Origin of the sequence: Variovorax nitratireducens, from assembly GCF_051216545.1 — a bacterium.
Taxonomy (GTDB): domain Bacteria; phylum Pseudomonadota; class Gammaproteobacteria; order Burkholderiales; family Burkholderiaceae_C; genus Variovorax.
On the sequence record NZ_JBPJZO010000001.1, the window covers coordinates 732,217 to 787,970 of the forward strand.

Genomic DNA, 55,754 nt, shown 5'->3' on the forward strand with positions numbered 1-55,754 from the left:
AGTTCGCTTTGCGCCTGTTCGAAGTCGTTGCGCGCCTGCTCGATCTCGCGGCCGGCAGCGATGCCCGAGAGGCCGAGCGCGCGCTGCCGCTCCAGCGCCTGCGAGGCCAGCGCCAGCGCGGATTTCGCCTTCTGCGCGTCGCTGCGCGCCTGGGCGAGATCGGCCGAGTCGATGCGAAACAGCACTTCACCCGCGCGTACAGCGTCGCCCAGCCCCTTGTCGAGACTGACCACGCGCCCCGTCACCGGCGGCGACACCTTGACGAGTCTGGCGGGGTCGGCCTCGACCACGGCGGGCAGTGACAGCGGCACCTCGATCGCCTGCGCGTCGGCGGCCCTCACCACCAGCGACTGGCGCAGCGGCGATGCTTCGGGCACCAACACCTGCGCGCCAACATGCTGGAGCACTGCCGCTGGCGCGGCCTTGGCCTCTTCGGCCGCGTGTGCGTGGCTGGCAATAAGCCACCACGCGCCGCCGGCGGCGGCCAGCGACAAGGCGCAGAGCGCGGGCAGCGTGGCCCCTGGCTTGGACATGGGTTCCCCCTCTCATTTCGTTGTTGACTGTTCTGAATGGCGGCGCAGAGCTTAAAAAACTGCGCCTGAAGAGCGTCGCAAGAAATCCTGAAAATCTCTTCAGGATCGATGCGCCAGCCCGCTGCCGCCGTGCGTTGATGCGAGACTCGCCGGCATGAAGATCCTGCTGGTTGAAGACGATGCCAAGGCCGCACGCCTGCTTGCGCGCGGGCTCGAGGAAGAAGGTTTTCTGGTCGACATCGCCGGCTCGGCCGAAGAGGGTGAGCTGCGTGTCTTTTCTTCCGAATACGACCTGCTGGTGCTCGACTGGATGCTGCCCGGCAAGGATGGCCTGGCGCTGTGCCAGGCGCTGCGGCACAACAAGGTTCACACGCCGATCCTGATGCTCACCGCACGCGATGCGCTAGGCGACCGCGTGGCGGGCCTCAACACCGGGGCCGACGATTACCTGACCAAGCCCTTCGCCTTCGACGAGCTGCTCGCGCGGGCGCGCGCGTTGCTGCGGCGCTCCGAACTCACGCGGCCGCCAGTGCTCGCGGTGGAGGATCTGAGCCTCGACCCGATGGCCCAGCGCGTTACCCGCGGCGAGGTCGCCATCACCCTCACGCGCAAGGAGTACGCGATCCTCGAAGTGCTTATGCGGCAAGCGGGCGGCGTGGTCAGCCGCTCGCGCCTGGCCGAGCAGGTGTGGAAGGCCGATCTGATCGCCATCGACAACCTGATCGATGTGCACGTCGGCAATCTGCGCCGCAAGATCGATGCCCCTGGGCTGCCCGCGCTGATCCACACCGTGCGCGGCCGCGGCTTCCGGCTGAGCGCGGCGGAAGCTGACGCGTGATCGGCTTTCGCACCCGGTTGACGCTGGCGCACCAGGCCGTCATCGTGGTGGTGCTCACGGTCACGGCGGCCGCCGCCTATTGGACGCTGTCACGTGAAGTGCACGGGCAACTCGACGCCGCGCTGCTGGCGCTGGCGGAGACCGAAGCCAGCGCGCTGCCGGAACAGGCCGGCCAATCCGTCAGCGTGCACGAGGCAGTGGCCGTCGGCGCGCCGCCTTCGTTCGAGCGACTCGACCGGCTGCTGCAGATCGTCGGTGACGGTGGCGAGGTGCTCGCGCGCAGCCGCAACCTCGGCGCGGCCCGGCTTCCGGTGTCACCCGATCTGTTGACGCGCCTCGCTGCAGGAGAGGTCGTGTTCGAAACCCTGCACAGCTTCGGCAGCGAGCCGACGCGCATGGTTTCGTTGCCGGTACAGGGCCGCGGGGCCGTGCGTGCGGTGCAGGTGGCCGGCTCGCTCGACGACGTGAACCATGTTGTCGCGACGGCCAGCGTGCTGTTCGGCGTGATGGGCGTCACGCTGCTGGTGGCCGTGGGCGCAGCGGGTTTCCTGCTGACGCGGGGTGCGTTCCGGGCGATCGACGACGTGGTCGAGCAGGCGCACCGCATCGGCGATGCCAGCCTGGGGCGGCGCCTGCCGCATCCGGGCACGAACGACGAGATCGGGCGACTGGTGCAGACGCTCAACGAGATGCTCGATCGCCTCGAGCATGGCTTCGACGCGCAGAGGCGCTTCACCGCGGACGCCTCGCACGAGCTGCGCTCGCCGCTGTCGCGCCTGCGCACCGAGCTGGAGCTGGCGCTGCGGCGGCCACGCGAACCGGCTGACTATGTGGTTGCGCTGCAGTCGTGCGTCGAGGAGGTCGAGCGCCTTACGCTGCTGGTCGAAGAGCTGCTGACGCTGGCGCGGCTGGACGCCGGCCAGGAGCGCGGCCCGGCCGAAACTGCGCCGCTCGACACCCTGGCGGAAGACGCCGTGGCCCGGCAGGAAAGCGCCGCCCGGGAGCGTGGCGTACAGATCACGCTGGCCCGCTCGTTCGCCGGGCCGGCCATGGTCGCGCGCGGCCCGACGAGCCTGGTGCTTGCCAACCTGCTCGACAACGCGGTCAAGTTCTCTCCACCCGGCGGCCATGTGATGTTGCGCATCGCCACCGAGGGCATGGAAGCCGTCATCGTCGTGGGCGACGACGGGCCCGGCATCCAGGCACAAGACCTGCCCTACGTGTTCGAGCGCTTCTTCCGCGGCGCCGCGGCGCGCACCGGGGCGGTACCAGGCATCGGGCTGGGCCTGGCCCTGTCTCAGGCGATCCTGCACGCACACGGTGGCCGGATCGACGCATCGAGCCCGCCTGAGGGCGGTGCGCTTTTCACGGCGCGGCTGCCGCTGGCGGCTTAGCGGCCACGCGGCTGCTGGCGCACGATCTGCTCGACCATGTGCGCAAAATCGTCGATGGCGAAGGGCTTGGCGATCATCTGCATTCCCGGCGCCAGGAACTCGGCGCGCGTGGTCGCGTGCTCGGCATAGCCAGTCATGAACAACACGTCGAGGCCGGGGCGGTGCTGGCGCGCGATTTCGGCCAGTTGGCGGCCATTGATGCCCGGTAGGCCGACATCGCTCACCAGCAGGTCGATGCGCTGGCCCGATTGAAGGATGGGGACGGCGGCAGCACCGTCGGCCGCCTGCAGCGTGCGATAGCCCAGGTCTTCCAGCACGTCGAGCACCAGCAGGCGCACGCCGGGGTCGTCTTCCACCACAAGCACCACCTCGCCGCTGCCCTGCGGCAGGGCCACGGCTGCCGCGACCACCGAATCCGACGCGTCCTGGTTGCCGGCGCGCGGCAGGTAAAGCGTGACCGTGGTGCCCTGGCCCACCTCGCTCTGGATGCGAACGTGGCCGAGCGACTGCTGCACAAAGCCGTACACCATCGACAGCCCGAGGCCGGTGCCCTGGCCGATCGGCTTGGTGGTGAAGAACGGATCGAAAGCCTTGGCCAGCACATCGGGCGGCATGCCGGTGCCGCTGTCGACCACCGCAATGGTGCAATAGTGGCCAGGTTCCAGCCCTTCATGGCCGTGCGTGTCGGCATCGGTCAGCATTACCTGCGAGGCCGTGATGTGCAGCTCGCCACCGTGCGGCATGGCGTCACGCGCGTTGATGGCCAGATTGAGGATCGCGCTTTCGAGCTGGCTCTCGTCGCATAGCGCAGCGCCCGCGCCGGCATCAAGCTGCACCGCGAGCTCCACCTGTTCGCCCAGCGTGCGGCGCAGCAGCTCTTCGATCGAGCCGATCAGGCGGCTGACGTCGACCGGCCGGGTGTCGAGCGTCTGGCGGCGCGAGAACGCCAGCAGCCGCTGGATCAGCGATGCCGCTCGCTGGGCCGACTGGGTGGCCGCGTCCATGTAGCGCTCGAGCCCTTCGGTACGGCCCAGCACCACGCGCCGGCGCATCACCTCGATCGAACCGGTGATGCCCTGCAGCAGGTTGTTGAAGTCGTGGGCAATGCCGCCGGTGAGCTGGCCGATGGCTTCCATCTTCTGGCTTTGGCGCAGCCGGGCTTCGGACTCGCGCAGCGCCGTGATGTCGCGCCCCACCGCATGCAGAAACTGATCGTCGGGCACGGCCGTCCATGACACCGTGCGGAAGCTGCCGTCCCGGTGGCGCAGGCGGCATTCGAAGCGCAGCATCCTGTGGCCGCGCGCCAGGTGGCCGAGTTCTGCGGCCGCGGCCGCGACATCGTCCGGGTGGAGCACGTCGAGGATCTGACTGCCGAGCAGTTCGGTCTCGGTCCAGCCCAGCAGCGCCTCCCAGGCCGGGTTGATCGCGGTGATGCGGCCGCCGAAGTCGGCCACGACCATGATGTCGGTCGACAAATGCCACAGCCGGTCGCGGTCGCGCGTGCGCTCCTCCACGCTCTGCTCGAGCCGGGCCTGCGCAGCCTTCTGGTCGTCGATGTCGGTGTTGGTGCCGACCCAGCGTACCGGCACGCCCAGGTCTGCCGCGGCGTCGAGCGGCTGGGCGCGCACCAGGTGCCAGCGCCAGGCGCCGTCGTGTCGTCTCAACCTGAACTCGGATTCGTAGGCGCTTTGCAGCGCCAGCGAACGGGCCCAGAGTTCCGTGATGCGCGGCAGGTCTTCCGGGTGCACCATGCAATTCCAGCCGTTGCCCGCGAGCTCGGCATGCGTGAGTTGCGAGTAGGCGTACACGCTCTCGCTGAACCAGTCGAGCTGGCCATCGGCCGCGGCCGTCCAGACCTGGTTCGGCACGGCCTGGGCCAGTGCGCGAAAACGCGCTTCGCTCTCGCGCAGCGTGGTCTCGGACCACTTCTGCGCCGTGATGTCCTGCACCACGCCCCGCATCAGCACCGGCCGGCCGGCGTCGTCGCGCACCAGTTCGGCCCGGCGCGAGATCCAGCGCAGCGCACCGTCGCTGGCGCGCCGGATGCGGTATTCGACATTGAGCGGTGCGCTGCCATCGGCGCGGGTTTCGGCCGTCGACATCCGCTCGTTCGGGCCAGCGCGCAAGCGCTCGATTTCGGTGGATTCGAAATCAGCGCGCATCGGCACGCCGAAGATGCGGCAGAACTCGGTCGACACGCTCAGCGCGTTGGTTTCGATATCGAGCAGGAACACGCCGATGCCGCCTGCCGCCTGGGCCATCTGCAACTGCCTGTTGGTTTCGCGCGTCCGGCTTTCGCTGGCCGCCAGCGCCTGCGTCATGCGCACGCGGCCCGTGGTTTCGCTCACGATGCACAGCACGCCACCGATGCGGCCGTCGTTTTCGCGCACCGGCGAATAGGAGATGTCGAAGAACACCTGCTCGAGTTCGCCGTGCCGGTTGATTGAAAAGGGGCGGTCGTTCGCGCTGACCGTTTCGCCGTCGAGCAGCACGCGCTCGAGCAGCGGCCGCAGGTCGTCCCACAGCTCGGCCCAGTGTTCGCGCGCTGGGCGGCCGAGTGCGGCCGGATGTTTGCGGCCGATGGTGGGCGCGTAGGCGTCGTTGTAGAAGGCCACGAAATCGGGACCCCAGAAGAGCACGATCTGCGCTTGCGATGGCAACAGAAAGTCGATGGTGGTACGCAGCGCCACTGGCCACTGCGCCGCTGAGCCAAGCGGTGAATCGGCCGCGCCGAGCTGGCGCACCAGGCTGGCGGTTTCGCCGTCACCGATGGGCCACTGATCAGGCAGCGGGGGAACGCTCACGGGGTCGACCCAATCTTCTTTTTGGACTTGAACTGCCACCAGGGCAGCAACGCACTCAGCGACTGCACCTCGCCGCTGGCGGCGCTCTCGTAGCCGGCCAACGTGCCCAGGCGGTGCTGCCAGGCCGCGCCGCGCAGCAACATTAGCAAGGCTTCGGTCGCCGGATGCGCCAGTGCCGACTTCAGGCAGGCCAGGTGGTAGCGCTCATGCGCCAGCGGCACGAAACTCAGGCCCGCGGCGCGCGCCGCCGATTCGAGGCCGAGCCCGGCATCGGCCTGGCCCGCGGCCACCGCGTGCGCCACCGCGCCGTGCGAGGGCTCGCTGCGCCCGTAGCCGTCGAGCGCGTCGCCATCGAGCCCGGCGGCGTCCAGCAACTCGTCGAGCAGCACGCGCGTGCCGGTGCCGATCGAACGGTTCACGTACCGGGCCTGCAGGCGCGCCACGTCGGCCAGCGATCTCAGCGCGAGCGGGTTGCCCGGCGCCACGATCAGGCCCTGCGTACGGCGTGCGAAGCCGATCAGCTTGTGCAGCCCCGGCTTCAGCAGCGGCTGGTAGGTGCGCTGCGTGAACGAGCCGGCCGCGGCCGATTCGAGCGTGTGAAAACCCGCCATGGTGCAGCGGCCCTGGTTCAGCGCGCTGATGGCGTCCACGCTGCCGCTGAACTGGATGTCGAGCTGGAGCCGCGCGCTGCCGCCCGCATGCGATCGCAGCAGTACCAGCGCATCGTCATGGCTGGCCTGCAGGCTCAGCACATGGGTGCGGTCGTCGAAGGCCAGCGCGAAGGCGCGCTCCAGATCGGCATGCAGTGCCTCGATCTGCGGTGCGAGCCGGGCCTGGGCCTGGCGCTCGGCCCAGAGCAGCTTGTCGCCGAACTCCGAGAGCTGGGCGCGCCGGCCCTTCTCGCCGGTGACCAGCGCGTGGCCGAAGCTCTGCTCCCAGCGCTTGAGCTCGCCCCACACATGGCGGTAGGACAGCTCGAGCGAGCGGGCCGCCGCCGAGATCGAGCCGTGTTCGCGCACGGCCTGCAGCAGCGCCATCAACGGGTTGCCGATCAGCGCGCCTCCGACCCGCCGGCGCGGCGTAATCAGGTAGGAAAGTTCGATCTGTTGCACGGGATGGGAAAGGATGGCTGCGCGTCGAGCATTATGCAGAGCAGACGACAACCTATGCACGCGATTGCATAGGTTGGCCCGCCGGCCCTGCTACTTTCTCGCGGCCATGAAATCCGCCGCATGAACACATTTGCCCAAAGCGCGCTGTCGGCGTGGCAACTGATCGTCTCCGGCGACCCGGTGCTGCTCGCCATCGTCGGTCGTTCGCTGGCTGTCAGTGCCAGTGCGTGCGGGTTGGCCTGCGGCCTCGGCCTGTTGTGTGGGGCGTGGCTTGGCGTAGCCCGCTTTCGCGGCCGCGGCCTGGTGTTGACGCTGCTCAATACGCTGCTGGCGCTGCCTTCGGTGGTGGTCGGGCTGGTCGTCTACCTGCTGCTGTCGCGCTCCGGCCCGTTCGGCGCACTGGGCTGGCTGTTTACCTTCAAGGCCATGGTGCTCGCGCAAACCGTGCTGGTGCTGCCCGTGGTGACCGCGCTCACCCGCCAGACCATCGAGGACGCCGACCGCTCGCATGGCGAGCAGTGGCGCTCGCTCGGCGCCGGCCCGCTGGCGCGCGCGCTACTGCTGGTGTGGGACGAGCGGTATGCGCTGGTCACCGTGCTGATCGCCGCCTTCGGACGCGCCGTGTCCGAGGTCGGTGCCGTGATGGTGGTGGGCGGCAACATCGACGGCTTCACGCGCGTGATGACCACCGCCATCGCGCTCGAAACCAGCAAGGGCGATCTGCCGCTGGCGCTGGCACTGGGGCTGTTGCTGCTGCTGGTGGTACTCGCGCTCAACGTGCTGATCAGCCTGTTGCGCGCCTGGCGCGAGCGCGTCGACGGCGGTGCTGCCGTGGCGATGCGGGTGACGGCATGAGCGCAGCGCCGGGCCGCCCCAAGCAAGCTCGCTCCCGCTTGGCGGGAAGGCGCGCAGCGCCAAGGGTGCACCGATGCGCAGCGCCGGGCCGCCCCAAGCAAGCTCGCTCCCGCTTGGCGGGAAGGCGCGCAGCGCCAAGGGTGCACCGATGAGCGGTGCGCCCTTGTTCGCATTGAGCCAGGTCGAGGTGCGCTTCGGCCGCGTCACGGCGTTGCGTGATGCGTCGCTGTCGATCCATGCAGGCGAGCGGGTTGCGTTGATCGGCGCCAACGGCAGCGGCAAGAGCACGCTGCTGCGTTTGCTGCACGGGCTGGTGCCGCATGCGGCCGGTCGCTTTGCGAGCCATGCGCCGCGGCGCGACCAGGCCATGCTGTTCCAGCGGCCGCACATGCTGCGTGCAAGTGCCGGAACCAATGTGGCAGTCGCGCTCTGGTTGCACGGCATGCCGTGGCGCGACGCGCGCGGTGCGGCCGGCCCGGCGCTCGCCCGCGTCGGCCTCGAGGGGCTGCTGGCGCGCAATGCGCGCACGCTGTCGGGCGGCCAGCAGCAGCGCCTGGCGCTGGCGCGCGCCTGGGCCTTGCAGCCGCAGGTGTTGCTGCTGGACGAGCCGACCGCCAGCCTCGACCCCCATGCCAAGCGCGAGGTCGAGGCCCTGCTGGCCGAGGCCGCGAGCGGGCGCACGCTGGTGTTCGCGAGCCACAACCTGGGCCAGGTCAAGCGCCTGGCCAGCCGAGTCGTTTACCTCGAACAGGGCCGCGTGATCGCCGACCTGCCGGTGCATGAGTTCTTCCACGGCCCGCTGCCCGAAGAAGCCCATTTGTTCGTCAAAGGAGAGTTGGCATGAGAGCCTTTTTCAAGCGTTTCGGTGTGGGCCCCACGGCCCAGGCTGCGGTGGCGCTGGTGTTGCTGGGCGCCAGCATCCTGGTGGCGCGCGCCGAAACCATCACGATGGCCTCGACCACGTCGACCGAGCAATCGGGGCTGTTCGCGCACATGCTGCCGGCCTTCAAGCAGGCCAGCGGCATCGAGGTCAAGGTGGTGGCGGTCGGCACCGGCCAGGCGATCGATATGGCGCGCCGCGGCGATGCCGATGTGCTGTTCGTGCACGACACCGCGGCCGAAGAGAAGTTCGTGGCCGAAGGCTTTGCCGCGAAGCGCCACCCCGTCATGTACAACGACTTCCTGCTGGTCGGCCCGAAGGCCGACCCAGCCGGCGTCAAGGGCAACGACATCGTGACCGCGCTCAAGAAGCTGGCCGCGGCCAACGCGCCATTCGTCTCGCGCGGCGACAAGAGCGGCACCGACTCGGCCGAGCGCCGGCTGTGGAACCTGACCGGCCTGGGCGAAGCGGGCACGCCGTTGGCCAACGACAAGAAGGGCAGCGGCTACAAGGAATGCGGTTGCGGCATGGGGCCGGCGCTCAACATCGCGGCCTCCACCGGCGGCTACGTGCTGGCCGACCGCGGCACCTGGCTCAGCTTCAAGAATCGGGCCGATCTCGCGGTGCTGGTGGAAGGCGACAAGCGCCTGTTCAACCAGTACGGCGTGATGGTGCCGAGTGCCGCGAAGTTTCCCAAGCTCAACAGCACCGGTGCGCAGAAGTTCGTCGACTGGGTGATCTCGCCTGCGGGCCAGGCCAACATTGCGAGCTACAAGATCAACGGCGAGCAGCTGTTCTTTCCCAACGCCAGATGAGTACTTCGGCTCGGGCGTAGGGCCCGGGGGTGGGGCCTGTGGGGCGGGGGCCGGTGCGGGAGGGCCTGGGGCGGGCCGATGGCGGCGGGTGGCCCCTTCCGCGAATGTCCCCCGGCCTGCGGCCTCCTCCTTTATTTCGCTGCAGGGGCCACCCACCACCAGCGGCCAGGGCACGCTCGTGGGGTTCAGCGCTAACGGTCACGCCGCTACCAGGATCAGGGCGGTGGGGCACGCTGCGCAGCGAAATAAAGGAGGAGGCCGCAGGCCGGGGGACATTCGCGGAGCAGCGTGCCCCGCCGACCTGATCCCACCCCTGAACCTCAGCCCCGTGACCCTCAGCGCCCCTGAACCCCAGCCTCCTGACCGTCAGCGCTTCTGAACCTTGGGCGCCCCCGAACCTCAGCGCCCCGAATCCAACCGACCCGTCCGCGGCCCATCACCCGGAAACGACCGCCGTTTCCTCGATGTGAACAGGTGGCCGCCGCAAGCCCCGGACGAACACCACCAGTTGCCACAGCACCACGGCGCCGATCACGGCGAGCAAGGTGCCGCTGATGGGGCGATGGATGAAAATACCGAACTCCCCGCGGCTCAGGAGCATGGCGCGGCGGAAGTTCTCTTCGAGCATGGGGCCCAGGATGAAGCCCAGCATCAGCGGGGCGGCCTCCATGTCGAGCCGGAGGAACGAATAGCCGATCAGGCCGAACACGGCGGTGGTGTAGATGTCTTCCAGGCTGTTGTTGATGCTGTAGGTGCCGATGCAGCAGAAGAACATGATCGCCGGGAACAGCACCGTGTACGGAATCTTGAAGACCGACAGCCAATAGCGCACCAGCGGCACGTTGAGCACCACCAGGAAGCAGTTGCCCACCCACATGCTGGCCACCAGGCCCCAGAACAGGTCGGGGTGCGTGGCGATCATGTTCGGGCCGGGCTGGATGCCCTTCACGATGAAGGCCGCCATCATCAGCGCCATGACCGCGTTCTCCGGAATGCCAATGGCCATGAGCGGGATGAAGCTGGTGCGCGCCGCCGCCTCGTCCGCGGCCGCCTGGCCGGCCACGCCTTCGATGCAGCCGGTGCCGATCTCGTCCTTGTACTTGCTGAAGCGCTTGTCGGCCGCGTAGGCCGCGAACTGGGCGATCGTCGGGCCGCCGCCGGGCAGGATGCCCAGGATCGAGCCGATCACGCTGCCGCGCAAGGCGCTAGGGATGATGCGCTTGAACTCGGCCCAGGTCGGCATGAGCTTGATCTTGCCGTTGAAGGGCGTGAGAACGTTCTTGTTGTCGAGATTCTTCACCACCTCCGCGATGCCGAAGCAGCCGAGCGCGATGCTGATCAGGCCAATGCCGTCCTGCAGGAAGGGCAGATTCATCGTGTAGCGCGCCACGCCGCTGTTCACGTCGGTGCCGACCATGCCGAGCAGCACGCCGACCATCGCCATCGCCAGGCCGTTGAGCAGGCTGCCGCTGCTGACGAAACTCACGCAGAAAAAGCCGAGCAGCATCAGCGCGCAGTAGTCGGCCGGCCCGAACAGGAAGCCCACCTCGCCCAACGCCGGCGCCATCGTCGACAGGACGATGATGGCCACGGTGCCGCCAATGAAGCTCGAGATGCCCGCGGTGAAGAGGGCCAGGCCCGTCTTGCCCTTGAGCGTCATCTGGTAGCCGTCAATGCACGCGACGATGCTGCTGGCGTGCGGAATCTTCATCGTGATGGCACTCACGCTGTCGCCGTACTGCGCACCGTAGTAGATGCCGGCCAGCATGATGAGCGCGCCGCCTGTGGGGATGGAGTACGTCAGCGGCAGCAGCAGGCTGATGGTCGACAACGGGCCGAGCCCGGGCAGCAGCCCGACCAGCGTGCCCACCGTGCAGCCCAGGGCGCAGTACAAGAGGTTCTGCAGCGTCAGTGCCTGTTCGAACCCGAACGCGAGGTTGTGCAGGATGTCCATCAGTAGAGCGGCAGGCTGAGGCCGAGAAAGTTCTTGAAGGCGAAGGCCACCGCGATCAGACCCACGGAGATCTTGATGTTGCGCACCACCGAGTACGAGGTGCCGGCGAGGGTCGAGAAGAACACCAGGAACACGATGCCGAGGATCATGTTGATGTATTCGGAGATCACCGTGAACCCGACCAGGCTCAGCATGATGATCGCGATGTTCTTGACGCTGTGTTCGAGCGGAACGGGCGGCACGAAGTGCGAGCGCACCACGCTGAGCAGGCCGATCACGAACAGGAACACGCTGACCATCACCGGGAACAGGCCCGGCCCGGAGCGGCTGAACTCGCCGATCGCGTAGTTGCTCCTGGCCACCAGGCCGAACAGCAGCGCGATCGCCATGAGGAAAAGCCCCCTCACGAAATTCCGGTTGTTGAAATTCATGCCGTGCTGCTCCGGGGCTGTGCGGCGCGGCGCGTTGTCGGCAATGCGGGCTGAGTCATCCGGGTCTCCTTCTGGTTGTGTCCCGCACGTGGCGGGCAGGCGGAGCGGATGGTAGGGAGCGAGGCTTCCAATCGGCTTTCGTTTTGCCCGCGCACCCTCTAAATACGTGTTATCACTAACGCGCTAACGAGGGTCGGCGGCGCCCGGAGGAAGGCGCAGGATGGCGCGCAAGCCGCTGGCGCCTGCGTCGTCGGCATCGGCGTTCGCGAGCGCGATGTCGCCGCCGTTGCGCCGGGCGTAGGCGCGTGCGATGGCCAGGCCCAGCCCAGCACCGTTAGGGCCTTTTGCGGGGTGTGCGCTGCCCTGGCGGAAGCGTTCGAACACCTCGGATCGTCGTGCCTCGGCGATGCCGGGGCCGTCGTCGCGGACTTCGGCCTGCGCCACGCCATCGCGCCAGCTCGCCGTCACCGTGATGCGCCCGCCGGGTGGCGTGTGGACGATGGCGTTGTGCACGAGGTTGGCGAGCGCCTCGTGCAGCTCGGCGCCGCTGGCCAGCACCGGAACCCCATGGGGCCCGGCGTCCGCCCAGCCCAGATCCTGGTTCTTTTCGTGGGCCAGGGCCAGGTACTGGAGCACCACGTCCCGGGCGACAGCGTTGAGATCCACGACCGCCGGCGCATCGGCGGGCGGGGCCGTGTCGCTCGCGTGGGCCAGCGACAGCAACTGCTCGCACAAGCGCCTGCTGCGCGAGATCTGGGCGACGATGGCGCGCAAGGTCTGCTGAAGCTGCTCGGGATCCTTCTCTCGCAGCGCGACGCCGGCCTGGGTCAGCATGATGGCCAGCGGCGTGCGCAACTGGTGCGATGCGTCGGCCAGGAATTGCGATTGCTGGTCGAGCAGGTCCCGGTAGCTCGCCACGTGCACGTTGACGGCATCGACCAGCGGCGCCACTTCATGCGGCACGCCGCGGGTGTCCAGCGGTTCGAGCGCACGGCCCTTGCTCGCCAGCACCGACCTGCGCAACGCTTCCAGCGGCCGCAGCGACCAGGTCACGCCGAGCCAGACCAGCAGCACCACCACCAGCACCATGCGGGCATCGCGCAGCAGCGCCTGTCGCGTCGCGCTGGCCTGCGCCTGGTCGCGCGGCCCGGTGCCTTCGGCGGCCTGAACCAGCAGCTCGAAGCGCTGGCCGCGCCCGTCGGTGATCTCGCTTCGAAGTGCGACCAGGCGAGACGGTTCGCCGTGCCAGGCGCTGTCGTACCAGACCGGGGACGCCGGGGCCGCCGAGGCCGCCAGTGCAGGCGGTGCCGGCAGATCGGTCTCGCCCATCAAGGTCAATGCGCGCGGCGGCGCGGTTGCCGGGCCCTGCGCGGCCGGCTGGGGTGTGAGGCCGACATGCACATGCTTGTGCCGGGGACGGGTGGCGTCGAACATGGTCTGCACCCCCCGGGGTGCGTCCAGCCGGAGCGAACCGTCCGGCGCGACGAACACGCTGCCTTGCAGCGCCGTGGCCGACTCGAGCAAGGACTGGTCGTAGGCATCCTGCACCAGGGTGCGCAATGCGCGGTGGTCGTTCCAGCTGTCGAGCGCCAGCAGACCCAGGACGGCCGGGAGCAGCAAGGTCAGCAACCGCGCGCGAATGCCGAACCGGGACGCTTCAGTCCGCGGCGTCTTCATGCGCGATGCGCTCCAGCATGTAGCCCAGGCCACGGACGGTCACGATGCGCACGTCGCCGCCGTCCAGCTTGCGGCGCAGCCGGTGAAGCACCAGCTCGATGGCATCCGGGCCGGCGTTGCTGTTGGCCGGAAAAACCTTGCCCGAGAGATGCGATTTCTCGACTGGCGACCCATTGCGCGCCAGCAGCACCGAGAGTGCCGCGCTCTCGCGGGGCGTCAGCTGCAGCAGCCTGCCGGCCAGGGTGAAGGCCCGGCTGTCGTGGGGGCATGAGAGCGAGCCGCATTGCAGCACCGTATGGACGTTCCCGCGGCTGCGCCGCACCAGCGCGGTGAGGCGGGCTTCCAGCTCCTCGATGGCGAAGGGCTTGGTCAGAAAGTCATCGGCCCCGACGTTCAGGCCCTTGACCCGATCCTGCAGCGAACCCTGTGCGGTCAGCACCAGCACGGGTGTGCGGTTGCCGGCTTTGCGGATGTCCGCCAGCAGCGCCAGCCCGTGTTTGTCGGGCAGCCGCAGATCGAGCACCACGGCGTCGTAGTCGTTGCCCGCCAGCAGGGACTCGCCGGTGGCGGCATCCGGCGCGTGATCCGGCACGAAGCCGCTCTGCTTGAACGCGCGCACCAGCCACGAGGCCATCTCGGCTTCGTCTTCAACCAGCAGCAAACGCATTGTTCGTTCTCTCGGACGGCAGGGACGGATGAGGTTCTTGCGCAGGATTCTCGCTCCAGCCATGACCTCCCGCGTCATCGACGCGAAGCCGATGGGCGGCGACCATTCATTCACCCCGCGCTGTTGCGGGCCCTGAACCCCGAAAGGAATCGCACCATGAATACCGCCACCCCCGACGCCGTCGGCATCGCCCATCGCTACATCGCCCTCTGGAACGAAACCGACGCCGCGCGCCGGCAGCAGATGCTCGAAGCCGGCTGGGCGCCCGACGCGCTCTACGTCGACCCCCTGATGCAGGCCAGCGGCCGCGACGAGATCAGCGCGCTGGTTGGCGCCGTGCACCAGCGCTACCCGGGCTTTCGCTTCGCGCTCACCGGCAAGGCCGATGCGCACGGCGACCACGTGCGTTTCAGCTGGACGCTGGGCCCGAGCGGCGCTGCCGACCTGATCCAGGGCACCGACTTCGCGCAGCTCGAAGCCGGCAAGCTCCAGTCGGTCACCGGCTTTCTGGACAAGGTGCCGGTCGGCGCGTGAAATCAGTCGACGACGGCGCGCCCGCTATTCGACGATGGCAACGCCCTTGACCTGCGCATGCACCGGCGTGCCAGGCGCGAGCTGCAGCAGGTCGGCCGACTTGCGCGTGATGCGCGCCAGGATGTGTGTTCCCCCGAGGTCGAGCCCGACCATCGTCTGGCCCGGACTGTCGTCGGCGAGTCCGGTGACGGTGGCGGGCAGGATGTTGAGCACACTGGTGTCGCTCTGCCGATGCAATGTCAGGCTCACATCGCGGGCCTGGATGCGCACGCGCACCAACTGGCCGATGCGGGTGCCGCGGTGCGGCAGGTTGAGCCGGCCCCCCGCGAACTCGACCTGCGTGAGGTGGTAGGCCGGCTCATGCCGGACCACGGTGGCCCGGATTACCGCGCCTGCCGTGTCACCGTGGGCCAACGGCAGATCGAGCTGCGTCATCAGTGCCGCTGCGGCACCGGCGGCGACCACGCGGCCGGCATCGAGCAGCACCAGGTGATCGGCCAGCCGTGCGATCTCGTCCGGCGCATGGGTCACGTACAGAACCGGAATGTCGAGCTCGCCGTGCAGGCGCTCCAGGTAGGGCAGCACCTCGCGCTTGCGCTCGGCGTCCAGCGAGGCCAGGGGTTCGTCCATCAGCAGCAGGTCGGGGCTGGTGGCCAGTGCGCGTGCCATGCCCACGCGTTGCCGCTCTCCGCCCGACAGCGTTTGCGGCTGCCGTGCCATGAGCGCCCCAATGCCCAGCAGCTCGACCGCCTGTGCCAGCGACACCCGCCGGCTGGATGGCGGCACGCGGCGCATGCCGTATTCGAGATTGCGCTGCACATCGAGGTGCGCGAACAGCCGCGTCTCCTGGAACACGTAGCCGATCGCGCGCCGGTGCGTTGGCACGAAGAGATCGCCGTCCTGCCAGAGCGCGCCGTTGACCAGGACATGGTTGCCCGCCGTGCGCTGCAGCCCTGCGATGGCGCGCAGGCAGGTGGTCTTGCCGCAGCCCGAGGGGCCAGAGAGCACGGTCACGCCGCGGCCCGGCAACGCGAGGTCGACATCGAGCGAGAAGCCGGGATGGCCGACGCGCAACGCGGCGCGGATACCGGCGCTCATGTCCGCACCCGCCGCTGCCCGGTCGGGTTCAGCACATACAGCGCGAGCAGCACGACGAACGAGAACGCGACCATGCCGGCCGCGAGCCAGTGCGCCTGCGTGTATTCGAGCGCCTCGACATGGTCGTAGATCTGCACCGACACCACGCGCGTCTTGTCGGGGATGTTGCCGCCGATCATCAGCACCACGCCGAATTCACCGACCGTATGCGCAAAACCCATCACGATGGCCGTGAGGTAGCCCGGCCGCGCGAGCGGCAGCACCACGCTGAAGAAGGTGTCGAGCGGCGTGGCACGCAGCGTGGCGGCAGCCTCCAGCGGCTCGTCGCCGATGGCTTCGAACGCGTTCTGGAGCGGCTGGATCACGAACGGCATCGAATACACCACCGACCCCACCACCAGCCCCGCGAAGGTGAAGGGCAGCAGGCCGAGGCCGAGCGATTGGGTGAGCCGGCCGATCGGCCCGTCGGGCCCCATCGTCACCAGGAAATAGAAGCCCAGCACCGTCGGTGGCAACACGATCGGCAGCGCCACCAGCGCGCCGACCACGCCCTTCCACCGTGAGCGCGTGCGGGCCAGCCACCAGGCGACCGGCGTGCCGAGCAACAGCAGGATCAGCGTGGTGAGCGCTGCCAGCTTGAGCGTGAGCGCAATGGCGGCGAGGTCCGCAGCGGAAGGCATCTACAGGTCGCTATAGGTCGTAGCCGAAGGCGCGGATGACCGCCTTCGCCTTGTCGGTCTTGAGGTAGGCCAGCAGCGCCGCCGCGGCCGCGTTGTCTTTGGCGCTGGCGAGCAGCACCGCGTCTTGCCGGATCGGGTTGTGCAGGTGGCTCGGCACGATCCATGCCGAGCCACGCTGGATCTTGCCGTCCTCATAGACCTGCGAGAGTGCGACGAAGCCCAGCTCGGCGTTGCCGCTGGTCACGAACCCAAAGGTCTGGCCGATGCTTTCGCCCTGCACGAACCTGGGTTCCAGCGCGGCCAACAGTCCGAGCCGGGTCAAGGTCTCGACCGCGGCAGCGCCGTAGGGCGCGAGCTTGGGGGCGGCCAGCGCGAGGTGCGCGAACTGGCCGCGCCTGAGCACATCGCCGTTGCCGTCCACGATGTCGGGCTTCGGCGACCACAGCACCAGTTTGCCGATGGCGTAGGTGAAGCGGCTGCCCGGGACGGCGGCGCCGTCGCGGTCGAGCCGCGCCGGTGTTTCGTCGTCGGCGGCAAGCAACACGTCGAAGGGCGCGCCGCTGCGGATCTGGGCGTAGAACTTGCCGGTCGATCCGGACGTCACCACCGCCTTGTGTCCACTGGCCTTCTCGAAGTCGGCTGCAAGCACCTTCATCGGCCCGACGAAGTTGGCGGCCACGGCGACCTGCACTTCGGCGGCCTGCGCGCCCGCGGCGAACAGCACTGCCATCAAAGCGGCGACGAGTTTCATTTTTCGCTATTCATGAATGGAATAGCGAAAGTGTAAACCGGCCGGCACAATCCCGGCCATGGCAACTCCCCGCTTCAGCGACGCGCTCGGCCACGGCATGAGCGACAAGCGCATCGACATCCTGCGCGGCATCGCCCGCACCGGCAGCATCTCGCAGGCCGCGCGGGAAGCCGGGGTGAGCTACAAGGCGGCCTGGCAGGCCATCGCCACGCTGACCAACCTGGCGGGCGTGCCGCTGGTCGAGCGCGCGGTTGGCGGCGCGGGCGGTGGCGGTGCCACGCTCACGGCCGAGGGGCAGCAATTGCTGGCGCTGGCCGATGCGCATGCCGTTGCGCGCCGCGGCGTGCAGGTGCACAGCGGTGCCGCTGCGGCGGTGGCGCGGCTGTCGGTGCGCACCAGCATGCGCAACCAGTTGCCGGCCACGGTGCGCGAACTCGAGCGCACCGGCCCGGTAGTGCGCGTGCGCATGGCGCTGCCCAATGGCGAAACCATGGCCGCCCGCATCACGCACGAGAGCGCCGAACTGTTGGGGCTGGCCGAGGGCATGACGGCCATCGCGCTCTGCAAAGCCACGGCAGTGCAGGTCGAGCGCGCGGATGCAGCGCATGGCATCCCGGGCAACCAGCTGACCGGCACGGTGGCACGGGTGGCGCGCGGCGACAGCGGTGACGAGATCGTGATCGCGCTGGCCGGCGGCGAGCTTCAGCTCGTCGGCTTCGCCGCGAGCGGCAGCGGCATGCGCACGCGCCAGCGGGTGACGGCGCTGGTGGACGAGGCGGCCGTTGTGGTGGCGCTGCCGGGGTAAAAGCGTTGCGGCGCGGGCGTGCAGGCGATCCGCTTCACCCGCGCGCGCCGTGCGCCAGCTTGCGGTACACGGTCGCACGGCTGATGCCGAGTACGCGGGCGGCTTCCGCGACGTTGCCGCGTGCCTCGTCGACGGCCTTGCGGATCAGGGCGGTTTCCACGTCGCGCAGGCGTGGGCGGGGTTGCGCTGCGATGGCCGGTGCCGCCCCGTCGCCGATCACGCCGCCCGCCCATGGCCGCGCCTGCAGGCGCAGGCCAGACCACAGCGGCACCTCGATCACGCTGCCGTTGGAGCGGCGCGCCGCATCCCACAGCAGCGTCCATGGCAGGGCGAACAGGTCGCTGGCGTGCAGCCGTGCCGGCAGCGCCGGGGTCGCGGGCTGATTGACCATCTCGCGCGCCGCCGCGTTGCTGGCCACGACGTGGCCGTCACTGTCCAGGCACAGCAGCCCTTCGGACTCGGTGTTGCCCCCGTAGCCCGGCCAGTTCAGCCGCACCAGCAGGTCGTGCGGCTGTTGCAGCACCAGCGCGTTCTCGATGCTGCGCGCCGACAGGGCGGCCAGGTGTTTGAGTTCGGGGCGCTCGACCACGTTCACGCCGGTCAGGTCGAGCATGCCGACGCATTGGCCGTCGGGCCCGAACAGGGGCGCACCGGCGCAGCTGTAGAGGCTGGTGTCGTCAAAGAAGTGTTCGCCGCGGTGCAGCCAGACGGGCTGCAGCTCGGCCAGCGCGGCCCCGATGGCGGTGGTGCCCACGGCGTGTTCCGACAGGTCGATGCCGACGCGTGCGATGTCGACCGCCGGCCGTTCGGCGTTCGCCGGCACGCCGCGCACGTCGATCACGATTCCGCGTGCGTCGGTAAGGATCGCGAAGTAGCGCGTGTCAGCGATGGCGCGCGCCAGGCGGTCCAGCACCGGCTGCGCGGCCGCCACCAGGCTGCGGCTTTGCTCGACCATGCGGTGGGCGTGCCGGGCCGACACGGCATCGAAGCTCACGCGCTGTTGCGGCCGCCGGCCGGCCGACAGGCAGCGCTGCCAGGAGCGCGTGATCCAGGGTTCGATGCGCGAACTGGTCGAGGTGGCGTGCTCGATCACGTCGCGCCGGGCCTGGGCGATCAGCGCGGCTCGTTCGGGCAGCGAGGCGGGAGCGGAAGGCAGCATGGGGAGATTGTGGGGGCGCGCTGTTTCATTTTGAGAATTTCGCAGGCGCCGTGCAAGCGTCAAGGGTTTTGCCTAGGATGGTGCCCCGACCCGGCGCCGAAGATGCAACTCGCCGAAATCAGCCATCACCCATAACAGGAGACAGCCACATGCAGGTCAAGCTCACGGTCAACGGCAGCGCCGTCACGGTCGACGCGCCTCCCAACACCTTTCTCGTGCACGCGATCCGCGAGCATCTTCACCTGACCGGCACCCATGTCGGCTGCGACACTGCCCAGTGCGGCGCCTGCACCGTCCACGTCAACGGCCGCGCCGTCAAGTCGTGCAACGTGCTGGTGGCCCAGGTGGCAGACGCCGACATCACCACCATCGAAGGCGTCGCCCAGCCCGATGGCACCATGCACCCGATGCAGGCGGCTTTCAAGGAGTGCCACGGCCTGCAATGCGGCTTCTGCACACCGGGCATGGTGATGAGCGCGATCGACCTGTGCACGCACCATCCGAAGTCGAGCGAGACCGAAGTCCGCGCGCTGCTCGACGGCAACATGTGCCGCTGCACCGGCTACCAGAACATCGTCAAGGCCGTGATGATGGGCGGCGAGGCGATGGCCTCGGGGCAGCCGATCAAGACCGCCGTCGCGGCATAAGGGGAACGACATGGGCGCCCCCGACTTCGCAAAACTGCCGCACATCGGCGAGGCCATCCGCCGCAAGGAGGACTACCGCTTCCTGACCGGCGCCGGCAACTACACCGGCGACATCACGATGGGCGCCCAGGCCCATTGCATCTTCGTACGCTCGCCGCACGCGCACGCCACCCTCCGGTCGGTCGATACCGCCGAGGCGTTGAAGATGCCCGGCGTGGTCGGCATCTTTACCGGCAAGGACATCGAGGGAAAGATGGGCGGGCTGCCCTGCGGCTGGCTCATCAACAACCCCGACGGCACACCGATGAAGGAGCCGCTGCACCCGATCCTGGCGATCAAGAAGGTGCGCTATGTCGGCGACCATGTCGCGATGGTCGTGGCCGAGACGGTCGAGCAGGCCAAGAACGCGGCCGAAGCCGTGGCGGTCGATTACGACGTGCACCCCGCGCTGGTGAGCGTGGCCGATGCCGCGAAAAAGGCGAGCGGCGTCACGGTCCATGACGAGGCGCCCGACAACCAGTGCTACAAGTGGACGCTTGGTGACAAGGCCGGCGTCGATGCGGCCTTTGCCAACGCGGCGCATGTGACCAAGCTCGACCTGGTGAACAACCGGCTGATCCCGAACCCGATCGAGCCGCGCGTGGCCATCGGCAACTACAGCCGGGCGAACGAGGAGTACGTGCTGTACGTGTCGAACCAGAACCCGCACGTCGAGCGCCTTCTGATGACCGCTTTCGTGCTCGGCCTGCCGGAACACAAGGTGCGCGTAATCGCGCCCGACGTCGGCGGCGGCTTCGGCTCCAAGATCTACCTGTATGCCGAGGACGTGTGCCTGACCTGGGCCGCCAAGCAGCTCAACCGCAGCATCAAGTGGACGGGCGAGCGCTCGGAGTGCTTCCTGAGCGACGCGCACGGCCGCGACCATGTGAGCCATGCCGAAATGGCGATCGACAAGGACGGCAAGTTCCTCGCGCTCCGCGTGCACACCGACGCGAACCTCGGCGCCTACCTGTCGACCTTCTCGACCGCGATCCCCACCATCCTGTATGCGACGCTGCTCGCGGGCCAGTACGCCACGCCGCAGATCTACGTCGAGGTCGACGCCTGGTTCACCAACACCGCGCCGGTCGACGCCTACCGCGGGGCGGGACGGCCCGAGGCGACCTACCTGCTGGAGCGGCTGGTATCGCGCTGTGCGTGGGAGTTGAATTTGGGGCAGGACGAGATTCGCCGCCGCAACATGATCACCAGCTTTCCATACCAGACGCCGGTGGCGCTGCAGTACGACACGGGCAACTTTCCCGCCTTGCTGGATCGCGCCAACGAACTCGCCGAGGTCGCGGGCTTTGCCGCGCGCAAGGCCGAGAGTGCCAAGAACGGCAAGCTGCGCGGCATCGGCTACTCCAGCTACATCGAGGCTTGCGGCCTCGCCCCGTCGAACGTGGCCGGAGCGCTCGGTGCGCGCGCCGGGCTGTTCGAGGCGGGTGAAGTGCGCGTGCATCCGACCGGCAGCGTGACGGTGTTTACCGGCTCGCACAGCCATGGCCAGGGCCACGAAACGACCTTTGCACAGCTGGTGGCGGCACGCCTGGGCATCGCGGTCGAGGCGGTCGACATCGTGCACGGCGACACCGGCCGCGTGCCCTTCGGCATGGGCACCTACGGTTCGCGCTCGCTCTCGGTGGGCGGCACGGCGATCATGAAGGCGCTCGACAAGATCGAGGCCAAGGCCAAGAAGATTGCGGCGCACCTGATGGAGGCGAGCGACGCCGACATCGAATTCGCCAACGGCGAATTCACCGTCAAGGGCACCGACAAGAAGATCCCGTTCGGCCAGGTGGCGCTGACGGCCTATGTGCCGCACAACTACCCGCTCGACAAGCTGGAGCCGGGCCTGAACGAAACCGCGTTCTACGACCCGACCAACTTCACCTACCCGGCCGGCAGCTACATCTGCGAAGTCGAAATCGACAAGGGCACGGGCGAGGTCAAGATCGACCGCTTCACCGCGGTGGACGACTTCGGCACCATCGTCAACCCGATGATCGTCGAGGGCCAGGTGCATGGCGGCATCGTGCAGGGCATCGGCCAGGCCCTGATGGAAAACTGCGTGTACGACAACGAAACCGGGCAACTGCTCACCGGCAGCTTCATGGACTACGCCATGCCGCGCGCCGAGGACTTCCCGATGTTCAAGCTCGACACCCTGAGCACGCCCTGCACGCACAACCCGATCGGCTCCAAGGGCTGCGGCGAGGCGGGTGCCATCGGCTCGCCGCCGGCCGTGATCAATGCCGTGCTCGACGCGCTGGCGCCGCTCGGCGTGAAGGACTTCGACATGCCCGCGTCGCCGCACCGGGTGTGGGAGGCGATGCAAAAGGGCGCCACCACCCCGACCCAGGAGCCACAAACCCCGTCGCTGACCGCCAGCACGCAAGGCCGTCCGGCCGCCTGAACGCACAGAAGGAAGAAACCATCATGTACGCCTTCACACTCGAACGTCCCGCTTCCCTCGCCGATGCCGTCAAGCTCGCGGGCGCCGGCGGCAAGCTGCTGGCCGGTGGCCAGACCCTGCTGGCCTCGATGAAACTGCGCCTGTCGGCGCCCGAACAGCTGGTCGACCTCGGCGGCATCAAGGAGCTCACCGGCATCAAGAAAGACGGCAGCAACCTGACCATCGGCGCGATGTCGCGGCATCTCGATGTCGCCAACAACGCCGACGTCAAGGCTGCCTATCCGGCGCTGGCCGACCTGGCCTCGCGCATCGGCGACAGGCAGGTGCGCGCCATGGGCACCCTCGGCGGATCGGTCGCCAACAACGATCCGGCGGCCTGCTACCCCAGCGCGGTGCTCGGCTCGGGCGCGACCATCGTCACCAGCAAGCGCGAGATCGCGGCCGACGACTTCTTCCAGGGCCTGTTCACCACGGCACTGGAAGAGGGGGAGCTGATCACCGCCATCCGCTTTCCGATTCCGCAGCGTGCCGTGTACGAAAAGCTGCGCCAGAAGGCCTCGCATTTTCCGCTGGTCGGCGTGTTCCTGGCACGCTACGACAACAGCGTGCGGGTAGCCGTCACCGGCGCGGGCAACGGCGTGTTCCGGCACAAGGGGCTCGAAGAGGCGTTGACGAAGAGCTTCACGCCCGAGTCCGCCGCCGCCGTGAAGATCGATGCGAGCGAACTCAACAGCGACCTGCATGCCTCCGCCGCGTACCGCGCCAACCTGATCAGCGTGCTGACACAACGCGCCGTAAAAAAAATAGGCTAACCCCCAGTCTTCGCGCACTTCGTGTCGCTCCGCCAACCCCCTTGCAGGGGGCAACACCAGCGGCCCGGCGAAGCCGGTTCCGCGGTGTTCCTCGGCAAAAGATCGCGCGAATCGCTGCGCGATCGAAGCAAGCGCGGTAAAACGATCCCATGACCACCGCCACGCCAACTGCCGCATCCCCTTTCTCCACCATCGACGCGGTCACGCAGGCGCTGCAGGCGGCTGGCTACTTTGCCGACCGGCGCCTGGCGACGGCGGTGTTTCTGGCGCTCAAGTTGCAGCGGCCGTTGTTGCTCGAAGGCGAGCCCGGCGTCGGCAAGACCGAACTGGCCAAGGCGCTTTCCAAGGCGTTGCAGCGCGAACTGCTGCGCCTGCAGTGCTATGACGGGCTCGAGCAGCGCGAGGCGCTCTACGAGTGGAACTACGCGGCCCAGCTGCTGCACATGCGCGCGGCGGAAGCGCACGGCACATCGAGCGACATCGAGGCCGAGGTCTACCAGCCGCGCTACCTGGTGCGCCGGCCGCTGCTGCAGGCGTTGCAGACGCCGGAGCCCGGTGCCGTGCTGCTGATCGACGAGGTCGACCGCGCCGACGAACCGTTCGAGGCCTTCCTGCTCGAATACCTTGGCGAGTACCAGGTGAGCATTCCCGAACTCGGCACGGTGAGCGCGCGGGTGGCGCCCGTGACCATTCTCACCAGCAACCGCACGCGCGAACTCAACGACGCGGTCAAGCGGCGCTGCCTCTACCACTGGCTCGACTACCCCGATCGCGAGCGCGAACTGGCGATCGTGCGGGCGCAGGTGCCGCAAGCCGGTGCCGTGCTCTCGGAACAGGTGGCCGCCTTTATCGGGCGGCTGCGCAGTGCCCCGTTTGCTGGCGCGTTCCAGCGCGCGCCCGGCATTGCCGAGAGCGTGGAGTGGGCCCGGGCGCTGATTGCGCTCGACACGGTCGAGCTCGACCCCGAGATCGTGGTCGATACCGCCGGCATCCTGTTCAAGCAGCGCGACGACGTGGCCGCGCTCACGCGGGAACTGGCCTCCGACCTGTTGAAGCCCGAGGCAGCGGGCGCATGACGCCCGGATTCCGGCAGTTGCCTGCAAGGGGGTGTGCTTGATTCAACTGGGCGATGCCCGCCGCGGCAAGCTGGCCGGCAACATGGCGGGTTTCGGCCGCGCCCTGCGCCGCGCCGGCGTGCGAACCGATTCGGCACGCATCGCGCTCGCGGCGGAGGCGGCGATGCTGGTCGGCGTCGACAGCCGCTTCGACCTGGCCGCCGCGATGGAGTCGGTGATGATCAGCCGCGAGCAGGATCGCATGGTGTTCCGCGAGCTGTTCGATGCCTGGTTCCGCGACCCCGAGCTGGCCAACAAGATGCTCGCGCAGATGCTGCCGAGTGCCGAGGGCAAGGCCGAGCCGGTGAAGCGCCGGCCGCGCGTGCGCGAGGCCCTGGCAGCGCCCCGCGCCCCGGTCACACCCGCGCAGACCGAGCGCGAGGTCGAGTTCGATGCGGCCATGACCGCGAGCGACCGCCAGCGCATGCAGCACGCCGATTTCAACGCGCTGGGCGCGGCCGAATACCGCCTGGTCGAGCGGCTCGCGCGCGACATCGCGCTGCCGGTGCCGACCGTGCCGGCGCGCCGGCTGCGCGTCGCCAGCGGGGCCGGCGCGCATTCGCGCATGCACTGGCCCGGCGTGCTGCACCAGGCGGCGCGCACCGGCGGCGAACTGATGCGCCTGCCGCGGCTGGAGCGGCGCAAGCAACCGTTGCCGCTGCTGGTGCTGGTCGACGTGTCGGGCTCGATGGAGCGCTATGCGCGGCTGCTGCTGGCTTTTCTGCATGCCGCCACACGGCGGGCGGGCCGGCGCGATGTGTTCGCCTTCGGCACCCACCTCACCGACCTGACGCCCGCGTTCCGCATCGCGGACACCGATGCGATGCTGCTGGCTGCAGGCGAAAGCATCGACGACTTTGCCGGTGGCACACGGCTCGGCGGCTCGCTGGCCGAGTTGCGGCGGCGCCATGCGCGCCGGCTCACCGGCCGCCGCACGCTGGTGCTGGTGATCAGCGACGGCCTCGACACCGGCGAGCCCGAAGTGCTCGAGCGCGAACTGCTCTGGCTCAAGCGCCATTCGCGCAAGCTGCTGTGGCTCAACCCGCTGCTGCGCTTTGACGGCTATTCCCCCCTGGCGCGCGGGGCCGCCGTGCTGCACCGGCATGCGGACGCGATGCTGGCGGTTCACAATCTGGGCGCACTCGAGCAACTGGCCGCGAGCCTCGCGGCCCTCATGCGATCGGGCCGTTGACGGCCTGAAGCACACAACAAGGAACTCACCATGGAAATGCTCGGAACCCGCCAGCTCGGCGTTACGCAACAACAGGCCTGGGAGGCGCTCAACGATCCCGAGACGTTGAAAGCCTGCCTGGCAGGCTGCGACAAGTTCGAGGCAGCCGGTGACGACACCTACAGCGTGGGCATGGCCGTCAAGATCGGCCCGGTGTCGGCCAAGTTCAGCGGCAAGGTCACGCTGACCGAGATCACGCCGCCGCAGAGCTACAAGCTGTCGTTCGAGGGGCAGGGTGGCGTGGCCGGCTTCGGCAAGGGCGCATCGAGCGTCACGCTCACGCCTAACGATGCCGGTTGCGAGCTCGGCTACACGGTGCAGGCCCAGGTGGGCGGCAAGATCGCGCAGCTCGGCCAGCGCCTGGTGGACGGTGCCGCCAAGTCGATGGCCGACGATTTCTTCAAGCGCTTCGATGCGCTCATGGCGCAGCGCTATCCGGCGCCGGATGCAGCGAATGACGACGAGGAAGGCGGCGGCACCTCGTTCGGCGCGATCGATGCGCTCGAGCCGCGCACCCGTCCGATGAGCATGGGAAGCGCGTCCGAGCCGAATATGCAGAAATGGATCTGGATCGGCGTGGCCGTGGTGATCGCCATCGGCGCGGCCCTGTACCTGCGCGGTTGAGGCCCGGTCGACGATGGAAAACCTCGACGTGATGGTGCTGCGCACGCTGCGCGACTGGCGACTTGCCGGCCGGCGCGCGATGCTGACCACCGTGGTGCGCACCTGGGGCTCGTCGCCGCGGCCGGTCGGTTCGATCATGGCGCTGGCCGAAGACGGCGCCGTGGTCGGTTCGGTCTCGGGCGGCTGCATCGAGGACGACCTGATCGCGCGCTACTCCCGCGCGCACGGCACCGGCACTATGCCGAGCGGGGCGCCGGCGCTGGTCAAGTACGGTGTCACGGCCGACGAGGCACACCGCTTCGGCCTGCCGTGCGGCGGAACGCTGGAGCTGCTGTTCGAATACGACCCCGAACCGGCCGCGCTGGCCGCGCTGGTTGCCAAACTCGAAAAAGGCAAGCTGATGCAGCGCACCGTGGCGCTGGCCGATGGGAGCGTGCGGCTGGCCGAAGCGTCTTCGCCGGCCGAGCTTGGCGTGGACGCGCACGAGCTGGTCAACACCTTCGGCCCCGAGTACCGCATGCTGCTGATCGGCGCCGGCCAACTCGCCGAGTACCTGGCCACGATGGCCCGGTTCAGTGGCTTCGCCGTGACGCTGTGCGATCCGCGCGCTGAGTACCGCAGCACCTGGGACGTGCCCGGCGTGGCACTGACCACCGAAATGCCCGACGACGCCGTCACCGCGTTCCAGCCCGACCGGCGCAGCTGCGTGGTGGCCCTCACGCACGACCCCAAGCTCGACGACCTCGCGCTGCTGGAAGCGTTGCGCAGCGAGGCTTTCTACGTCGGCGCCATCGGTTCGCGCCGCAACGCCGAAGCGCGGCGCGAACGCATGATCGACCACTTCGACCAGACCACCGAATCGCTGGCTCGCCTGCGTGGACCGATTGGCATCTACATCGGCAGCAAGACGCCGCCCGAGATCGCGGTGAGCGTGATGGCCGAAATCCTGGCCGTGAAAAATGCAGTGGCGCTGCCGCGCGAGACCGCGGTTGCGAACGCGAAGGCGATGCGGGAAATCAGCTGATGCGCTGACGCCGGGCCGCGTTCAACAGGGAGCCTGGCCTTTGCTGGTTGCCGCCTTTGCGGCACGGGCATCTGGCGCTTCGTGTTGGAGGTCTTGGGGTAGGGCCTGTGGGGCGGGCCGCTGGCGGCGGGTGGCCCCTTCCGCGAATGTCCCCCGCCTTCGGCTCCTCCTTTATTTCGCTGCAGGGGCCACCCACCACCAGCGGCCTAGGTGTGAAGCTCCAATAGGTTGTATCCGGTGTTCATCCGGATTGGGTTTGAGAGACTGGAAGTCGCCAAACACCCAATCCACTCAGGACGCCCAACCGGATGAACACCCATAAGCATGCCCGACTTACCTTTGCCCGCCGAATCGAGATGGTCAAACAGATGACGTTGGAAGGCTTGGATGCAGTGCGAGCCGCAGCCGCACACGGCGTCACTGCGCCGACGGCCAGGAAGTGGCTCGGTTTGCCGCCTTGGCCGATGCTTCTTCAAGGCCCATGCGCTCACCCAAGACCATCGATGCAGGCAAGGCGTTGCTCATCGTCGAGTTGCGCAAGCGGCGAATGCTGCAGGCTCGCATCGCGCGCAGCGTGGGCGTCTCGGAGTCCACGGTCAGCCGCGTTCTGGCGCGAGCGGGCATGTCCAGGTTGAGCGACCTGGAGCCTGTCGAAGCTGTCGTGCGCTACGAGCACGAGGCCCCTGGCGATCTGCTGCATATCGACACCAAGAAGCTCGGGCGCATCGTGCGGCCCAGCCACCGCGTCACCGGCAATCGCAAAGACTCCGTTGACGGTGCGGGCTGGGAAACTCTCTTCGTGGCCATCGACGACCACGCACGCATTGCCTTCACTGCCATGCATCCCGACGAGAAGAAGCACCAAGCGGTGCAGTTCCTGCAGGACGCAGTGGCCTACTACGCCCGACTCGGCGTTGCCATCAAGCGCCTGCTGACGGACAACGGTTCAGCCTTCCGATCGCGTGAGTTCGCCCTCGCCTGTGCTGCCTTGGGCATCAAGCACAAGTTCACTCGCGCCTACCGGCCACAGACCAACGGCAAGGCCGAGCGGTTCATCCAGTCCGCGCTGCGCGAGTGGGCCTATGGGTGGATCTACCAGAACTCTGCCCACCGAACGCTTGCCTTGGCGAGCTGGCAACATCACTACAACTGGCATCGCCCCCACAGCGGCATCGGCGGCCTCGTGCCCATGTCCAGACTCAATTCGTCAAGAAACAACCTCTTGACGCTTCACACCTAGGGCACGCTCTGCATGTTCAGCGCGAAACGGTCACGCTGCGTCCAGGATCAGGGCGGTGGGGCACGCTGCGCAGCGAAATAAAGGAGGAGGGCGAAGGCCGGGGGACATTCGCGGAGCAGCGTGCCCCGCCGCCCTGAGCCCACCCCGGAACCTCAGCGCCTTGATCCCGCCCCGGAATCTCAGGAGCCTCAGCGCCCCGATCAGTCGCGGATCTCGAGCGAGCGGTTGACCTGCAGCGCCACCAGCGTACAGGCCGCGCCCGAGAGCAGGTAGATGCTGAGGTAGGCCAGCCCGAAATGTGCAGACAGGCCGAGCGCCACCAGCGGCGCGAACGCGGCTCCGATCAGCCAGGCGAAATCGGAGGTGAGCGCGGCACCGGTGTAGCGGTACTTTGCCTCGAAGTTCGAACTCACCGCACCGGCCGCCTGGCCGTACGACAGGCCGAGCAGGGCGAAGCCGATCAGGATGAACGCGTTCTCGCCCAGCGAACCGGCCGTCAGCAGCGTCGGCGCGAAGCCGCTGAAGACGGCGATCATCACGGCCAGAATGCCCAGCGTGCTGCGCCGGCCGATACGGTCGGCAATCCAGCCCGAGGCGATGATCCCGACGATTGCGATGCCACCGCCGATGATCTGGACCACCAGCACGTCGCGCACCGATTGGGTCGCGCGCAAAGTGATCCACGACAGCGGGAACACGGTGACCAGGTGGAACAGCGCATAGCTCGCCAGCGCCGCAAAGGCGCCGATGAACAGGTTGGCGCCGCGCGCCCGGAACAGCTCGACCACCGGGGTAGGTTCGAGTTCGTGCTTGTCGAGCAGGCGCTCGTATTCGTTGGTGACCACCAGCCGCAGGCGGGCGAACAGCGCCACCACGTTGATCGCGAACGCGACGTAGAACGGATAGCGCCAACCCCATTCGAGAAAATCCCCCGTCCAGAGGCTCGTATGGAGAAACAGGAAGAGGCCGGCCGCGATCATGAAACCGATCGGCGCGCCGAGTTGGGGAATCATGGCGTACCAGCCGCGGCGCTTCTCAGGGGCGCTCAGTGCCAGCAGCGAGGGCAGCCCGTCCCAGGAGCCGCCGAGCGCAATGCCCTGGAAAAAACGCAGGATCGACAGCAGCACGATAGCGGCCGGGCCGATGGACGCGTAGCCGGGCAGAAAGGCCATGCACACGGTCGACACGCCGAGCAGGAACAGTGCGGCTGTCAGTTTGACGCCACGGCCCCAGCGCCGTTGGATCGCCATGAAAGAGATCGTGCCGATCGGCCGTGCAATGAAGGCGAACGAGAAAACCACGAACGAGTAGAGCGTGCCCTCGAGGCGATCCGCGAACGGGAAGAACACCGCGGGGAACACCATCACGGAGGCGATGGCGTAGACGAAAAAGTCGAAATACTCGGAGGCGCGGCCGATGATGACGCCGACGGCGATCTCGCTCGGGGCGATGCCGGTGTGGTCGGCGGTGACGTTGCGGACGTCGCGCTCCATCTCGCGCGGCGACAGCTCGTTGGGGTGGTGGCTGATGCTGGACATCGTGCTCGCTTGTGATTAGGGTGTTGTCACTTGGACGCCGGAGGGTCGCATTGCTCGTCAAATGTCGCCATAGGACAAAACGTCCAATGCCCGGCAGGCGCCGTTGGTCGTAGATTCTGCGCGTTCCCGATCACGCTTTCCATCTTTTGTCCGGCATGCCCTCCTTCAAGAACCTTCGTGGACTGCTCCTGCTGCCCGCCGTCACCTTGTTGGCAGGCTGCAACATGGTGCTCATGAATCCGTCCGGCGACGTGGCGGCGCAGCAACGCGACCTGATCATCCAGTCGACCGTGCTGATGCTGCTGATCGTGGTGCCAGTGATCGCGCTGACGCTGCTTTTTGCCTGGCGCTACCGCAAATCCAATACCGAGGCGGTCTACAAGCCCGACTGGGACCACTCGACACAGCTCGAACTCGTGATCTGGGCGGCGCCGTTGCTGATCGTGATCGCGCTCGGCGCGCTGACCTGGATCAGCACCCACACGCTCGACCCGTACCGCCCGCTGCAGCGCATCGATGCCGAGCGCAACGTGATCCCTGGCACCCGGCCGCTGGTGGTCGAGGTGGTGGCGCTCGACTGGAAGTGGCTGTTTATCTATCCGGAGCAGGGCATTGCGCTGGTGAACGAGATGGCGGCGCCGGTGGATCGGCCGATCATGTTCAAGATCACCGCCTCGTCGGTGATGAACTCGTTCTTCATTCCGGCGCTGGCAGGCCAGATCTACGCCATGCCGGGTATGGAAACCAAGCTGCACGCCGTCATCAACAAGCCAGGCGAGTTCGAGGGCTTCTCGGCGAATTTCAGTGGCGCCGGATTCTCCGGCATGCGCTTCAAGTTTCACGGGCTGGCCGCTGCCGACTTCGACAAGTGGGTGCAAACGGCCAAGAGCGCCAATGCACCGCTCGACCGCGCCACCTACCTGGCGCTCGAAAAGCCGAGCGAACGCAACCCGGTGCAGCGCTACGCCAGCGTGGCGCCGGATCTCTACGACGCCATCGTCAACCGCTGCGTCGAGGCGGGAAAGATGTGCATGAAGGACATCATGGCCATCGACGCGGGCGGCGGCCTCGGGATGCCGGGCGCCTCCAACATCGCGTCGGGCGCTGCGCCGGGCGCCGGCGGCCAGGCAACCCGCACCTATGTCGCCGCGATGTGCAGCGTCAATGACCCGGTCGATCCGCTGCTCGCGCCGGTCGCCCGCACCAATTAATTCCGGCGTCCGCCCTCAACATGTTCGAACACCTCGATTTCACGAAGCTCGTCTTCGGCCGCCTCACTTGGGAGGCCTTTCCGCTGCACGACCCGATCCTGCTGGTCACTTTCATCGCCGTGGCGCTGGGCGGCGGCGCGCTCGCCGCCGCACTCACCTACTACCGCGTCTGGGGCTACCTGTGGCGCGAGTGGTTCACCAGCATCGATCACAAGAAGATCGGGATCATGTACATCATCCTCGGGCTGGTGATGCTGCTGCGCGGCTTCTCAGACGCGATCATGATGCGGGCCCAGCAGGCGATGGCCTTCGGCGGCAACGAGGGCTTCCTGCCGCCGCACCACTACGACCAGATCTTCACCGCGCACGGCGTGATCATGATCTTCTTCGTGGCGATGCCGTTCGTCACCGGCCTCATGAATTTTGCCGTGCCGCTGCAGATCGGCGCGCGCGACGTGGCGTTTCCGTTCCTCAACAACTTCAGCTTCTGGATGACCGCCAGCGGCGCGGTGCTGGTGATGATGTCGCTGTTTGTCGGCGAGTTCGCACGCACCGGCTGGCTGGCCTATCCACCTTTGTCCGGCATCGCCTACAGCCCCGACGTGGGGGTCGACTACTACATCTGGTCGCTGCAGATTGCGGGGGTAGGGACTCTGCTCTCGGGAATCAACCTGATCGCCACCATCGTCAAGATGCGCGCGCCGGGCATGGGCCTCATGAAGATGCCGATCTTCACCTGGACGGCGCTGTGCACCAATGTGCTGATCGTTGCCGCCTTCCCGGTGCTGACCGCCGTGCTCGCGCTGCTGTCGCTCGATCGCTACGTCGGTACCAACTTTTTCTCCAACGACCTTGGCGGCAACGCCATGATGTACGTCAACCTGATCTGGATCTGGGGCCACCCCGAGGTGTACATCCTGATCCTGCCCTTGTTCGGCGTGTTCTCGGAGGTGGTGTCGACCTTCTCCGCCAAGCGGCTGTTCGGCTATGCGTCGATGGTGTACGCCACGATCGTGATCACGATTCTGTCGTACCTGGTGTGGCTGCACCACTTCTTCACGATGGGCTCGGGCGCCAGCGTCAACTCGTTCTTCGGCATCACGACCATGATCATCTCGATCCCGACCGGGGCGAAGATCTTCAACTGGCTGTTCACGATGTACCACGGCCGCATCCGCTTCGAGGTGCCGATGATGTGGACGGTCGGCTTCATGGTCACCTTCACCATCGGTGGCATGACGGGCGTGCTGCTGGCGGTGCCACCGGCCGACTTCGTGCTGCACAACAGCCTGTTCCTGATCGCGCACTTCCACAACGTGATCATCGGCGGCGTGGTGTTCGGCGTGTTCGCCGGCATCTACTACTGGTTTCCCAAGGCCACCGGCGTCAAGCTCGACCCATTCTGGGGCAAGGTGTCGTTCTGGCTCTGGCTCACGGGCTTCTGGTTCGCGTTCATGCCGCTCTACGTGCTCGGCCTGATGGGCGTGACGCGCCGCATGAGCCGTTTCGAAGACCCCTCGCTGCAGATCTGGTTCCAGATCGCTGCCTTCGGCGCCGTCCTGATTGCGCTGGGCATTCTGGCGATGATCGTCCAGTTCTACGTGACCTGGCGCGACCGCGAAGCGCTGCGCGACACCACGGGCGACCCGTGGAACGGCCGCACGCTTGAATGGTCGACCTCGTCGCCACCACCGTCGTACAACTTCGCCTTCACGCCCGTGATCCATGACGGCGATGCCTGGCACGACATGAAGAAGCGCGGCTATCAGCGTCCGGTCAGCGGGTTCATCCCGATCCACATGCCGAAGAACACCTGGGCCGGCATCGTGCTCGCCGGGCTAAGCACCGTGTTCGGTTTCGCGGCGATCTGGCACATGTGGCCGCTGGCGGCCTTGTCGTTCGCGGCGCTGATCGTGGTCGCGATCGTCCACACCTTCAACTACAAGCGCGATTTCCACATCGGCGTCGACGAGGTGATCCGCATCGAAGGCGAACGTACGCGCCTGCTGGGAGCTTCCGCATGAGCGCCGCGATGACCACGACTGCCGACAGCGTCGATACGCCGGACAACCTGCGCTTCTGGGTGCCCGAGGAGCATCACGTCGAGAACGGAACGCTGCTCGGCTTCTGGCTCTATCTGATGAGCGACTGCCTCATCTTCGCGGTGCTGTTTGCGGTGTATGCCGTGCTGGGCCGCAGCTACGCGGCCGGGCCCTCGGGCGCCGACCTGTTCGACCTGCCGCTGGTGGCCATCAACACCTCGATGCTGCTGTTCTCGTCCATCACCTATGGCTTCGCCATGCTGGAGATGCAGAAGAACAAGGTGCGGCCAATGCTGGTGTGGCTGGCCATCACCGGCCTGTTCGGCGCGGCCTTCCTCGGGCTCGAGCTGTACGAGTTCGCCCACCTGATCCACGAGGGCGCCGGCCCGCAGCGCAGCGCGTTCCTGTCGGCCTTTTTCACGCTGGTCGGCACGCACGGCCTGCACGTGACCTTCGGCATCATCTGGCTCATCACGCTGATGGTGCAGGTGACGCGGGGCGGCCTCATTCCGGAAAACCGGCGCCGGCTGATGTGCCTGTCGATGTTCTGGCACTTTCTGGACGTGGTGTGGATCGGTGTCTTCACCTTCGTCTACCTGATGGGATCCCTGACATGAGCGACCACGCAGAACACGGCCACGACGAGGGGCCGCACAGCACCTTCAAGGGCTACATGACGGGCTTCATCCTGTCGGTGATCCTCACTGCGATTCCGTTCTGGATCGTCATGGCCAAGGTGTTCGACAAGTCGAGCACCACGGCCTTGGTGGTGCTGGCGTTCGCGGTGGTGCAGATCATCGTGCACATGATCTATTTCCTGCACATGAACACCAAGGCCGAAGGCGGCTGGTCGATGCTGGCGCTGGTGTTCACGCTGGTGCTGGTGGTGATCACGCTGAGCGGCTCGATCTGGGTGATGTACCACCTCAACAACAACATGATGCCGATGTCGACGCACGACATGAAGAACATGCCTTGAGGCGGATCGCGTTCGCCGCTGTCGCGCTGCTTGCCTTTGCTGGTTTTTCCGGTCTTGTCGCGCTCGGCACCTGGCAACTCGAGCGCAGGGCGTGGAAGCTCGACCTCATCGCCCGTGTCGATGCGCGTGTGCATGCGCCGGCGGTCGCGGCGCCCGGGCCAACCCAATGGCCGCAGCTCGGCGCGGCCGCCGACGAATACCGCCATGTGCGGATCGCCGGCACCTTCCTGAACGAGCGCGAAACCCTGGTGCAGGCCGTCACCGGCCTCGGCAGCGGCTTCTGGGTGCTCTCGCCACTTCAGGCCGCGGACGGTAGCGTGGTGCTGGTCAATCGCGGCTTCGTGCCGCCCGAGGCACGCGAGCGGGCCGCGCGCAAAGCCAGCGAGCCGACCGGCCCGACCGTCGTCACCGGTCTGCTGCGCCTGACCGAGCCGGGCGGCGGCTTCCTGCGCAGGAACGACGCCGCGGGCGACCGCTGGTACTCGCGTGACGTGCAGGCCATTGCCGTCGCTCGCGGGCTGGACAACGTCGCGCCGTTCTTCGTCGATGCGGATGCCGGCCCCGGCCTGCCGGGCGGCGCGGAACGCACGTGGCCGGCCGGCGGGCTGACCGTGATTGCGTTCCACAACAACCATCTTGTCTACGCCCTGACCTGGTACGCGCTGGCCCTGATGGTTGCGGGCGCCGCCTGGCGCGTGTTGCGCGAAAAGAAGCGGCAAGATAGGCAGGATGCCAAGCCCCACTGAAAAAGCCGGCGTGCCCGCGGGCCCGGACGACGCCACAGGCTTCAAGAACATGCAGCAGCTGATCCAGCTGCGCTGGATCGCCGCGGTCGGACAGGTTCTGACAATCGGGGTCGTGTACTACGGTTTCGGCGTGCCGCTGCCGGTCGACCAAATGCTGGCGGTGCTGGGTTGCCTGGTGGCGTTCAATGGCGTGAGCCTGTTGCGCTGGCACCGGTATCGCGAAGTCACCAACGCCGAATTGTTCGTCGCTTCGCTGGTCGACGTGGGCATGCTCACCACGCAGCTCTACCTCAGCGGCGGCGTCACGAATCCGTTCGTCTTTCTCTATCTGCTGCAGATCATCCTGGGCGCCGTGCTGCTGGAAGCCTGGTCGACCTGGATCATCGTCGCCGTGACCACCGCATGCCTTGCCGGCCTGGCGCGCTTCGGGCGGCCGCTCGCGCTGCCGCTGGATCTCGATCGCGGCCTAGCCAGCCCGTACGTGCAGGGCGTGCTGGTCTGTTTCGTGATCAACGCAGCGCTGGTGGTGATCTTCATCACGCGCATCAGCCGCAACCTGCGCGAGCGCGACGCGCGGCTGGCCGATCTGCGCCAGCGCGCCGCCGAGGAGGAACACATCGTGCGCATGGGGCTGCTGGCGTCGGGCGCGGCGCATGAGCTCGGTACGCCGCTCGCCACGCTGGCCGTGATCCTGGGCGACTGGCGGCGCATGCCAGCGTTCAAGGCCGATGCCGAGCTGCTGCAGGAGGTCGGCGAGATGCAGCTGCAGGTTCAGCGCTGCAAGACCATCGTGAGCGGCATCCTGCTGTCGGCTGGCGAGGCGCGCGGCGAGTCGTCGGCGCGAACCACGATCTGCAACTTTCTGGACGGCCTGGTCGACGAATGGCGCAGCACGCGACCGGCCGCCGCGCTCACCTACGAAAACCGTTTTGGCCACGACATGCCGATGGTGTCCGACTCGGCCCTGAAGCAGATGATCTGCAACGTGCTCGACAACGCGCTCGAGGCTTCCGGGCATGCGCTGCAGCTGGAGGTGATGCGCGAAGCCGATACGCTGGTGCTGACCTGCACCGACGACGGCCCTGGCTTTGCGCCCGCCATGCTGGCGCATCTGGGCAAGCCCTACCAGTCGAGCAAAGGCCGGCCGGGCGGTGGCCTCGGCCTGTTCCTGGTCGTCAACGTGGCCCGTACCATCGGGGGCAGCGTCACTGCGCGCAACCGGCCCGAAGGCGGCGCGGCCGTGACGATCTCGCTGCCGCTGGCAGCCATCACGCTGGAAGAGGACGAAGCCCATGCAAGCTGAGCGCCGGCTGCTCATCGTCGAGGACGATGCCGCCTTTGCCCGCACCCTGAGCCGGTCGTTCGAGCGGCGCGGCTACTCGGTCACGCTGGCCGCCAGCTTGATCGAGGTCAACGCGCTGCTGCAGCAGCAGCCAACGCCCGGCTACGCGGTGGTCGACCTCAAGCTCAACGGCCAGGCCTCGGGCCTGGCCTGCGTGCAGGCGCTGCACACGCACGATGCGGGCATGCTGATCGTGGTGCTGACCGGCTTCGCCAGCATCGCGACCGCGGTCGAAGCCATCAAGCTCGGCGCCAGCCACTACCTGGCCAAGCCGTCCAACACCGACGATATCGAGGCCGCGTTCGGCCGCGCGGCGGGCAATGTCGAGGTGGAACTGACCAACCGCGCTTCGTCGATCAAGACGCTCGAGTGGGAGCGCATTCACGAAACCCTGGCGGAGACCGGCTTCAACATCTCCGAGACCGCGCGCCGGCTCGGCATGCACCGGCGCACGCTGGCGCGCAAGCTGGGCAAGCAGCAGGTCAAGTAGGGCGATCCGGGGTCGCAGCCTGGTCGCTGTTCTTGCGATGCCGAAACAACGCGGCGCGCATCAGGAAGATGGTGGTGACCGGTGCCGTCAGCGCGACGAACAGCGCGATCAGCACCGCGTGCAGGAACAGGTTGAAGCCCTGCACCGAGAAGTAGACGATGGTCGCGATCGTCATGCACCAGACACCGAGCGTTGCGCCCAGCGTGGGCGCATGGATGCGCCGGAAGAAGGTCGGCAGCCGGATCAGGCCGAACGAACCGATCGCGGCAAAGGCGGCGCCGAGCACGACGAACGCCGCGGTCAAGAGCTCCGCCCATAGCGGCAAGGCGCCCATCAGGTTCATTGGAGTGCCCCCGTGTTCTTGGGGCGGCCCGGCGCGGCGTTCATTCAATCACCTCCCCGCGCAGCAGAAACTTGGCCATTGCCGTCGAGCTGACGAAGCCGAACAGCGCGATCAGCATCGCCGCCTCGAAGTAGACGTTGCTCGCGTAGTTGATGCCGAGCGCCAGCATCATCAGCATGCCGTTGATGTAGAGGCAGTCGAGCGCCATCACGCGGTCTTGCGCGGTCGGGCCGATCAAGAGGCGCGCCAGCGCGCACAGCATCGCCATTGCGAGCAGGAACAGCGCGAATTTCAGGGCCCAGAGCAGAAACGGTGTCATTCGAAGATCTCCATCAGCGGGCGTTCGTAGCGCGCCTTGACCAGCGCGACGAACGCCTTGTCGTCGTCGAGGTGGAACATGTGGATGCGCAGCGTCGCGCCGTCGCGCGACAACTCGGCCCAGGCAGTGCCGGGTGTCAGGCACAGGATCATCGCGAGCACCGCCAGCCCGTTCGGGTCGCGCAGATCGAGCGGCACCTCCACGAAGTGCGCGTGAATGTCTTTGGTACGCCGCGTCAGCAACAGCCGCGCGACCACGAGCGCCGAATGAACCAGGTCGATCGCTACCCGGCCCGCCAGCTTCAGCGCCACGCCGGGGCGGCGCATGCGGACCCGGGCCGGACGCAACCCTTGCGTCAGCAAGGGCACCGCGATGGCCAGCACGGCTGCCAGCAGCAAGGTGGCCGGATGCAGCGATTGGTTGAGCAGCAGCCACACGACGAACAGCGCCAGCGAAAGGGGCGGCGAGGGCAGCCAGCGCTTCATGGTGCGCGGCCCCCGTTGGTGGGGCCGGCGAGCTGGCGCGCGCCCATCACCGCCTTACGGTAAGCGGTGGGCGTGCGCAGGCCTTCGGCCGTGGCGGTGGCATGCTGGAGCACCGGGTCGGCCGCGACGGTGAGTGCCACGCTGGCGGCCAGCAGCGCCGCGACAGGCAGCACCTCGAGCGCGCGCAGTGCCGGTATGGCGGCCAGCGGCTGCGTCCAGAAATGCCGGATACCGGCGCGGCTCAGCGCGATCAGCGCGAGCAAACCCGACGTTAGCAGCAGCACGAGGAAGGTCCAGCCGGTGGGATTCACATTGCGGGCGTCGAGCAGGCCCGAGAGCATCGCGAACTTGCCGACAAACCCCGAAAACGGTGGCAGGCCAGCGAGCAGCAGGGTGCATGCAACGAAGCCGAGGCCGAGGAAGGCGATGCCGGCGGGGATGGCTCGCCCGTAGAGCGCCTGCTGCTCGTCGTCGAGGTTCACGTCGTCGATCGCTTTCAGGTCTTCGGCCAGGAAGGGGGCGTGGCCTGCACTCTCGTGCGGCGCGATGCTTGCGCCGGCGTTGCGCCAGCGCTCGATCATGTCGATCAGGAGGAAGAAGGCGCTGACCGCGAGCGTGGAACTCACCAGGTAGTAGAGGGCGCCGGCCCACACGGCGGGCTGGCCGAGCCCCACCGCCGCCAGCAGCGTGCCGGCCGACACCAGCACGCTGTAGCCCGCGAGGTTGGACAGCCGCTGGGTGCCGACGATGCCGAGCGCGCCGGCGAACAGCGTCGCCAGGCCGATCGCCACCAGCACATCCTGGCCGAACGATGCCGAGGCGCCGGTGTCCGGGGCGAACAGCAGGGTCCACAGGCGCAACACGGTGTAGACACCGAGCTTGGTGAGCAGCGCGAACACTGCGCTCACCGGCGACACGGCCGCGCTGTAGGCCGGCACCAACCAGAAGTTGAGCGGCCAGGCCCCGGCCTTGGCCAAAAAGGCCACGGCCAGGATCGCCGCGCCGGCATGCACCAGCCCGCGGTCGTCGGGTGCGATCTGGGCGATGCGCAGGCCGAGATCGGCCATGTTGAGCGTGCCGGTGGCGCCGTAGAGCAGCGCCGCGCCGATCAGGAACAGCGAAGAAGCTGCCAGATTGATCGCGATGTAATGCAGCCCGGCCGCCACGCGGAACCGGCCGGAGCCGTGCAGCAGCAAGCCGTAGGACGCCGCCAGCATCACCTCGAAGAACACGAACAGGTTGAACAGGTCGCCGGTGAGGAACGCGCCGTTGAGCCCCATCAGCTGCAACTGCAGCAGCGGATGGAAATGCACGCCGGCGCGATCCCAGCGCGAGGTGGAATAGATCGAGGCCGCGAACGCGATCACGCCGGTGAGCGCCACCATCAGCGTCGAGAGCCGATCCGCCACCAGCACGATGCCGAACGGCGCACGCCAGTTGCCCGGCAGGTACACGCCGATCGAGCCGGCCCCGCCGCCGGTGTCGACGGCGTTGACCCAGCGCAGCAGCGCCAGCGCCGCGACCAGGCCGACCAGGCCCGACACCACGCTCAGCGTGGCTTTGGCGCGGCGGCGCTGCTCGCCCATCAGCAGCATCAATGCGGCGGTGAGCATCGGCACCAGGATCGGCGCCGCCACCAGGTGCGGCATCGTGGCCTCGAGCAGCCGGTCCAGCCAGAGCAGCGGGCTCATGCTGGCAACCCCGTTGACACTGGCGCGAGGCCCGCGTTTGATTCATTTCGCGAGGGCCGCCGCGCTCGGCCGCCCGGAGCGGCCGGCCCGCCCCCGGCAGGGGGTGGGCGTTGCGACACGAAGTGCGCGAAGACTGGGGGCGAGTTCATATCTCGCCGTCCACATGGTCGTTGCCGGCCAGGCCGCGCGAGGCGAGCATCACCACGAGGAAGAGCGCGGTCATGGCGAAGCCGATCACGATGGCGGTCAACACCAGCGCCTGCGGCATCGGATCCGCGGTGTTGGACAGGTTGGCGACGAAGCCGGGCGTGAGCACCGGTTCGCTGTCGACCTTGAGCCGCCCCATGCTGAAGATGAACAGGTTCACCGCATAGGACAACAGCGTGAGCCCCATGATCACCTGGAAGGTGCGTGGGCGCAGCAGCAGATAGACGCCCGAGCCGGTGAGCACCCCGATCGCGATGGCAAGTACAGCCTCCATCAGCCTGCGCCCCCGCCTTGTTCGCGCTCTGCCTGCTCCTCGGCCCAGCGGTGGCTGCGGATCGACTGGTGGGCCAGTGCGGTCAGGATCAGCATGGTGGCGCCCAGTACCAGCGCGAACACTCCCATGTCGAAGAACAGCGCGCTCGGAACATGGATCACGCCGAGCAGCGGCAGATCGATGTGGGCGGTGTGCGTTGTCATGAACGGATAGCCCAGTGCCACCGAGCCGGTGCCGGTGGCGAGCGCGAGCAGCATGCCGATGGCGATCCAGCGGCGCGGGTAGATGCGCAGGTGCTCTTCCACCCATTCGGCGCCCGACACGATGAACTGCAGCACCAGCGCGACCGACATCACGAGTCCGGCGACGAAGCCGCCGCCCGGTGCGTTGTGGCCGCGCATGAAGAAATAAACCGATACCAGCACTGACAGCGGCAGCAGCAGCCGGACCAGCACCGCCGGCACCATGAGGTAGCCGACCGCCGTGTCCTTGGCCATGCGCGGGTTGAGCAGGTCGCCGCTGCCGTCGTCGGCCTGGGCCCGCTGCTGCTGCGGCAGCGCCATCGATTCGGGCGCGGGGCGAAACCGGCGCAGCAGTGCATACACGGTGAGCGCGACCACGCCGAGCACCGTGATCTCGCCGAAGGTGTCGAAGCCACGGAAGTCGACCAGCATCACGTTGACCACGTTGGTGCCGCCGCCCTCGCTCAGCGCGCGATCCAGGAAGAACGGCGAGATGCTGAGCGGAAACTCCCGTGTCATCACGGTCCAGGCCAGTGCGGCCATGCCGCAGCCGGCCAAGGCGGCCACCAGCAGGTCGCGCCCGCGCCGGCCCCAGGGCCGCAGCCGCGCGCGGGCGGGTTGCGGCATCACCTTGCGCATCGGCAGCCAGCGCAGGCCGAGCAGGATCAGCACCGTGGTCACGGCCTCGACCACCAGCTGCGTCAACGCGAGGTCGGGCGCGGAGAACCAGATGAAGGTGATGCAGCAGGTGAGCCCGGCGCCGGCCGCGAGCATCAGCGACGCGAGCCGGTGGAATTTGGCCTGCCAGGCGGCCGCGAGCGCGCAGGTGGCGCCGATCACCCAGGTCATCGCGAACATCGGCGAGAAGGGCAGCAACTCGCGCGTGCCCCGCGTGGCCGGCACGAGCCAAAGCGATGCGCCGGCACCGGCGAGCGCCAATGTCACGAGCCACAGCAGCTGCGTCTGCAAGCGCTTGGTGCCGAGCAACCGGCGGCTGCGGCGGCCGAGCTCGCTGAGCCGTGCCAGCAGATGCTCGAAGATGCGCTGGCCGTCGAAGCGGTGCAGCAGCGGCGTGTGCGCAAGGCCGCCCTGGCCGCGACGGCGGCGCTGCAGCATGAACAGCGCCATGCCGCCCGCGAGCGCGATGAAGCTCATCAAAAGCGGCAGGTTGAATCCGTGCCAGACCGCCAGGCTGTATTCGGGCAACTCCCCGCCGACCACCGGCAGTGCCGCAGCCGCGAGCAAAGGCCCGACCGACCAGGCCGGCGCCACGCCGACCACCAGGCACACCAGCACCAGCAGTTCGACCGGCACACGCATCCAGTGCGGCGGCTCGTGCGGCGTCTTCGGCACCTCGGGGCCGCAGGGCGGGCCGAAGAACACGTCGAACACGAAGCGCGCCGAATAGGCCACGCTGAAGACACCGGCCACCGTGGCGATGATCGGCAGGCTCCAGTCGATCCACGGCGTGGACTGGATGAACACCGTCTCGGCGAAGAACATTTCTTTCGAGAGAAAGCCGTTGAGCAGCGGCACGCCGGCCATCGAGGCACTGGCAATGATCGCCAGCGTGCCGGTGATCGGCATCAGCCGCAGCAGCCCGCTGAGCTTGCGGATGTCGCGGGTGCCGGTTTCGTGGTCGATGATGCCGGCCGCCATGAACAGCGAGGCCTTGAAGGTTGCATGGTTCATCACGTGGAACACCGCCGCGACCGCGGCCAGCGGGCTGTTGAGCCCCAGCAGCAGCACGATCAGCCCAAGGTGCGAGATCGTCGAGTAGGCCAGCAGCGCCTTCAGGTCGCGCTGGAACATCGCGACATAGCCGCCCAGCAGCAGCGTGATCGCGCCGGCACCGCCGACCAGCCAGAACCACGACTCGGTGCCCGACAGCACCGGCCACAGCCGTGCCAGAAGGAATACGCCAAGCTTCACCATCGTGGCCGAGTGCAGGTAGGCCGACACGGGGGTCGGTGCCGCCATCGCGCGCGGCAGCCAGAAGTGAAACGGAAACTGCGCGCTCTTGGTGAAGGCGCCGAGCAGCACCAGCACCAGCACGACGGGGTAGAGCGCGTGGCCGCGGATCAGGTCGCCCGATGCCAGCACCACATCGAGGTCGAAGCTGCCGACGATGCGCTTGAGCACCAGCACGCCAGCCAGCAGGCACAGCCCACCTGCGCCGGTGACCGTGAGTGCCATGCGCGCGCCCCGGCGTGCATCGCGCCGGTGGTGCCAGTAGCCGATCAGCAGGAACGAGAACAGGCTGGTGAGCTCCCAGAACAGCGCCAGCTGCACCAGGTTGCCGGACAGCACCACGCCCATCATGGCGCCCATGAACGCGAGGAAGAACGAGAAGAAGCGCGGCACCGGGTCGGACGCCGACATGTAGTAGCGCGCATAGAGCACCACCAGCGCGCCGATGCCGAGCACCAGCATGCAGAACAGCCAGGCGAAGCCGTCCATCCGGAACACGAGGTCGAAGCCGAGCGATGGCAGCCACGCGATCTGCTCGCGAACCACGTTGCCGCCCGCGATGCGCGGGAACATCAGTGCGGTCTGGATCGCACAGCCCAGCGCGACCAGCCCCGCCAGCGTCGACTCCCGGTTGCGGGCGTTCGACGGCATCAGGGCCGCCAACACGCTGGCGATGAAGGGAAGCGCGACGAGAAAAACCAGGGGCATTGCGGCCGATTCTAGGGCTGGCCTCGCCGTCACGCCCCTCTATTCCCCTCTGCGCCGCGCTTCGGCCGGCGCGGTTTGCGGGGACTCAGGCGGTTTCGGCGAGCGCGTCGGCAAGCGCGTTGACGAGACGGTCGATCTCGGCCTTCTCGGCAATGAACGGCGGCGCGAGCTGGATCGTGTCGCCGCCGTAGCGCACGTAGAAGCCCTTCTTCCAGCAGTTCATCGCGATCTCGTAGGGCCGGCGTGCCGGCTCGCCCGGCAGCGCCGCGATGGTGATGCCCGCCGCCAGGCCGAAGTTGCGGATGTCGGCCACATGCTTGCTGCCCTTGAGGCTGTGCACCGCGTTCTCGAAATGCGGCGCCAGCGCCTTCACGCGGCCGATCATGTCTTCCTTCTGCAGCACGTCGAGCGCGGCAATGCCGGCGGCGCAGGCCACCGGGTGCGCGCCATAGGTGTAGCCGTGCGGGAACTCCAGCATGTAGTCGGGCCCGCCGGCCGCCATGAAGGTGTCGTAGATCTCCTTGCTGGCGATCACGGCGCCCAGCGGCTGCGCGCCGTTGGTCACCTGCTTGGCGACGTTCATGATGTCGGGCACCACGCCGAAGGCATCCGCGCCGGTGAGCGCGCCGCAGCGGCCAAAACCGGTGATCACTTCGTCAAAAATCAGCAGGATGTTGTGGGCGGTGCAGATGTCGCGCAGGCGTTTCAGGTAGCCCTTGGGCGGAATCACCACGCCGGCCGAGCCCGCGAAGGGTTCGACGATCACGGCCGCGATGTTCGATGCGTCGTGCAGCGCGATCAGGTCAAGCAGGCGGTCGGCCAGCTCGGCGCCGTTCTCGGCCATGCCGCGCGTGAAGGCGTTGCTCGCGAGCTGGGTGTGCGGCAGGTGATCCGCTTCAACACCCTGGCCGAAGAGCTTGCGGTTGGCGCCGATGCCGCCCACCGAGATGCCGCCGAAGTTGACGCCGTGGTAGCCCTTCTCGCGGCCGATCAGGCGCGTCTTGCCCGCGAAGCCCTTGGTGCGCCAGTAGGCGCGTGCCATCTTGAGCGAAGTGTCGGCGGCTTCCGAGCCCGAGCCGGTGAAGAACACGTAGTCCAGGCCCGCGGGCGTCAGTTCCTTGAGCTTGTTGGCGAGCTCGAACGAGAGCGGGTGGCCGAACTGGAAGGCGGGCGAGTAGTCGAGCTTGGCGATCTGGCGGGTCACGGCTTCGGTGATTTCGGGGCGTCCATGGCCGAGGCCCGAGCACCAGAGGCCTGAGAGGCCGTCGAAGATCTTGCGGCCGTCGCTGTCGGTGAAGTAGGCGCCCTTGGCTTCCACGATCAGGCGCGGGTCGGCCTTGAAGCTGCGGTTGGCGGTGTAGGGCATCCAGTGCGCGTCGAGCCAGGCGGCATCGGTGCGCAAGGCGGGGTTCGGTTCGATGGCGGGCGAGGCAAGGGTCATGGCGCTTCCCGCGCGAGGCGGGCTCCGGGAGGGTGGATGAACGGGATGCGGAACCAGCCGATTGTTCGCACAGCCTTCAGTGTGGAGAATGGCGCAATATCAATGTTCACTTGACAGTCTATGCAAGTAAAACCGCCGCGAGAGAACGTCGCCCGAAACCGCGCCGTGCTCGGCCAGCTCAGCGACATGGATCTGCGCCTGCTCAAGGTGTTCAAGAGCGTGGTCGACTGCGGCGGCATGGCCGCCGCCGAGCTGGAGCTCAACATCGGCACCTCGACCGTGAGCCGGCATGTGAAGGATCTCGAGACCCGGCTCGGACTGGTGCTGTGCCGTCGCGGGCGGGCCGGCTTCGCGCTGACGGCCGAGGGGCAGCGCGTCTACGACGAGACGCTCAGGCTGCTGGCCTCGGTCGACGCCTTTCGTGGCGGCATCGACGACATCCACAACCGCATGGGTGGGCAGCTGGAGGTGGCGCTGTTTGACAAGACCGCGACCAATCCGAAGGCGCGCATCGGCGAGGCGATCGCGCGCTTCACCGAGATCGCGCCGGAGGTGAGCCTGGCGGTGCACGTTGGCTCCATCAATGCGATCGAGCAAGGCGTGCTCGAAGGCAAATTTCAGATCGGCATCATCCCGGCGCACCGCAGTTCGAAGAGCCTGGTGTACGCCGACCTGTTCGACGAGACGATGCTGCTCTACTGCGGCAAGGGGCATCCGCTGTTCGACAGCAGCCATGCGAAGCTCACCTGGCCCAAGCTGGGCGAGCACCATTTCGCGGGGCTTGGCTATCACTCGCCGAACATGGAGCTGAGCCATCGTGCAAGGCTGTCGCGCAAGGCGACGGGCTTCGACCAGGAGGCGATTGCGACGCTGATTCTTTCGGGGCGGTTCCTGGGATTCCTGCCCGACCACTATGCGCAGGTCTTCGAGCAACGCGGCCTCATGAAGCCGGTGCTGCCGGCGCGCTTCAACTATGCGTGCCGCTTCGTCAGCCTGTTGCGGCGTTCGCCGAAGCCGTCACGCGCGGTGCTGGCGTTTCAGCAGTGCCTGGAGAAAGCCCATGTGTGAATTTTCCGAGTGACGGCTGTGCTCTTGCTGACATCGTTGAATGCCGTTGCGACAACGTCTGTCGGGGGCCTGTCTACGATCGATTGGGGCCACGTTGAGGTGAAGGCTGGGGGGCGATCACGCCGACGGCGTACTCTGCTCCGCGAATGTCCCCCGGCCTTCGGCCTCCTCCTTTATTTCGCTGCGCAGAGCACGCCATCGGCGTGATCCGTCAGAGCGGTGGTTCATCGTTCAGCACTACAGCCGCGCCCACTGTGCACAGGGCATCGGGTACTCCCCGCAGCGAAATAAAGGAGGAGCCGAAGGCGGGGGACATTCGCGGAGGGGAGTACCCGGTGCCCTGTGCACGCACCCCGAAAGCCAATCCGCCTACCGCTGCAGGGCAAGCCTAACCGGCAAGGGCTTGCACGGTGCGCAGCCCGAGCCAGGTGAGGCACAGCGAGCCGCACACATGCAGCGCGATGGTGCCGAGCGCGAGGCCGGTGCGGCCGTTCAGCAGCATGCTGACGGTCTCGGCCGAAAAGCTCGAGAAGGTAGTGAAGGTGCCGAGAAAGCCGGTGATGACCAGCAACCGCCAGGCAGGGTCGATGTCCGGCAGACCGTTGAACACGCCGATGGCCACACCGATGAGGTAGCCGCCGATCAGGTTGACGGCCAGCGTGCCCCAGGGCAACAGGCTGCCGGGGTTGAGCCAGATGGCAAAGCTCCAGCGGAGCAGGGCGCCCACGCAGGCGGCCGCGCAGATGGCGATGACGTTCAGCAGCATGCCGCGATTATCCGCAACACACCGGATTCACTTCTCCGCGCCCATCACCGCATTGGGCAGAATCGTCACGATGCTCGGGAAGACCGTGATCAGCGCGATGCAAACCACCAGGCAGAAGAAGAACGGAATCGCGGCCTTGGCGATCACATTGCTGTCCTTGCCTGTCATGTTCTGCAGCACGAACAGGTTGAAGCCCACCGGCGGCGTGACCTCCGCGATCTCGACCAGCAATACGATGAAGATGCCGAACCAGATCAGGTCGAAGCCGGCCTTCTGGATCATCGGCAGCACCACGGCGCTGGTCAGCACGATCATGCTGATGCCGTCGAGCGCGGTGCCCAGGATCAGGTACACCACCACCAGCGCGCCGATCAGCGCGTAGGGTGAAAGGTGCATGCTGTCGACCCACTCGGCCAGCTCGCGCGGGATGCCGGTGAAGGCCATGGTCTTGGTCAGGAACGCCGCGCCCGCCAGGATGAACATGATCATGCAGCTGGTGCGCGTGGCTCCCATCAGCGCGTCCTTGAAGTTCTGCCAGCTCAGGCTCTTGCCCCAGGCTGCGATGCCCAGCGCGCCCAGCACGCCGAACGCCGCGCACTCGGTGGCCGTGGCCCAGCCTGCAACCAGCACCCAGACGATGAACACGATCAGCAGCGCGCACGGGATGAGGTTGCCCGACAGCCGGATCTTCTCTTTGAAGGTGGTGGGTGCGTCGGCCGGCGGCACCTTGTGCGGATTGCGCAGGCTCCACCAGGCGATGTAGCCCGAGAACAGCAGCATCAGCAGGAAGCCCGGCAGGAAGCCGGCCAGGAAGATGCGGATGATGGACGCATCGGCCGCGACCGCGTAGACCACCATCGTGATCGACGGCGGAATCAGGATGCCGAGGGTGCCTGCGGTGGCCAGCGAGCCGATGGCGAGCTTCTCGTCATAGCCGCGGCGCTTGAGTTCCGGCAATGCCACCTTGGCGATGGTCGCGCAGGTGGCGGCCGACGAGCCCGAGACCGAGCCGAACACGCCGCAGCCGATGATGGTGGTGTGCATCAACCGGCCTGGCACGCGGTTCAACCAGGGGCGCAGGCCCTCGAACATCTCTTCGCTGAGCTTGGTGCGGAACAGGATCTCGCCCATCCAGATGAAGAGCGGCAGCGCGGCCAGCTCCCAGCTCGCATTGCTCTCCCAGAACGACGAGAACAGATTCTTGGCCGGAAGCGTATGGGTGAAGAAGGCCTGGCCGACCCAGCCGACTATGGCCAGCGTCATGGCGATCCAGACGCCGCCGGCCAGCAGGAGCAGCATGATGCCGAGCAGCAGCGCGCCCATCAAAAGGGTTTCGATCATTTCTGTTTTCCATCACGCGTTCCAGCGGATCCGGACGCATGGCTTCCGAAGAGGCCTTGTTCGGAAGCACCCGCGGAACCGGCTCTGCCGGGCCGCTGGGTGCGCCCCCTCGAGGGGGAGGCGCCGCAGGCGCATCGGGGGTGGTTCATATGTCTGAAGAGAAATCGCCAGCGGCATGGCGCTCTTCGATGGCGCGCTGGTAGCTTGGCTTTTCGCCACGCACCACGCCCACGAGCTCGTCGACCATGGCGATCAGCAGCAGCCAGCAGCCGATCACGAAGGTCGACTGCGGAATCCAGATCGGAATCACCACCAGGCCCGTCGCCATCTCGGCGAACTCGTAGCTTTCCCAGGTGAAGCTGGTGGCCGCGTAGGTGAGGTAGGCCACTGCGACGGAGGCAATCAGCAGGCACATGACATCGAGCGCGCGGCGCGCCTTGGGGCTCACCGCATCGAGCAGCAGCGTCACTCGCACGAAGTCGCCGTGGCGGAAGGCGTGCGCCATCGCGAAGAAGGCGGCTGCGGCGCAGAGCCAGGCCACCACGTCGTTGAGCCCGCTCACATGCCAGTTCACCTGGCGGCCGACGCCGGCCAGGATCATCAGCACGAAGATCAGGAAAACGCAAAGCGCGGCGAGCGCGCCCGCACCGTCGTACAGACGGTCGAGGAAGCGGCGCATGGCTCAAGTCTCCCGTGGGGGCTTTATCATTTCTTGTAGGCGTCGACAATCGCGGCGCCGTCGGCACCCGCGACCTTGAGCCAGTCGGCCTGCATGATGCCGCCGACCTGGCGCATGTCGGCATCGAGCTTGGCCGAGGGCTTGTGGATCTTCATGCCGCGCTCGGTCAGCAGGCGCTTGTACTCGGTGTTCTTCTCTTCGGCGGTCTTCCAGCCGCGAACCTCGGCATCGGCGGCCGCCTTGAGCACGGCGGCCTTGGTGGGCGCGTCGAGCGCATCGAAGCTCTTGGCGTTGACGAGGATCGCGTTCTTCGGAATCCAGGCCTGCGTGTCGTAGAAATTCTTGATGCTCTCGTAGGTCTTGGTGTCGTAGCCGGTCGAGCCCGAGCTCATGTAGCTTTCGATCACCCCGGTGGCCATCGCGGCGCTCAGCTCGGCTTGCTGGATCTGCACCGGTTGCGCGCCGATGAGTTCGGCGATCTTGGCCGTCGCCGGGCTGTAGGCGCGCCACTTGATGCCGCGCAGGTCGGCCACCGAGCTGATCTCCTTCTTCGAATAGATGCCCTGCGGTGCCCACGGCACCATGAACAGCACCTTGATGCCCTGCGCGGCCAGCAGCTTTTCCATCGCAGGCTTGGAGGCGGCATAGAGCTTCTTCGCGTCCGGGTACGTGGTGGCGAGGAACGGCACACCGTCGAGCGCGTAGATCGGGTTCTCGTTGGCGAAGTTGGCCAGCAGGATCTCGCCGGCCTGGGCCTGCCCGCTCTGCACGGCACGCTTGATTTCGGGCGCCTTGAACAGCGATGCGTTGGCGTGCACGGTGATCTTGACCTTGCCGCCGGTGGCGGCGTCCACGTCTTTCGCGAACTGCGTGATGTTCTCGGTGTGGTAGTTGGTGGCGGGGTACGCCGTGGGCAGATCCCACTTGGTCTGCGCAAACGACGTGGCCGCCAATGTGAGGCCGGCGAGGGCGATGCTGAACTTGTGATTCATGGGCTCTCCAGAGCAGGGATTGAATGAAAGGCGTTGGCCAGCTTACGTGCAAATAACGGGCCATCGTTGAGGCTTTTCCCTGCGGTCGGACGCAAAAAAGCCGCCCGGAGGCGGCTTCTGTCTTGCTGCGAGCAGTAGCCCGGCGGCGGCTCAGGGCTTGGCAGCGGGTTTGGCTTTGACGTCCTCCTTGGCAGCCTTCGCCGGAACGGCAGCGGCACTGCCCTTGAAGCTTTCACCATTGACCGTCAGGCCTTCGCCCGACAGTTTGGCGGCCGTCTTGCCCTTCACGCCCTTGACGCGCTGCATGAGGTCGGCCCAGTCTTTGAACTGCCCTTGCTTGCGCGCCTCGATGATCCGGGCGGACATCGCAGGCCCGACACCCTTGACCCCATCGAGATCGGCAGCGCTGCCCTTGTTGACGTCGACTGCCGCGAACGAGACGACGGCAAACACCATGGCGGCCAGTGCGGCCGCGATTTTCTTCAGCATGATTGAAACTCCCTGATTATTGGAAAACGCCGGTGCGACTGCGCCGGCCTGGTTTCAACGGATCAGGGCCGGCGGCGTTGACGTGGCATCTACCGACCCGCCCCTCACAGCTCTTCGACGCGGCGCGGCGGATAGCTGTCCCAGGCCTGGCAGCCCGGGCAGTGCCAGAAGTACTGGTGCGCCTCGAAGCCACAGGCGGCGCAGCGGTAGCGCATCAGCGGCCTCGTGGCCTGGTCGAGCGCGCGCTGCACCTGCGGGTGGAACTGCTCGCGCGTGAAGTGCTCGCCCGCGAGCCAGCGCGAGGCCGCAACCAGCGAGGGATGGTGCGCCAGGTGCGCGATATAGCCGTCTCGCGGCTCGGCCGGCGTGTCGGTGGGTTCGTCCTGGCTCGACACGTGCGGCAGGCCACCGAGCGCGATGATGGCTTCGAGCACATCGATCGAGGGCGACTCGGCATAGCGCCGCTGCAGCAGCACCATCGCCTCGCCGGTGCGGTGCGACGCAACGGCCGCTTGCTGCAGCGCGGCGGCATACAGCGGCAGGGCCAGCGGCGCGGTGTCGCACAGCGCGGCCAGCGTATCGAATGCCCCGGCTGCCTGGTCGTTGCGCAACTGCAGCGCGGCAGTGTCGATGGCGGGGCGCGGCGCCTGCGGCGCCAGCACCACGGCTTGCCGCAGCAATGCGGCGGCAGCATCGATGTCGCCCGCGGCCGTGCGCTCGGCCGCCTGCTCGCAAAGGTGATGTGCGCGCCGCGTGCTGTAGCTGGCCTGATCCGATTCGTCGAGCTTTTGCGCCACGTCGGCAGCCTGGGCCCACTCGCGCGAGCGCTCGTAGATGGCGAGCAACGAAAGGCGCGATTCGCTTTCGTAGCGTGTGCCTTCGAGCTTCTGCAATGCGGCCTCGGCGCGATCGAGCAACCCGGCGCGCAGGAAGTCTTGCGCGAGTGCGTGCTGGGCACGGTCGCGGTCGTCGCGGCTCAGGTCGCCGCGACCCAGCAGGTGCTCGTGCACGCGCACAGCGCGCTGGTACTCGCCGCGCCGCCGGAACAGGTTGCCAAGCGCGAAGTGCAGCTCCTGGGTGTCGGGGTCGTTCTGCACCGCCTCGATGAAGGCGTCGATGGCCTGGTCCTGCTGCTCGTTGAGGAGGAAGTTGAGGCCGCGAAAGTAGGCCTTGGGTGCCTGCCGGTTCTCGAACTTCAGTTGGCGCAGGTCGAAGCGCGAAGCAAGCCAGCCCAGCACGAAGGCCAGCGGCAGGCCCAGCAGCAACCAGCTGAGATCAAAGTCCATGTTGGCGCACCGCGGGCAGGTCGGTGCCGGCGGCTGCAGGCGCGGCAGCGCTCGCCGGTGTGGCCTCGGCCGGCACCTGGGCGGCTGCCGCGCGATGTTTCCACCAGCCCGGCAGCATGCCGAGCGCGCCGACCACCAGGCCGCCTGCGAAGGCGACGAGCACCACCAGCACCAGCGGCGCGCGCCAGTAAGTACCGAAGAAGAAGTAGACGGTCGCGTCGTGCTGGTTGTTCAACGCGAAAGCGAAGAGGGTAAAAAAAATGGCTGCCTTGAGCAGCCACAGGAGGTATTTCATGGGCGTCCCCGTTGGCGGGACGATTCTACTTTTGCCATCAGGTCTTGTTTGCCGCGGCAGCATCGAGTTCGGCACTGCGTGCATCGACCGCTTCGCGCAGGGCCTTGCCCGGCTTGAAGTGCGGCACGCGCTTTTCCGGGACCTGCACGCTCTCGCCCGAACGCGGATTGCGCCCGATGCGCGGCGGACGCCGGCTCACCGAAAAGCTGCCGAAACCACGAATCTCGATCCGGTGTCCGCGCACGAGGGCCTCGCCCATCGCGTCGAGGATGGTCTTGACGGCGTACTCGGCATCGCGGTGCGTCAGTTGCGCAAAGCGGGCGGCGAGTTCTTCGACGAGGTCGGAGCGGGTCATGTTGCGGCGAGGAAAACGAGGCAAATAAAAAGGGACAGAGCGCCGTGCCCGAAGCACGCCGGTCTGTCCCGTTCGGCAGCAGCTTACTTGCTGTCGTTGTTGTCCAGCTTGGCGCGCAGCAGGGCGCCCAGGCTGGTGGTGCCGGCGTTTTCACGTGCCGACTGCTGGCTCAGGTTGGCCATGGCGCCTTGCTCGTCGACCATGTCCTTTTGCTTGATCGACAGCTGGATGTTGCGGGTCTTGCGATCCACATTGACCACCACGGCAGTGACTTCGTCGCCTTCCTTCAGCACGTTGCGTGCATCTTCGACGCGGTCGCGCGAGATTTCGCTGGCGCGCAGGTAGCCGATGATGTCTTCGCCCAGATCGATCTCGGCACCGCGTGCGTCAACCGTCTTGACCTTGCCCGTGACGATCTGGCCCTTGTCGTTCACGGTCGTGAACGTGGTGAACGGATCGCTGTCGAGTTGCTTGATGCCGAGGCTGATGCGCTCGCGGTCGACGTCGACTGCCAGCACCAGCGCTTCGACTTCCTGGCCCTTCTTGTAGTTGCGAACGGCGGTTTCGCCGGTTTCGTTCCACGAGAGGTCGGACAGGTGAACCAGGCCGTCGATGCCGGCAGCCAGACCCACGAACACGCCGAAGTCGGTGATCGACTTGATCGGGCCCTTGACGCGGTCGCCGCGCTTGGTGTTTTGCGCGAACTCTTGCCACGGGTTGGCCTTGCACTGCTTCATGCCCAGGCTGATGCGGCGCTTGTCTTCGTCGATTTCAAGAACCATGACTTCGACTTCGTCGCCGAGCGAGACGATCTTGTTCGGCGCGATGTTCTTGTTGGTCCAGTCCATTTCGGAGACGTGCACCAGGCCTTCGATACCGGGTTCGAGTTCGACGAACGCGCCGTAGTCGGCGATGTTCGTGACCTTGCCGAACAGACGGGTCGATTGCGGGTAGCGGCGCGAAACGCCCATCCACGGGTCGTCGCCCATTTGCTTCAGACCCAGCGAGACACGGTTCTTCTCGGTGTCGAACTTGAGGATCTTGGCGGTGATTTCCTGGCCGGCCTGAACGACTTCGCTCGGGTGGCGAACACGGCGCCATGCCATGTCGGTGATGTGCAGCAGGCCGTCGATGCCGCCGAGGTCGACGAACGCACCGTACTCGGTGATGTTCTTGACGACGCCGCGAACGACTGCGCCTTCCTTCAGGGTTTCCATCAGCTTGGCGCGTTCTTCGCCCATGCTGGCTTCGACCACGGCACGGCGCGACAGCACGACGTTGTTGCGCTTGCGGTCGAGCTTGATGACCTTGAATTCGAGGGTCTTGTTTTCGTACGGGGTCAGATCCTTGATCGGACGCGTGTCGATCAGCGAGCCTGGCAGGAATGCGCGGATGCCGTTGACCAGAACCGTGAGGCCGCCCTTGACCTTGCCGCTGGTGGTGCCGGTGACGAAGTCGCCGGATTCGAGGGCCTTCTCGAGGCTCATCCACGACGCGAGGCGCTTGGCGGTGTCGCGCGAGAGGATGGTGTCGCCGTAGCCGTTTTCGACGCTGCCGATGGCAACGGAAACGAAATCGCCGGCCTGCACTTCGAGTTCGCCCTTGTCGTTCTTGAACTCTTCGATCGGCACGTACGCTTCGGACTTGAGACCGGCGTTGACGACGACGTGGTTGTGCTCGACGCGCACGACTTCGGCCGTGATGACCTCGCCGGTGCGCATTTCGGAACGCTTCAGGGACTCTTCAAACAGGTCGGCAAAAGATTCAGACATTGATGGTTCCTTCCGTCAGGCAGGGTTGCAGGCGCCAGTGCGAAATTGCGAGCGGCTGCTTGGTGTCTGTAGACGGCGGTTGTGGGCTTGTCGCCCGGGTTAAGTTGAAAAACCAGAAGGCCGGTGCGCTGGCGCGCGGCGGGAACCTGCTGGAACTGAAAAACCCTTCAGGAAGACCCGAAAGGCTGTACTTGCCGCCACCAGTCCAACACCTGGTCGACCGATTGCGCGATCGACAAGCTGGAGTTGTCCAGACGGCGGGCATCCTGTGCCGGCTTCAGCGGCGCGACGCTGCGGGACGAGTCCCTGGCGTCGCGTGCTTCCAAGTCGGCGCGAAGACTGTCGAGTATAGTCGAAATTCCCTTTGAAATCAACTGCTTATGGCGCCGTTCGGCCCGGTGGGCGGCACTCGCCGTCAGGTAGACCTTGAGCGGGGCGTCCGGGAAGATCACGGTGCCCATGTCGCGCCCATCGGCCACCAGTCCGGGCAGCGCGCGAAAGCTGATCTGCAGGGCCGTCAGCGCTTCGCGCACCGGCGGCAGAGCCGAGACGCGGGAGGCGTCCATGCCGGCCGCTTCGGTGCGGATCGCCTCGGTCACGTCCTCGCCGGCCAGAAGCACCTTGCCGGCGTCGAAACGCAGCGGCAGCGACCGCGCCAGTTCGGCGATCCGGTCGGCGTGCACCGGCTCGGCGCTGAGGCCGGCGCGCCGCATGGCCAGCCCGGTCACGCGGTACAGCGCGCCGGAGTCGAGGTAGTGGTAGCCCAGCGCACGCGCCACTTCGACCGCCAGCGTGCCCTTGCCAGACGCGGTGGGGCCGTCGATGCAGATCACCGGCACCGACTGCGGCTCGACCACGGAGAACAGCGTCTCGAAGTAGTCAGGAAAGGTCTTGGCAACGCAATGCGGATCGAGGATGCGCACCGGCACTCCGGCCGGATTGAAGGCCGCGAGCGAAAAGCACATCGCCACACGGTGGTCGTCATAGGTGCGGATGCTGGCGGCACGCCAGCCATCGGCCGCCAGCGGATGGACGCGAATGAAGTCGGGGCCGGCCTCGACCGTGGCACCGAGCTTGCCCAGCTCGTTGGCCATGGCATCGATCCGGTCGGTTTCCTTGACGCGCCAGCTTGCAATGTTGCGCAGGGTGCTGGGCGCCTCGGCGTAGAGCGCCATCACGGCCAGCGTCATTGCGGCGTCCGGGATGTGATTGCAGTCGAGGTCGATGGCCTTGAGCGGCCAGGCGCCGCGCGAAACCTCGAGCCAGTTCGGGCCGCTTTGAACCCGCGCGCCCATCGCCTCGGCGGCCTCGACGAAACGGATGTCGCCCTGGATCGAGTCGGCGCCGACGCCTTCGATCCGCAGGCTGTTCGAGCCATTTCGGCCCGCAGCGCCCGTGGCGATCGCGCCGAGCGCTATGAAATAGCTGGCAGACGATGCGTCGGCCTCAATGTGAATGTCACCTGGCGAGCGGTACCGGCTCCCCGCAGGAATCGTGAAGCGCTGCCAGCCGTCGCGCACCACATCGATGCCGAAGCGCGCCAACAGGTTGAGCGTGATCTCGATGTAGGGCTTGGAGATCAGTTCGCCGACCACGTCGATCACGATGTCGCGTCTGCTCGCAATGGGCAGCGCGAGCAGGAGCGCGGTCAGGAACTGGCTCGAGACGTCACCTCGCACGCGGATCGGCGCATCGAGTTGCAATGCTTCCGGTGGCACAGGATGAATGCGCAGCGGTGGATAGCCCGGGTTGCCGAGGTAGTTGATGCGGCAACCGAGCTGGGTCAGCGCGTCGACCAGATCGCCGATCGGCCGCTCGTGCATGCGCGGCACGCCGCGGAGCTCGAACTCGCCACCCAGCAGCGCGAGCGCTGCGGTCAGCGGCCGCATCGCGGTGCCGGCATTGCCGAGGAACAGCGAAGCGCGAGGCGTCGACAGTTGGCCGCCAAGCCCCTCGATTCTGAGCAGGCCATCGGTGCGCTCGATGCGGCAGCCGAGCTGTGCCAGCGCCTCCAGCATCACCCGCGTGTCGTCGGAGTCCAGCAGGTCGTGGACGGTGGTGGTGCCGCTGGAGAGTGCAGCCAGCAGCAGCACGCGGTTCGAGATGCTCTTGGAGCCGGGCAGCTGCACCGTGCCACCCGCTCCCGCCAGTGGCGGGATGTCGAGAAAGGGAGTCGAAAACATGTTCAGTCGGCGGGGTTGCCGGATTGCCAGCCCGCACGCACGCGTCGGGCCGATTCGATCGCGTTCTCCAGGCCTTGGGCGTTGCCCGTGGCGACCATCAGCTCGAGCGTTTCCAGTGCCTCGCGAAACTCGCGCGTCTGTGCCAGCAGTTGTTCGCGATTGGCCAGCAGGATGTCGCGCCAGACCGCCGGGTCGCTGGCCGCGATGCGCGAAAAATCGCGAAAGCCCGGGCCTGCGAGCTCGAGAAAGCGCTTGCCATTGGCCTGGCCCGCAATACCGTTGACGAAGGCGAAGGCCAGCAGGTGCGGCAGGTGGCTGACCGCGGCGAAGGCGCCATCGTGCTCCTCGGGCGTCATCTGCACCA

The 55,754-nt window shown here is 67.3% G+C and carries 52 protein-coding genes and 1 pseudogene (2 of these 53 only partly in view); 23 read left to right on the forward strand and 30 right to left on the reverse strand.

What is annotated here, in order from left to right:
- Positions 1–533, reverse strand: partial view of an efflux RND transporter periplasmic adaptor subunit gene (locus ACSFA8_RS03380; RefSeq protein ID WP_435478098.1) — the 5' portion only. The gene continues 622 nt to the left of window position 1, outside the view; the window shows 533 of its 1,155 coding nt (coding positions 1–533); the start codon lies at positions 531–533; its stop codon lies off the left edge, out of view.
- Positions 534–687: 154 nt separating this feature from the next.
- Here ACSFA8_RS03380 and ACSFA8_RS03385 point away from each other — a divergent pair, with 154 nt between their 5' ends.
- Positions 688–1,371: a response regulator transcription factor gene (locus tag ACSFA8_RS03385; protein ID WP_435478099.1), complete on the forward strand. Its 684-nt coding sequence runs from the start codon at positions 688–690 to the stop codon at positions 1,369–1,371.
- Positions 1,368–2,765: a sensor histidine kinase gene (locus ACSFA8_RS03390; RefSeq protein ID WP_435478100.1), complete on the forward strand. Its 1,398-nt coding sequence runs from the start codon at positions 1,368–1,370 to the stop codon at positions 2,763–2,765. Before ACSFA8_RS03385 ends, ACSFA8_RS03390 begins: the two co-directional genes overlap by 4 nt.
- Here the strand turns inward: ACSFA8_RS03390 and ACSFA8_RS03395 are convergent.
- A complete protein-coding gene (locus tag ACSFA8_RS03395; protein WP_435478101.1) occupies positions 2,762–5,569 on the reverse strand; it encodes a hybrid sensor histidine kinase/response regulator in 2,808 nt (935 codons plus the stop codon). The genes ACSFA8_RS03390 and ACSFA8_RS03395 overlap by 4 nt on opposite strands.
- Positions 5,566–6,681, reverse strand: coding sequence for a substrate-binding domain-containing protein (locus ACSFA8_RS03400; protein WP_435478102.1), 1,116 nt, complete (start codon positions 6,679–6,681; stop codon positions 5,566–5,568). The genes ACSFA8_RS03395 and ACSFA8_RS03400 overlap by 4 nt, the downstream gene beginning before the upstream one ends.
- Positions 6,682–6,801: 120 nt before the next feature.
- Between ACSFA8_RS03400 and ACSFA8_RS03405 the strand changes: the two genes are divergently transcribed.
- The 3 genes from ACSFA8_RS03405 (at position 6,802) to ACSFA8_RS03415 (ending at position 9,231) form a co-directional block, all read left to right on the forward strand.
- Positions 6,802–7,536, forward strand: a complete 735-nt coding sequence (locus tag ACSFA8_RS03405; RefSeq protein ID WP_435478103.1) for an ABC transporter permease — start codon at positions 6,802–6,804, stop codon at positions 7,534–7,536.
- 148 nt (positions 7,537–7,684) lie between these two features.
- Positions 7,685–8,380, forward strand: a complete 696-nt coding sequence (locus ACSFA8_RS03410; protein WP_435478104.1) for an ABC transporter ATP-binding protein — start codon at positions 7,685–7,687, stop codon at positions 8,378–8,380.
- Positions 8,377–9,231, forward strand: coding sequence for an ABC transporter substrate-binding protein (locus ACSFA8_RS03415; RefSeq protein WP_435478105.1), 855 nt, complete (start codon positions 8,377–8,379; stop codon positions 9,229–9,231). The genes ACSFA8_RS03410 and ACSFA8_RS03415 overlap by 4 nt, the downstream gene beginning before the upstream one ends.
- Before the next feature lie 436 nt (positions 9,232–9,667).
- Here the strand turns inward: ACSFA8_RS03415 and ACSFA8_RS03420 are convergent, their stop codons facing one another.
- From ACSFA8_RS03420 to ACSFA8_RS03435, 4 genes are all read right to left on the reverse strand, one after another.
- A complete protein-coding gene (locus ACSFA8_RS03420; RefSeq protein ID WP_435478106.1) occupies positions 9,668–11,185 on the reverse strand; it encodes a tripartite tricarboxylate transporter permease in 1,518 nt (505 codons plus the stop codon).
- Positions 11,185–11,616: a tripartite tricarboxylate transporter TctB family protein gene (locus tag ACSFA8_RS03425; protein ID WP_435478107.1), complete on the reverse strand. Its 432-nt coding sequence runs from the start codon at positions 11,614–11,616 to the stop codon at positions 11,185–11,187. Before ACSFA8_RS03425 ends, ACSFA8_RS03420 begins: the two co-directional genes overlap by 1 nt.
- Positions 11,617–11,799: 183 nt before the next feature.
- Entirely contained in the window at positions 11,800–13,293 is a 1,494-nt protein-coding gene (locus ACSFA8_RS03430; RefSeq protein WP_435478108.1) for a sensor histidine kinase, read from the reverse strand.
- On the reverse strand, positions 13,274–13,960 hold the full coding sequence (locus tag ACSFA8_RS03435) for a response regulator (protein ID WP_435478109.1): 687 nt from the start codon (positions 13,958–13,960) through the stop codon (positions 13,274–13,276). The genes ACSFA8_RS03430 and ACSFA8_RS03435 overlap by 20 nt, the downstream gene beginning before the upstream one ends.
- 156 nt (positions 13,961–14,116) lie before the next feature.
- Between ACSFA8_RS03435 and ACSFA8_RS03440 the strand changes: the two genes are divergently transcribed.
- Positions 14,117–14,494, forward strand: coding sequence for a nuclear transport factor 2 family protein (locus ACSFA8_RS03440; protein WP_435478110.1), 378 nt, complete (start codon positions 14,117–14,119; stop codon positions 14,492–14,494).
- Between the two features lie 24 nt (positions 14,495–14,518).
- Here the strand turns inward: ACSFA8_RS03440 and modC are convergent, their stop codons facing one another.
- Genes modC through modA form a run of 3 tightly spaced genes read right to left on the reverse strand, consistent with a single transcriptional unit; the run spans position 14,519 to position 17,023 of the window.
- Positions 14,519–15,592 carry a molybdenum ABC transporter ATP-binding protein gene (modC, locus tag ACSFA8_RS03445; protein ID WP_435478111.1) on the reverse strand — a complete coding sequence of 358 codons (1,074 nt, stop codon included), beginning with the start codon at positions 15,590–15,592 and terminating at the stop codon, positions 14,519–14,521.
- Entirely contained in the window at positions 15,589–16,272 is a 684-nt protein-coding gene (gene modB, locus ACSFA8_RS03450) for a molybdate ABC transporter permease subunit (RefSeq protein WP_435478112.1), read from the reverse strand. Before modB ends, modC begins: the two co-directional genes overlap by 4 nt.
- Positions 16,273–16,282: 10 nt before the next feature.
- A complete protein-coding gene (gene modA / locus ACSFA8_RS03455; protein WP_435478113.1) occupies positions 16,283–17,023 on the reverse strand; it encodes a molybdate ABC transporter substrate-binding protein in 741 nt (246 codons plus the stop codon).
- Between the two features lie 58 nt (positions 17,024–17,081).
- On the opposite strand from modA, the gene ACSFA8_RS03460 reads away from it, so the two are divergent.
- Positions 17,082–17,828 (forward strand): TOBE domain-containing protein, encoded by a 747-nt coding sequence (locus ACSFA8_RS03460; RefSeq protein WP_435478114.1) that lies wholly within the window; start codon positions 17,082–17,084, stop codon positions 17,826–17,828.
- Positions 17,829–17,862: 34 nt separating this feature from the next.
- Here the strand turns inward: ACSFA8_RS03460 and ACSFA8_RS03465 are convergent, their stop codons facing one another.
- Positions 17,863–18,987, reverse strand: coding sequence for a helix-turn-helix domain-containing protein (locus ACSFA8_RS03465; protein WP_435478115.1), 1,125 nt, complete (start codon positions 18,985–18,987; stop codon positions 17,863–17,865).
- Positions 18,988–19,136: 149 nt separating this feature from the next.
- Between ACSFA8_RS03465 and ACSFA8_RS03470 the strand changes: the two genes are divergently transcribed.
- The 8 genes and pseudogenes from ACSFA8_RS03470 (at position 19,137) to ACSFA8_RS03505 (ending at position 28,135) form a co-directional block, all read left to right on the forward strand.
- Positions 19,137–19,634 (forward strand): (2Fe-2S)-binding protein, encoded by a 498-nt coding sequence (locus ACSFA8_RS03470; RefSeq protein ID WP_435478116.1) that lies wholly within the window; start codon positions 19,137–19,139, stop codon positions 19,632–19,634.
- A gap of 10 nt (positions 19,635–19,644) precedes the next feature.
- Complete coding sequence (locus tag ACSFA8_RS03475; RefSeq protein ID WP_435478117.1) at positions 19,645–22,089, forward strand: xanthine dehydrogenase family protein molybdopterin-binding subunit; 2,445 nt, start codon at positions 19,645–19,647, stop codon at positions 22,087–22,089.
- A gap of 23 nt (positions 22,090–22,112) precedes the next feature.
- Entirely contained in the window at positions 22,113–22,901 is a 789-nt protein-coding gene (locus ACSFA8_RS03480; protein ID WP_435478118.1) for an FAD binding domain-containing protein, read from the forward strand.
- 149 nt (positions 22,902–23,050) lie between these two features.
- Positions 23,051–23,977, forward strand: coding sequence for an AAA family ATPase (locus ACSFA8_RS03485; protein ID WP_435478119.1), 927 nt, complete (start codon positions 23,051–23,053; stop codon positions 23,975–23,977).
- Positions 23,978–24,059: 82 nt separating this feature from the next.
- Positions 24,060–25,208, forward strand: coding sequence for a vWA domain-containing protein (locus ACSFA8_RS03490; RefSeq protein WP_435478445.1), 1,149 nt, complete (start codon positions 24,060–24,062; stop codon positions 25,206–25,208).
- A gap of 30 nt (positions 25,209–25,238) precedes the next feature.
- The gene (locus ACSFA8_RS03495) at positions 25,239–25,871 is read left to right on the forward strand and encodes an SRPBCC family protein (protein ID WP_435478120.1); all 633 of its coding nucleotides are present in this window, start codon (positions 25,239–25,241) and stop codon (positions 25,869–25,871) included.
- Between the two features lie 13 nt (positions 25,872–25,884).
- Complete coding sequence (locus tag ACSFA8_RS03500) at positions 25,885–26,895, forward strand: XdhC family protein (RefSeq protein ID WP_435478121.1); 1,011 nt, start codon at positions 25,885–25,887, stop codon at positions 26,893–26,895.
- Between the two features lie 308 nt (positions 26,896–27,203).
- Positions 27,204–28,135, forward strand: a pseudogene (locus ACSFA8_RS03505) (IS481 family transposase).
- Positions 28,136–28,335: 200 nt separating this feature from the next.
- On the opposite strand, the gene ACSFA8_RS03510 reads toward ACSFA8_RS03505, so the two are convergent.
- Positions 28,336–29,628: an MFS transporter gene (locus tag ACSFA8_RS03510; RefSeq protein ID WP_435478446.1), complete on the reverse strand. Its 1,293-nt coding sequence runs from the start codon at positions 29,626–29,628 to the stop codon at positions 28,336–28,338.
- A 200-nt stretch (positions 29,629–29,828) separates the two neighbouring features.
- Here ACSFA8_RS03510 and cyoA point away from each other — a divergent pair, with 200 nt between their 5' ends.
- The 7 genes from cyoA to ACSFA8_RS03545 are packed head-to-tail and all read left to right on the forward strand — an operon-like array spanning position 29,829 to position 36,483.
- On the forward strand, positions 29,829–30,884 hold the full coding sequence (gene cyoA / locus ACSFA8_RS03515) for a ubiquinol oxidase subunit II (protein ID WP_435478122.1): 1,056 nt from the start codon (positions 29,829–29,831) through the stop codon (positions 30,882–30,884).
- A gap of 20 nt (positions 30,885–30,904) precedes the next feature.
- The gene (cyoB, locus tag ACSFA8_RS03520; RefSeq protein ID WP_435478123.1) at positions 30,905–32,908 is read left to right on the forward strand and encodes a cytochrome o ubiquinol oxidase subunit I; all 2,004 of its coding nucleotides are present in this window, start codon (positions 30,905–30,907) and stop codon (positions 32,906–32,908) included.
- Entirely contained in the window at positions 32,905–33,543 is a 639-nt protein-coding gene (cyoC, locus tag ACSFA8_RS03525) for a cytochrome o ubiquinol oxidase subunit III (RefSeq protein ID WP_435478124.1), read from the forward strand. The genes cyoB and cyoC overlap by 4 nt, the downstream gene beginning before the upstream one ends.
- Positions 33,540–33,905 carry a cytochrome o ubiquinol oxidase subunit IV gene (cyoD, locus tag ACSFA8_RS03530; protein ID WP_286545770.1) on the forward strand — a complete coding sequence of 122 codons (366 nt, stop codon included), beginning with the start codon at positions 33,540–33,542 and terminating at the stop codon, positions 33,903–33,905. The genes cyoC and cyoD overlap by 4 nt, the downstream gene beginning before the upstream one ends.
- Positions 33,902–34,651 carry an SURF1 family protein gene (locus ACSFA8_RS03535; RefSeq protein ID WP_435478125.1) on the forward strand — a complete coding sequence of 250 codons (750 nt, stop codon included), beginning with the start codon at positions 33,902–33,904 and terminating at the stop codon, positions 34,649–34,651. The genes cyoD and ACSFA8_RS03535 overlap by 4 nt, the downstream gene beginning before the upstream one ends.
- Entirely contained in the window at positions 34,635–35,954 is a 1,320-nt protein-coding gene (locus ACSFA8_RS03540) for an ATP-binding protein (RefSeq protein ID WP_435478126.1), read from the forward strand. Before ACSFA8_RS03535 ends, ACSFA8_RS03540 begins: the two co-directional genes overlap by 17 nt.
- Entirely contained in the window at positions 35,944–36,483 is a 540-nt protein-coding gene (locus ACSFA8_RS03545) for a response regulator transcription factor (protein ID WP_435478127.1), read from the forward strand. Before ACSFA8_RS03540 ends, ACSFA8_RS03545 begins: the two co-directional genes overlap by 11 nt.
- Here the strand turns inward: ACSFA8_RS03545 and mnhG are convergent.
- The 7 genes from mnhG to aptA form a co-directional block, all read right to left on the reverse strand.
- Positions 36,476–36,826: a monovalent cation/H(+) antiporter subunit G gene (gene mnhG, locus ACSFA8_RS03550; protein ID WP_435478128.1), complete on the reverse strand. Its 351-nt coding sequence runs from the start codon at positions 36,824–36,826 to the stop codon at positions 36,476–36,478. The genes ACSFA8_RS03545 and mnhG overlap by 8 nt on opposite strands.
- 40 nt (positions 36,827–36,866) lie before the next feature.
- Positions 36,867–37,145 (reverse strand): K+/H+ antiporter subunit F, encoded by a 279-nt coding sequence (locus tag ACSFA8_RS03555; RefSeq protein ID WP_435478129.1) that lies wholly within the window; start codon positions 37,143–37,145, stop codon positions 36,867–36,869.
- Positions 37,142–37,630 carry a Na+/H+ antiporter subunit E gene (locus tag ACSFA8_RS03560; protein ID WP_435478130.1) on the reverse strand — a complete coding sequence of 163 codons (489 nt, stop codon included), beginning with the start codon at positions 37,628–37,630 and terminating at the stop codon, positions 37,142–37,144. The genes ACSFA8_RS03555 and ACSFA8_RS03560 overlap by 4 nt, the downstream gene beginning before the upstream one ends.
- Positions 37,627–39,321 (reverse strand): monovalent cation/H+ antiporter subunit D, encoded by a 1,695-nt coding sequence (locus tag ACSFA8_RS03565; protein ID WP_435478131.1) that lies wholly within the window; start codon positions 39,319–39,321, stop codon positions 37,627–37,629. The genes ACSFA8_RS03560 and ACSFA8_RS03565 overlap by 4 nt, the downstream gene beginning before the upstream one ends.
- 145 nt (positions 39,322–39,466) lie before the next feature.
- A complete protein-coding gene (locus ACSFA8_RS03570) occupies positions 39,467–39,802 on the reverse strand; it encodes a Na+/H+ antiporter subunit C (protein WP_435478132.1) in 336 nt (111 codons plus the stop codon).
- A complete protein-coding gene (locus ACSFA8_RS03575; protein ID WP_435478133.1) occupies positions 39,802–42,723 on the reverse strand; it encodes a monovalent cation/H+ antiporter subunit A in 2,922 nt (973 codons plus the stop codon). Before ACSFA8_RS03575 ends, ACSFA8_RS03570 begins: the two co-directional genes overlap by 1 nt.
- A gap of 85 nt (positions 42,724–42,808) precedes the next feature.
- Positions 42,809–44,164 (reverse strand): omega-aminotransferase AptA, encoded by a 1,356-nt coding sequence (gene aptA / locus ACSFA8_RS03580; protein ID WP_435478134.1) that lies wholly within the window; start codon positions 44,162–44,164, stop codon positions 42,809–42,811.
- Between the two features lie 120 nt (positions 44,165–44,284).
- Between aptA and ACSFA8_RS03585 the strand changes: the two genes are divergently transcribed.
- Positions 44,285–45,232 carry a LysR family transcriptional regulator gene (locus ACSFA8_RS03585; protein ID WP_435478135.1) on the forward strand — a complete coding sequence of 316 codons (948 nt, stop codon included), beginning with the start codon at positions 44,285–44,287 and terminating at the stop codon, positions 45,230–45,232.
- Positions 45,233–45,620: 388 nt separating this feature from the next.
- Here ACSFA8_RS03585 and crcB read toward each other — a convergent pair whose 3' ends face one another.
- From crcB to ACSFA8_RS03640, 11 genes are all read right to left on the reverse strand, one after another.
- Positions 45,621–45,998, reverse strand: a complete 378-nt coding sequence (gene crcB / locus ACSFA8_RS03590) for a fluoride efflux transporter CrcB (protein WP_435478136.1) — start codon at positions 45,996–45,998, stop codon at positions 45,621–45,623.
- A 27-nt stretch (positions 45,999–46,025) separates the two neighbouring features.
- A complete protein-coding gene (locus ACSFA8_RS03595) occupies positions 46,026–47,339 on the reverse strand; it encodes a TRAP transporter large permease (RefSeq protein WP_435478137.1) in 1,314 nt (437 codons plus the stop codon).
- A 145-nt stretch (positions 47,340–47,484) separates the two neighbouring features.
- Positions 47,485–48,018 (reverse strand): TRAP transporter small permease, encoded by a 534-nt coding sequence (locus ACSFA8_RS03600; protein ID WP_435478138.1) that lies wholly within the window; start codon positions 48,016–48,018, stop codon positions 47,485–47,487.
- A 26-nt stretch (positions 48,019–48,044) separates the two neighbouring features.
- Entirely contained in the window at positions 48,045–49,010 is a 966-nt protein-coding gene (locus ACSFA8_RS03605) for a TRAP transporter substrate-binding protein (RefSeq protein ID WP_435478139.1), read from the reverse strand.
- 150 nt (positions 49,011–49,160) lie between these two features.
- Complete coding sequence (locus ACSFA8_RS03610) at positions 49,161–49,499, reverse strand: ComEA family DNA-binding protein (RefSeq protein WP_435478140.1); 339 nt, start codon at positions 49,497–49,499, stop codon at positions 49,161–49,163.
- A gap of 104 nt (positions 49,500–49,603) precedes the next feature.
- Entirely contained in the window at positions 49,604–50,785 is a 1,182-nt protein-coding gene (lapB, locus tag ACSFA8_RS03615) for a lipopolysaccharide assembly protein LapB (protein WP_435478141.1), read from the reverse strand.
- Positions 50,775–51,080, reverse strand: coding sequence for a LapA family protein (locus ACSFA8_RS03620; protein WP_435478142.1), 306 nt, complete (start codon positions 51,078–51,080; stop codon positions 50,775–50,777). The genes lapB and ACSFA8_RS03620 overlap by 11 nt, the downstream gene beginning before the upstream one ends.
- A 37-nt stretch (positions 51,081–51,117) precedes the next feature.
- On the reverse strand, positions 51,118–51,459 hold the full coding sequence (locus tag ACSFA8_RS03625; RefSeq protein WP_435478143.1) for an integration host factor subunit beta: 342 nt from the start codon (positions 51,457–51,459) through the stop codon (positions 51,118–51,120).
- Between the two features lie 59 nt (positions 51,460–51,518).
- On the reverse strand, positions 51,519–53,207 hold the full coding sequence (rpsA, locus tag ACSFA8_RS03630; protein ID WP_286545796.1) for a 30S ribosomal protein S1: 1,689 nt from the start codon (positions 53,205–53,207) through the stop codon (positions 51,519–51,521).
- Positions 53,208–53,374: 167 nt separating this feature from the next.
- Positions 53,375–55,390 (reverse strand): bifunctional 3-phosphoshikimate 1-carboxyvinyltransferase/cytidylate kinase, encoded by a 2,016-nt coding sequence (locus tag ACSFA8_RS03635; protein WP_435478144.1) that lies wholly within the window; start codon positions 55,388–55,390, stop codon positions 53,375–53,377.
- Positions 55,391–55,392: 2 nt separating this feature from the next.
- Positions 55,393–55,754, reverse strand: partial view of a prephenate dehydrogenase gene (locus ACSFA8_RS03640; protein ID WP_435478145.1) — the end only. The gene runs 511 nt beyond the window's last position; only the last 362 of its 873 coding nucleotides appear in the window; its start codon lies off the right edge, out of view — the gene reads right to left on this strand; it ends in the stop codon at positions 55,393–55,395.

What these genes read in the sequence shown, in the direction of transcription:
- ACSFA8_RS03385 (WP_435478099.1), top strand. Translation starts at nt 688, where the DNA reads ATGAAGATCCTGCTGGTTGAAGACGATGCCAAGGCCGCACGCCTGCTT.
- ACSFA8_RS03405 (WP_435478103.1), top strand. Translation starts at nt 6,802, where the DNA reads ATGAACACATTTGCCCAAAGCGCGCTGTCGGCGTGGCAACTGATCGTC.
- ACSFA8_RS03410 (WP_435478104.1), top strand. Translation starts at nt 7,685, where the DNA reads ATGAGCGGTGCGCCCTTGTTCGCATTGAGCCAGGTCGAGGTGCGCTTC.
- ACSFA8_RS03415 (WP_435478105.1), top strand. Translation starts at nt 8,377, where the DNA reads ATGAGAGCCTTTTTCAAGCGTTTCGGTGTGGGCCCCACGGCCCAGGCT.
- ACSFA8_RS03420 (WP_435478106.1), bottom strand. Translation starts at nt 11,185, where the DNA reads ATGGACATCCTGCACAACCTCGCGTTCGGGTTCGAACAGGCACTGACG.
- ACSFA8_RS03425 (WP_435478107.1), bottom strand. Translation starts at nt 11,616, where the DNA reads ATGAATTTCAACAACCGGAATTTCGTGAGGGGGCTTTTCCTCATGGCG.
- ACSFA8_RS03430 (WP_435478108.1), bottom strand. Translation starts at nt 13,293, where the DNA reads ATGAAGACGCCGCGGACTGAAGCGTCCCGGTTCGGCATTCGCGCGCGG.
- ACSFA8_RS03435 (WP_435478109.1), bottom strand. Translation starts at nt 13,960, where the DNA reads ATGCGTTTGCTGCTGGTTGAAGACGAAGCCGAGATGGCCTCGTGGCTG.
- ACSFA8_RS03440 (WP_435478110.1), top strand. Translation starts at nt 14,117, where the DNA reads ATGAATACCGCCACCCCCGACGCCGTCGGCATCGCCCATCGCTACATC.
- modC (WP_435478111.1), bottom strand. Translation starts at nt 15,592, where the DNA reads ATGAGCGCCGGTATCCGCGCCGCGTTGCGCGTCGGCCATCCCGGCTTC.
- modB (WP_435478112.1), bottom strand. Translation starts at nt 16,272, where the DNA reads ATGCCTTCCGCTGCGGACCTCGCCGCCATTGCGCTCACGCTCAAGCTG.
- modA (WP_435478113.1), bottom strand. Translation starts at nt 17,023, where the DNA reads ATGAAACTCGTCGCCGCTTTGATGGCAGTGCTGTTCGCCGCGGGCGCG.
- ACSFA8_RS03460 (WP_435478114.1), top strand. Translation starts at nt 17,082, where the DNA reads ATGGCAACTCCCCGCTTCAGCGACGCGCTCGGCCACGGCATGAGCGAC.
- ACSFA8_RS03465 (WP_435478115.1), bottom strand. Translation starts at nt 18,987, where the DNA reads ATGCTGCCTTCCGCTCCCGCCTCGCTGCCCGAACGAGCCGCGCTGATC.
- ACSFA8_RS03470 (WP_435478116.1), top strand. Translation starts at nt 19,137, where the DNA reads ATGCAGGTCAAGCTCACGGTCAACGGCAGCGCCGTCACGGTCGACGCG.
- ACSFA8_RS03475 (WP_435478117.1), top strand. Translation starts at nt 19,645, where the DNA reads ATGGGCGCCCCCGACTTCGCAAAACTGCCGCACATCGGCGAGGCCATC.
- ACSFA8_RS03480 (WP_435478118.1), top strand. Translation starts at nt 22,113, where the DNA reads ATGTACGCCTTCACACTCGAACGTCCCGCTTCCCTCGCCGATGCCGTC.
- ACSFA8_RS03485 (WP_435478119.1), top strand. Translation starts at nt 23,051, where the DNA reads ATGACCACCGCCACGCCAACTGCCGCATCCCCTTTCTCCACCATCGAC.
- ACSFA8_RS03490 (WP_435478445.1), top strand. Translation starts at nt 24,060, where the DNA reads ATGGCGGGTTTCGGCCGCGCCCTGCGCCGCGCCGGCGTGCGAACCGAT.
- ACSFA8_RS03495 (WP_435478120.1), top strand. Translation starts at nt 25,239, where the DNA reads ATGGAAATGCTCGGAACCCGCCAGCTCGGCGTTACGCAACAACAGGCC.
- ACSFA8_RS03500 (WP_435478121.1), top strand. Translation starts at nt 25,885, where the DNA reads ATGGAAAACCTCGACGTGATGGTGCTGCGCACGCTGCGCGACTGGCGA.
- ACSFA8_RS03510 (WP_435478446.1), bottom strand. Translation starts at nt 29,628, where the DNA reads ATGGAGCGCGACGTCCGCAACGTCACCGCCGACCACACCGGCATCGCC.
- cyoA (WP_435478122.1), top strand. Translation starts at nt 29,829, where the DNA reads ATGCCCTCCTTCAAGAACCTTCGTGGACTGCTCCTGCTGCCCGCCGTC.
- cyoB (WP_435478123.1), top strand. Translation starts at nt 30,905, where the DNA reads ATGTTCGAACACCTCGATTTCACGAAGCTCGTCTTCGGCCGCCTCACT.
- cyoC (WP_435478124.1), top strand. Translation starts at nt 32,905, where the DNA reads ATGAGCGCCGCGATGACCACGACTGCCGACAGCGTCGATACGCCGGAC.
- cyoD (WP_286545770.1), top strand. Translation starts at nt 33,540, where the DNA reads ATGAGCGACCACGCAGAACACGGCCACGACGAGGGGCCGCACAGCACC.
- ACSFA8_RS03540 (WP_435478126.1), top strand. Translation starts at nt 34,635, where the DNA reads ATGCCAAGCCCCACTGAAAAAGCCGGCGTGCCCGCGGGCCCGGACGAC.
- ACSFA8_RS03545 (WP_435478127.1), top strand. Translation starts at nt 35,944, where the DNA reads ATGCAAGCTGAGCGCCGGCTGCTCATCGTCGAGGACGATGCCGCCTTT.
- mnhG (WP_435478128.1), bottom strand. Translation starts at nt 36,826, where the DNA reads ATGAACCTGATGGGCGCCTTGCCGCTATGGGCGGAGCTCTTGACCGCG.
- ACSFA8_RS03555 (WP_435478129.1), bottom strand. Translation starts at nt 37,145, where the DNA reads ATGACACCGTTTCTGCTCTGGGCCCTGAAATTCGCGCTGTTCCTGCTC.
- ACSFA8_RS03560 (WP_435478130.1), bottom strand. Translation starts at nt 37,630, where the DNA reads ATGAAGCGCTGGCTGCCCTCGCCGCCCCTTTCGCTGGCGCTGTTCGTC.
- ACSFA8_RS03565 (WP_435478131.1), bottom strand. Translation starts at nt 39,321, where the DNA reads ATGAGCCCGCTGCTCTGGCTGGACCGGCTGCTCGAGGCCACGATGCCG.
- ACSFA8_RS03570 (WP_435478132.1), bottom strand. Translation starts at nt 39,802, where the DNA reads ATGGAGGCTGTACTTGCCATCGCGATCGGGGTGCTCACCGGCTCGGGC.
- ACSFA8_RS03575 (WP_435478133.1), bottom strand. Translation starts at nt 42,723, where the DNA reads ATGCCCCTGGTTTTTCTCGTCGCGCTTCCCTTCATCGCCAGCGTGTTG.
- aptA (WP_435478134.1), bottom strand. Translation starts at nt 44,164, where the DNA reads ATGACCCTTGCCTCGCCCGCCATCGAACCGAACCCCGCCTTGCGCACC.
- ACSFA8_RS03585 (WP_435478135.1), top strand. Translation starts at nt 44,285, where the DNA reads ATGCAAGTAAAACCGCCGCGAGAGAACGTCGCCCGAAACCGCGCCGTG.
- crcB (WP_435478136.1), bottom strand. Translation starts at nt 45,998, where the DNA reads ATGCTGCTGAACGTCATCGCCATCTGCGCGGCCGCCTGCGTGGGCGCC.
- ACSFA8_RS03595 (WP_435478137.1), bottom strand. Translation starts at nt 47,339, where the DNA reads ATGATCGAAACCCTTTTGATGGGCGCGCTGCTGCTCGGCATCATGCTG.
- ACSFA8_RS03600 (WP_435478138.1), bottom strand. Translation starts at nt 48,018, where the DNA reads ATGCGCCGCTTCCTCGACCGTCTGTACGACGGTGCGGGCGCGCTCGCC.
- ACSFA8_RS03605 (WP_435478139.1), bottom strand. Translation starts at nt 49,010, where the DNA reads ATGAATCACAAGTTCAGCATCGCCCTCGCCGGCCTCACATTGGCGGCC.
- ACSFA8_RS03610 (WP_435478140.1), bottom strand. Translation starts at nt 49,499, where the DNA reads ATGCTGAAGAAAATCGCGGCCGCACTGGCCGCCATGGTGTTTGCCGTC.
- lapB (WP_435478141.1), bottom strand. Translation starts at nt 50,785, where the DNA reads ATGGACTTTGATCTCAGCTGGTTGCTGCTGGGCCTGCCGCTGGCCTTC.
- ACSFA8_RS03620 (WP_435478142.1), bottom strand. Translation starts at nt 51,080, where the DNA reads ATGAAATACCTCCTGTGGCTGCTCAAGGCAGCCATTTTTTTTACCCTC.
- rpsA (WP_286545796.1), bottom strand. Translation starts at nt 53,207, where the DNA reads ATGTCTGAATCTTTTGCCGACCTGTTTGAAGAGTCCCTGAAGCGTTCC.
- ACSFA8_RS03635 (WP_435478144.1), bottom strand. Translation starts at nt 55,390, where the DNA reads ATGTTTTCGACTCCCTTTCTCGACATCCCGCCACTGGCGGGAGCGGGT.